Origin of the sequence: Aeromicrobium panaciterrae, from assembly GCF_039537165.1 — a bacterium.
GTDB classification, from domain to species: domain Bacteria; phylum Actinomycetota; class Actinomycetes; order Propionibacteriales; family Nocardioidaceae; genus Aeromicrobium; species Aeromicrobium panaciterrae.
Genome location: NZ_BAAAZZ010000002.1, coordinates 794169 through 850535 on the forward strand (window position 1 = coordinate 794169; position 56367 = coordinate 850535).

Sequence of the window (56367 nt, forward strand, 5' to 3'; positions counted from 1 at the left end):
ACGTGCCGTCCTTGCGCTCACGCTGCAGGATGTCGATCTCCGGGACGAACTTGCGGGTGAACGACGCGTCGGCGGGTACCTCCGAAGCCTTCAGGGGTGCATCCTCCGGGAGGAAGATCGGCAGCGCCGTCAGCATGCGGCCGTCCTGGACCCGCAGGGTCGTCTTCCAGTTGCCGCCGACGGGAACCGGCTTGGTCGACTCCCAGGTGTTGTCGCCGGTACGGCGCAGCTGATCCGTGACGATGCCACCGCCCTGCCAGGCCGTGATCTGGACCCAGGTCGGGTCGTCGTCGATCAGGTCGGCGGGGTTGATCGTGATCTCGGCCGTGACCTCGCGGTCCTCCGGCGTACCCACCTCGGTCAGCGCGACGTCGGCGGAGGCGTTCTTGGGCACTGTCGCATGCAGTCCGTTGGCGACGGCGAGGGCTGTCACGATGACCGAGCCGACGATGATCGACCGGGCGACCTTCTTGGCCGGGAGCCTGCCTTGCAGTCCGAGGGCGAACAGCGCTCCGCAGAGGCCGGACGCGATCGCGACGGGGATCGCCATGGCGAGCCCCTCGGCCCACATGTCCTGGGTCCACGGGAACGCGAAGACGCGGTCGTTCCAGAGCTTCTCGATGACGAGTCCGACGGTGCCGATCAGAAGTCCGCCGACGGCGCCGAACCACAGCGGCTTGTCCTTGAGCCTGGTGAGCGCGAGGAGCTCGATCAGGACGGCGCTGCCGAGGTAGAGCGGGAACACGTGGTGCGCCTCGCCCATCACGTCGGTGACGACGAACGAGACGATGCCGCGCATCAGCAGGAAGAACACGGCGGCCGCGATGGCAGCGCCGGGTCCGACGTACAGGCGGGCGGCGACGAGCGGGATGCCCGCGGCGGCGACGATCATCAGCGGCGCGAACACCATGCGGAACTGCGCGATGCCAAAGTCGAACTCACCCTGGAACACCGACAGCCCGATCAGCAGTGCGCCGAAGGCGATCGAGACGAGGATCGTGCTGAGCCAGGTCGGCAGCGCCTTGCCCTTCTGGGCCATGGCGACCTCGGCCTCACGGTGCAGCAGGATGATGCCGGCCGTCGACAGTCCCGCGCCACCGATCAGCATCAGGTGGGTCGGACCCCAGAGCGTCACGTCCTGGCCGAAGAGGCGGTGCCACACGTCGTCGAGCGGGAAGCCGATCAGCGCATACAGTCCGCACGCCGCGATGAAGATGCCGCTGACCGGGGCGTACCAGGAGCGGGTGATCCTGACGGCGGCGACGCCGGGCTTCTCCCCGTCACGCGGGAAGACGACGGCGGACATGCCGGCGATGAAAAGGGCGAAGAGCCCGTAGAGGATCAGGTAGTGCGCCGGGTTGGCGAGCGGGCCGGCGTCGCGGCCTCGGCCGGCGTGAAGGCTGACGTCCCACATGAAGCCGAGCAGTGCGACGATCAGCGAGCTGCCGACGAACAGCGTCGGGATCGTGGACCAGCCCGGCTCTCCGTGGCGGGTGCCGAGGCGGTCACCGAGCTTCTGGAACCAGTCGATGCGATGGGTCCGGTGGGCCCACGCGATGACCAGCAGGACCGCGGTGACGAGGCCGGCAGCGATGCTCAGGCCGATGACCTGGCCGAGCTCGGCGCCGCCCGCGGGCGCGGTGATGGGCTCTGAAGCGTGAGGAAACATACCGAGAGTATGCGCACAGTTCATGTGACATTGCAAGTGTCACATACATCACCCACGGCGTGCCCGAGCGTGGAAAAACCCGGTCATTCGACCGGGCTCTTTCGAAGAACTACTGTCCGAGGACCTCGTGGGCCTCGCGCCCCTTGGGACCGTCGACGATCTCGAACTCGACCTTCTGGCCGTCCTCGAGTGTCTTGTAGCCGTCGGATGCGATCTTGGACCAGTGGACGAACACGTCGTCCTGGCCCTCGACCTCGATGAAGCCATAACCCTTGTCAGCGTTGAACCACTTGACGGTGCCCTGCACCATGCCGCCACTCCCACCTGATGCTTCGGAGACCCATCTGCCGAGGTCTCGTCATGACAGAGCCTACTTGGTCTCAGGCACTATCGGCCACGGCGGGGCTTCGCCCGACCCGTGCCTTCCGCGAGCTCAAGACCCCCCGGCCACGGCCGGGATGATGGAGACTTGTGCGCCGTCAGGCGTCTTGGTGTCGAGACCGTCCGCGAACCGCACGTCTTCCTCGGCGACGTAGATGTTGACGAAGCGCCGCAGCTTGCCCTCCTCGTCGACCACACGCGCCTTGATGCCGGGGAAGCTTGACTCCAGCGAGTCGATGACCTCGGTCAGCGTGGCTCCCTCAGCAGTGACCTGTGACTGGTCGTCGGTGTAGGTGCGCAGGATCGTCGGGATTCGTACGTTGATGCTCACAGTTCTCCTTGGTTCTTCAGACTCAGGCGATGCCCGCGGCGACGAAGGCGTCGTACGTGGGCGCGATGGTGGCGGCGGGGCGGACCAGCTCTGACACCGCGTCGAGCGTCTTGAGCCCGTGGCCGGTGTTGATCACGACGGTCTCGAGATCGGTGTCGAGCAGGCCGGTCTCGACGAGCTTCTTGAGCACGCCGACTGTGGTGCCGCCGGCGGTCTCGGTGAAGATGCCCTCGGTACGCGCCAGCAGCACGATCGCCTCACGGACCTCGTCGTCGGAGATGTCGGCGACAGCTCCGCCGGTGTCGCGGCAGATGTCGAGCACGTAGATGCCGTCGGCCGGGTTGCCGATCGCCAGCGACTTGGCGATCGTGTCGGGCTTCTGGGGGCGGCAGGCGTCCCAGCCTTCGCGGAAGGCCTCCGACACCGGCGAGCAACCGGTGGCCTGGGCACCGAACACCTTGTAGGGCTTGTCGTCGACCAGCCCGAGCTTGATGAGCTCCTGGAACGCCTTGTGCACCTTGGTCAGCTGCGAGCCGGAGGCGACGGGGATCACGATCTGGTCGGGCAGGCGCCAGCCGAGCTGCTCGGCGATCTCATAACCCAGCGTCTTGGAACCCTCGGCGTAGAACGGGCGCACGTTGACGTTGACGAACGCCCAGCCGTCCTCCTCGCCGGCGATCTCGCTGGCGAGCTTGTTGACGTCGTCGTAGTTGCCCTCGACCGCGACGAGGTTCTCGGTGTAGACAGCCGAGTTGATGACCTTGGGCGTCTCGAGGTTGCTCGGGATGAACACGACCGTCTTGATGCCGGCGCGTGCACCGGCTGCGGCGACCGCGTTGGCGAGGTTGCCGGTCGACGGGCACGCGAAGACCTTGCTGTGGAACTCGCGGGCGGCACTCAGGGCGCAGGCCACGACGCGGTCCTTGAAGGAGTTGGTGGGGTTGGTGCTGTCGTCCTTGACCCAGAGGTTCTTGATGCCGAGCTCGGCGCCGAGGTTGTTGGCCTTCAGCAGTCGGGTGAATCCAGGCTCGAGGTTGGGGCTGAGCTCGATGTCGTCAGGGACGGGGAGCAGCGCCTTGTAGCGCCAGATGTTGGCGGGCCCGGCCTCGATCTGCTCGCGGGTGATGTCGGGAAAGTCGTACGTGATCTCGAGCGGACCAAAACACTCGTGACATGCATAGTGCGGTCCGAGCTCCCGCGTGGTGCCGCACTCGCGACAGATCAGCTCAACGGCATTGCCGAAGGCTCCGGCGCGAATGGTGCTCGCTTCTGCGGTGATGCTCACTTGCCCCTCCAGTCATCTTTCCCGGTCTGATCGCCGGGACGGATTGAGCACCTGGTCCTCGTGGACTGGTTGCTGGGGTGTCGTCGGGCCGTGTCCCTGTACCCCTCTTGATGAGTGGTTAGAGCCTACGGTGGCGTCTCACGATGTGTCCACTCGGTCCGAATACCGAGATGCCCCGTCTCAGGGAACGGCTAGTCAGCCCGTTTCTGGAGCCGCTTCATGCGTCGCGTCATGGGTGGCGGGTAGTTGCCGTCGGCGAGGTTGGCGAGGCGCTCGAACGGGTTGTAGGACGAGTGGTCGCCGGCGATCGCGTACGAGAGGGCGACGAAGAAGAAGTAGAAGGGAAGCATCACGACACCGAACACCCAGGCGTACTGCGTGCAGTGCCGGTCCTCGTGCTTGAGCAGCACCGGGCGCTCGACGAAGTAGTCGAGGTCATGCTTGCTGGCGATGACACTGCCGATCGTGAACGCACTGGCGACGGGAAAGTTGAAGCGATAGCCGGTCGCAAGGTACGTGCCCCGGCCGCGGCGGGTGATCGTCGCGCCGCCGAGCCTGGCGACGAGGAAGCCGAGCAGCGTGCTGAGGTTGATCCAGTTGAGCACGGTGCGCACGCGGGTCCACGTCGTGTGGGGCAACACCTCAAAACTCATCTGCCAGCTCCTCCAGCCAGGTGGCCACCGCATCAGGTCCGTCCAGGACGATGTCGGCGCGTGCCACCAGAGCATCCTGCTCCGCGGACGCCGAGCAGATCAACAGCCCATCCAGCCCCTCACCTCGCAGCGCCTCCACGGCCTCGAACGCCGGGAGGTCACCGAGGTCGTCGCCGGCGAAGATGACATGCCGCGCACCCGTCTCCTCGACGAGGCCCCTGAGCGCGTACCCCTTGTCGGCGCCGGGGGTCCGCAGCTCCATGACCTGGCGACCGGGTTCGACGACCAGCCCGAGCTCGTCGGCGAGCTCCGAGAGGGGCGCGGCCAGCGATGTCAGTGACTGCGGGTCGATGCCGCGGGTGTGGATCGCGACGGCGAGGCCCTTGTCCTCGAGCCGTACGTGGCCGGCGCCGTGCCCGGCCAGCCAACCGGGCAGGACCTCGACGAGCCGGACGATCGCGTCCGGCCGTTCGATCGGCGCAGGCTCACCGTCCGTGGCGCGCCACCGCTCGGCGCCGTACTGGCCCAGGATGATCAGCCGGTCGAGTCCGTCGAGACCGACGAACCCGCCGAGCTCGAGTGCCTGGGCGACGGGACGACCCGTGATGATCGCGACCTGGCCGAGGACGCCTCCGAGCCTGCTGAGCGCCGCGACCGCATGCTCCTGCGCGTAGGCCTGCGTCGGGTCGTCGACGATGTGCGCCAACGTGCCATCGAAGTCGAGGGCGAGCAGCGTCCCTGCCGGGTCCGCCACCACGGCATCGCGGACTGGGCTCATGCCTCCATCATTGCGGGCCGGACAGGATGATCGTCAGCCGGTCCGTACGCATGGGGGCGACGCGCGGCCGCACCCGGTCGATGCCGACATCCTTGGCCAGCAGCGAAGCCTCGTCCTGCAGGCCCGTCGGGTAGTAGACGGTGTTCTGGCCGACCGAGCCGCGCCAGTTGCCCACGCCCCCGACCGTCCAGCCGGCATTCCTGACCTTGGTCGCGAACGCGTTGGCTGCGCCGACCACGGTCGTGTTGTTGAGGACCGACACGGGGGTGTCGCGACTGACCGGAGGCTCGGTCGGCGTCGGGGTGGGCGTAGGGGTCGGCGTCGGCGTCGCCTCCGTCGCCTCGGTCGGAGTCGGCGTCGTGGCGGTCACCGTCGGTCCGGCGCTGTCGCCGTCGGACGAGTCGGTGTCGATCAGCAGCCAGCCGATGCCGGCGGCGGCAACCACGCACACGGCGATCGTGAACACGATGAACCAGCTGGACGGTACGAACTGGTTGCGGCTCGGAGTCCTGCGGTGCTCCACGGGAGGCACTGTCAGAGGTCGATGCCCAGGCGCCGGGCAGAACGACTGCGTTGCCTGCCGGCCCGGAGCCGACGCAGGCGCTTGACGAGGAGCGGGTCGAACGCGAGGGCGTCCTCGCGGTCGATCAGCGCGTTGAGCACCTGGTAGTAGCGCGTGGCCGACATGTCGAACTTCTCGCGGATGGCCTGCTCCTTGGCGCCGGCGTACTGCCACCAGAGCCGTTCGAGGGCCAGGATCTCGCGATCGCGCTCGGACAACGACTCGGCAGCGGCCGTGCTCGCCGGGCTGGCCTTTTCCACTGCGCTCATGCCCAGCATCTTAGTCCACAAATCACACCGATGTCATTTGACATAGTGAAGTCATGTCGACCAAACACGATCCGATCCGCTGGGGAATCCTTGCGACCGGACGCATCGCGGAGCACTTCGCCAAGGACCTCTCCCTCGTCGAGGGAAGCGAGCTGGCCGCCGTCGGCTCCCGGCGCCTCGAAGCCGCCACCGAGTTCGCCGAGCGGTTCGGCGGGCGCGCCCACGGCTCGTACGAGGAGCTCGCCGCAGACCCCGACGTCGATGTCATCTATGTCGCGACGCCGCACAGCCGTCACCTCGAGGACGTGATGACGTGCCTGGAGGCCGGCAAGCACGTCCTGTGCGAGAAGTCCCTGGCGATGAACGCCCACGACGCAGAGACGATGATCACCGAGGCCCGTGAGCGTGGGCTGTTCTTTGCTGAGGCGATGTGGACGCGTACCAATCCCAACACCCGCAGGATGCTGGCGATGATCAAGGACGGGGCCATCGGCACGCCGCTGCAGGTGCGGGCCGAGCTCGGCTTCGCTGCCGAGGCCGAGAAGATCCGCATGTGGGACCCGACCCTCGGAGCCAGCGCCCTGCTCGACGTCGGCATCTACCCCGTCACGTTCGCGTACCTGGTCCTCGGCGAGCCAACCAGCATCGTGGCCAACGGAGTCCTGTCCGACGAGGGCTTCGACATCAACGGCGGGGCGACGCTGACGTACGCGAGCGGCGCGGTCGCCAGCCTCGCGTGGAACCAGGTCTCGCACTCCGACAACCGCTCATCGGTCGCCGGCGACCTGGGCCTCATCGAGGTGCGGCCGGCATTCCACGAGACGTCCGGCTTCACGTACAAGAAGGGTGAGGTGATCGAGGCGTACGAGGAGCCCGTCACCGGACGCGGCTACGCGCACGAGATCCTCGAGGTCGCCGAGTGCCTGCGAGCCGGCAAGACCGAGTCCGCACTCCTCCCCCAGGACGAGTCGCTCGCGATCATGAAGCAGCTCGACGAGATCCTTCGCCAGCTCGGCGTCGCGCCCAGGTAGGCGCGCACCGATAGGGTTGACGCATGGCGTCTGGCCTTGCGGAGTTCGTGGTCATCGCCAATCGCCTGCCCGTCGACCGGGTGACCGGCCCCGACGGCGAGGCCGTGTGGCGCAAGTCTCCCGGCGGACTGGTCACCGCGCTCGAGCCCGTGATCCGCCGCAACGGTGGCGCGTGGATCGGCTGGCACGGCGCCCCCAACGAGAAGCTCAAGCCTTTCGACCACGACGGCATGCACCTCGTACCCGTCCCGTTGTCCGACGACGAGGTCGAGGAATACTACGAGGGCTTCTCCAACGCGACGCTGTGGCCGCTCTATCACGACGTCGTCGCGCCTCCGGAGTTCCACCGCGAGTGGTGGGACTCCTACGTACGGGTCAACCATCGCTTCGCCCAGAAGGCCGCCAAGATCGCCAAGAAGAACGCGACCGTCTGGGTGCAGGACTACCAGCTGCAGCTGGTGCCGACGATGCTGCGCGAGCTGCGACCCGACCTGCGAATCGGCTTCTTCCTGCACATCCCGTTCCCTCCGACCGAGCTGTTCCAGCAGCTCCCCTGGCGTCGGCAGATCCTCGAAGGACTGCTGGGCGCCGACCTCGTCGGCTTCCAGATGCCGGGTGCGGCGCAGAACTTCGTCCGCCTGGTGCGCCAGCGCGTCGGCCACAAGACGCATCGCGACACCGTCTACCTGCCCGACGGTCGCACCGTCCTGGCGCAGGCCTATCCGATCTCGATCGATGCTGCCGGGTTCGAGGAGCTCGCCCGTACGCCTGAGGTCATCGCGCGTGCCGCCGAGATCCGCGAGAGCCTCGGCAACCCCAAGACCGTGCTGCTCGGCATCGACCGGCTCGACTACACCAAGGGCCTGCGCCAACGGCTCCGCGCGTTCGGCGAGCTCATCACCGAAGGCGCGCTGCACGTCGACGACGCGGTGTTCGTCCAGGTCGCCACGCCATCACGTGAGCGGGTGGGGCAATACATCCTGCTGCGCGACGACATCAACCGGCTCGTGGGTCGCATCAACGGCGACGTCGGCCGCATCGGCCAGCAACCCGTCACCTACCTCCATGCGTCCTACCCCCGCGAGGAGATGGCGGCGCTCTACCGCGCGGCCGACGTCATGGTGGTGACGCCGCTGCGTGACGGCATGAACCTCGTCGCCAAGGAGTACGTCGCCTGTCGCTACGACGAGAAGGGCGCGCTGGTGCTGAGCGAGTTCGCCGGCGCCGCGTCGGAGCTCAAGTCGGCCTACCAGGTCAACCCGCACGACATCAACGGCATGAAGCAGATGCTGCTGGCGGCGATCAACGCCGACCCGCGCGAGAACGCCCGGCGAATGAAGGCGATGCGCCGTCAGGTGATGGAGAACGACATCGACCTGTGGGCGGCCAACTTCCTGCGCGAGCTCCTCGCCGTACGCGATCCGCACGCCAAGAACCCCCGCCCGGTCTGACCCAGGCCTGACCTTCGCTCCGTGTAGACATGTCGGCATGACTTCGCTCGACCCGTCGAACCCCGCGCTCGACCCGTCGGTCCGACGCGGGTATGCCCTCGGCAGCGTCGCGACCGGCACGTTCGGCACCGTCCCGGGCCTGCTGCTCCTCCCCTACCTGACCGACTCGCTCGGCATCGGCGCCGTCGTCGCGGGGTTCATCGTGTTCGTCCCCAAGGCATGGGACGTCATCCTCAACCCGATCGCGGGACGCATCAGCGACCGTTCGTCATCGCCGTCGGGTCGGCGCCGCCCGTTCCTGCTCAAGGGTGGGCTGCTGCTCGCGGTCTGCTTCGCGCTGCTGTTCGCCGGGCCGACCGGACCTCCGGCGCTCGCGGGCGCGTACGTCGTGCTCCTGTTCCTGGCCTGCGCCACGGCGTACGCGTTCTTCCAGGTCCCGTACGTCGCGATGCCCGCCGAGATCACGCTCGACTACGCCGAGCGCACCAAGCTCATGACGTGGCGCGTCATCGTGCTGGCGCTGGCGATCCTGCTGTCCGGGGCGACGGCGCCGCTCATCGTCAATGCATTCGGCGGCGACCCCACGACCAAGGGCTATCGGCTCATGGGCGTCTACATCGCGGTGATCCTGGTGATCGGTGTGCTCGGTGCCTGGCGCGGGACCCGCAACGCACCGGAGCACGACGTCGAGCCGGCCATCGGCACGCTGCGCGAGCAGCTCAGGCTGGTCGCGTCGACGCCTGACTTCCGGATGCTGCTCACGGCATTCGTGCTGCAGGCCGCCGGCATCGGCGCGATGCTCGCCGGTGTCGCGTACGTCGCCGACGACCTGCTCGACAGCTCCGCCGCCTCGACGATCCTGTTCGCCGCGTTCGTCGGACCCGCCCTGCTGGTGACGCCGCTGTGGGAGCGGTACGCCGGCCGGCGCGGCAAGAAGTCGGGCTACCTGATCGCGACGGCATTCCTGATCGTCGGAGCTGTCGCCCTCGTACGGGCTGAGGCCAACCAGACCGCAATCGTCTACGCCGCCGCTGCACTCGTCGGCATCGGCTACGCCGGCGCCCAGGTGTTCCCGATGGCGATGCTGCCCGACGTCGCGGCGCACGACGCCATGACCTCCGGCGAAAACCGGATTGGTGTCTTCACCGGTGTCTGGACCGCCGGCGAGACCCTTGGCCTCGCACTCGGACCCGGCATCTTCGCGCTGGTCCTCGCGATCGGCGGCTACGTCTCCTCGACCGATCACACCGCACTACAGCCCGACAGCGCCCGTACCGCGATCGCGATCGGCTTCTCGTTCGTCCCCGCCGCGCTGATCGCCCTGAGCCTGGTCTTCCTGCGTCGCTACTCGCTCGACGCCACCTTGAACGGAGCACCCGATGTCCGCAGCTGAGATCGTCCGCCAACTCGAAGAGCTCCGCGCCAACGACCTGCCGACGCACGGCGGTCGCACGCTGGCGTACGTCTACGACTCCGGGCTCGCCGACGCCGACGCGCTCGGCAAGCAGGCGCTGGCGATGTACGCATCGACGAACGGCCTCGACCCGACGGCGTTCCCGAGCCTGCTGGCCATGGAGAAGGATCTCGTGGCGTTCGCGCGTCCGCTGTTCCATGCCGGCGACGAGGTCGTGGGCAGCGTGACCTCCGGCGGCACCGAGTCGATCCTGCTCGCGGTGCAGGGCGCCCGTGATGCCAGGGCCGACGTCACCGATCCGGTGATGATCGTGCCGACCACGATCCACGCCGCGTTCAACAAGGCGGCCCACTACTTCCGCGTCGAGCGCATCAGCATCGACGTGGACCCCGTCACGAAGCGTGCCGATCCCGTGGCGATGGCGCAGGCGATGGACACGTACGGCGACCGCGTCGTGCTGGTCGCGGCATCGGCGCCGTCGTACGCGCACGGGGTCATCGACCCGATCGAGGCCATCGCCGCCGAGACGTTGCAGCGCGGGCTCCGCTTCCACGTCGATGCCTGCATCGGCGGCTGGGTCCTGCCGTGGGCTGAGCGTCTCGGCCGGACGATCGCGCCATGGGACTTCCGGGTGCCCGGCGTCACCAGCATCTCGGCCGACCTGCACAAGTACGCCTACACGCCCAAGGGAGTCTCGCTCCTGCTGCACGCGACTCCGGAGCTGCGCAAGCCGCAGTTCTTCGCCAGTGCTGACTGGCCCGGCTACACGATGCTCAACGCGACGACGCAGTCGACCAAGTCCGGTGGTCCGTTGGCTGCGGCGTGGGCCGTCGTCACCATGATCGGTGACGACGGATATCTCGACCTCGTCCGTACGACCCTTGACGGCACCGCCGAGCTCGTCGCCGGGATCGACGCCCAGGACCACGTCGAGCTGGTCACCCGTCCCGACTCGTCGTTGGTGACGCTCACGACCGACGAGACGTGCGACGTCTTCACGATCAGCGACGAGATGCTGACCCGTGGCTGGTTCGTGCAGCCCCAGATGTCGTTCCGCACCAGCCCCGATTTCGAAGACATGCCGGCCTCGCTCCACCTGACGGTATGCGCGGCCACCGCTCCGGCCGTTCCCGAGTTCCTCACGGCGCTCTCGGAGTCCATCGACGCCGCTGTGACGAACGGGCCGATCGTGATCGACGAAGAGCTCCGGGCCGCAGCGATCGCGATCGATCCAGAAGCTCTCGACGACGAGGCGTTCGACGGGCTGCTGGCGCTGGCGGGACTCGGCTCAGGAGGAGGCGAGGTGACGGTGCCCGACCGCATGGCGCCGGTCAACGCCCTGCTCGACGTCGCACCGCCCCGCCTTCGAGAGGCGCTGCTCATCGCGTTCCTCGACAGGCTCTCCCGATAGATTGCGGGCATGAGCGAGTGGTTCGAGACTCCTGGGCTGGCCGGTGACCTCGTACGGCTCGAGCCACTGGAGCCGCGCCACGCCCCAGGTCTGCTCGCCGCGTCGGATGACGACGAGGTCTTCACCTGGCAGCTGTTCCACCGTCCGACGACCCTCCCCGAGGCCGAGGCGCTGGTAGAGCTCTATCTGGGCCGCCCTCACACCTGTGCGTGGGTGCAGGTCGACCAGCGCAGCAACCAGGTCGCCGGGCTGACGACGTACTACGACATCGATGCCTCACGGCGTACCGTCGCGATCGGTGCCACCTGGCTGGGCCGGCGCTTCTGGCGTACGGGAGTCAACACCGAGGCCAAGCTGTTGCTGCTGCGCCGGGCGTTCGACCAGCTCGGCTGCGCCCGCGTCGTGTGGCACGTCGACATCAAGAACGAGCGTTCGCAGGCGGCCGTGACCCGGATCGGCGGCGTACGCGAGGGCGTGCTCCGCAAGCACATCATCCGACGCGACGGCTCCTGGCGCGACACCGTCCTGTTCTCGATGATCGATGACGAGTGGCCCGCCGCCCGTGACCAGCTCGAGCAACGCCTGCGCCGCGAGGGCGCTAGCTGACGGAGACCGGGAAGCCCGAGCGCACCGCGGCCAGCACCGTCGAGATCTCGACAGCACGAGCCACCACCGCGTCGACGTCCACGTCGGCGGCTGCCGTCAGGCGGATCGCGACGTCAGCCGAGGTCACCCGGCCGTCCTCGACCACGAGGTCGACGTCGACGGCCACGTCGTCGAGCTCGACGCCCTGGTCGGCAGCGACGTACCGGACGTCGTTGCTCAGACACCCGCCGATCGACAGCGCGAGCAGCTGGCCCCCGTTGAGCCCCGTGCCCCGGCCGCCCGCCACCCCGGCGGGTCGGTCAGCGATGACCACGCTGTCACCCGAACGTCCTTCGGCTGCCTGGGTTCCGGGGATCGTCCTGAACTCCGCTCGAATTCCCATGTGCTCCCTCGCTCTCGGGCCCGATCGCGGGATCGCGATCACCTGACACTAGTCGGCGAGCTGACCGCGTTTGTGCTGGAAGATCAGGTTGGTCTCAGTCAGTGCGACCTCGGGTGCGGCACTGAGCTGGTCGACGACGAAGGCGCGCAGGTCCTCGGAGTCACGCGCCGCGACGTGGACGTGGAAGTCGTCGGCGCCGGCGAGGAAGTAGACGTTGAGCACCTCCGGCATCGCCGCGAGCCGGTCGGAGAACTCGTTGATCGTGCCGCGCGCCTCGGCCCGCAGGCGTACGGCGATCATTGCCTGGATGGGTCGGCCGAACCATGCCGGGTCGACCTCGGCGTGGAAGCCGGCGATGACACCTCGGTCGATCAGGCTGCGGAGCCGGACGAGGCAGGTTGACGCTGCCACGCCGACCTTTTCGGCCAGGGCGTTGTTGGCCAGCCGGCCGTCGGCCCGGAGCACCTCGACGATGCGCTGATCGAGGTCGTCGAGCTCGCGAACATCCTTCGGCATGGTGAACCTTTCAGGGTGTCGATACGTACGAACAACGCGTTATCACCCAGCATACCGAATGTTCTTCGGTCAGTTGCGTCTGATTCCGTACTTCCTTCACCATGGAGTCACTGAATCGTCCCTAAGGAGCACTCATGCTGGTCGGCGTCCCCCGCGAGGTCAAGAACAACGAGTTCCGCGTCGCCATCACGCCTGCCGGAGTGCATGAGCTGACCCGTCGCGGCCACGAGGTCGTCATCGAGAAGGACGCCGGCGCCGGCTCCTCGATCACCGACGACGAGTACGTCGCCGCCGGCGCCAAGATCCTCGGCACCGCCGACGAGGTCTGGGGCTCCGCCGAGCTGGTGCTCAAGGTCAAGGAGCCCATCGAGGAGGAGTACCGCCGCATGCGCCGGGGCCAGACCCTCTTCACCTATCTCCACCTCGCCGCCGGCCGCGAGTGCACCGACGCCCTGCTGTCATCCGGCACCACCTCGATCGCGTACGAGACGGTGCAGCTCGCCGATCGTTCGCTGCCGCTGCTCGCCCCGATGTCGGAGGTTGCCGGCCGGCTCGCGCCGCAGGTCGGCTTCCAGCACCTGATGGCCAGCAACGGTGGACGCGGGGTGCTGCCGGGTGGCGTGCCGGGCGTCTATCCGGCCGACGTCGTCGTGATCGGTGCCGGGGTCTCCGGTGTCAATGCCGCCGAGGTGGCCCGCGGCATGGGCGCCCGCGTCGAGATCCTCGACCTCGACGTGGCCAAGCTGCGCCAGGTCGATGCACGGTTCGCCGGGATGATCACGACGGTGGCGTCCAACTCGTACGCCATCGAGAAGGCCGTGCGTGAGGCCGACCTCGTGATCGGTGCGGTGCTGGTGCCCGGCGCCAAGGCTCCGACCCTGATCAGCGACGACCTCGTCGCCACGATGCGTCCGGGCTCGGTGCTGGTCGACATCGCGATCGACCAGGGCGGCTGCTTCGAGAGCTCACGCGCGACGACGCACGACCAGCCGACGTTCAAGGTCCACGACTCGATCTTCTACTGCGTCGCCAACATGCCCGGTGCGGTGCCGCGCACCTCGACGTATGCCCTGACCAACGTGACGCTCCCGTACGCCGTCGCCCTCGCCGACAAGGGCTGGAGGCAGGCTGTCACCGACGATGCCGCCCTGGCCGGTGGCCTCAGCACGCACGAGGGCAAGCTCGTCAACCGCGCGGTCGGCGAGGCGCTCGACCTCGAGGTCACCCCCCTCGACCAGCTCTGATCGTAGAGCGGTGGATATTCAACCGATACCGCCAATTCAGGCGGGATCGGTGGCGAATCAACCGTATGGACCGTCACACGGTTGAACATCCACCGCCGACCTAGGCGTCGTACGGGATCGCGTCGCGGAGGGCGCGGTTGGCCGTCACGGCCAGCAGCACCGCGAGCCCGGCGGCGCTGATCGTCACCGCGAACGCCGCCGTGTGACCGTGGTCGTCGGCCAGCCTTCCTGCGAGCGAGGCGCCGGCGGCGTACCCGACACCCGTCGCACCCGCGAGCAGCGTCATCGCCGTGCCCACCCGGTGCAGCGGCACGAGGATGCCGGCGAGCGCGAAGTTGCTGATCATGTAAGGCGCGACCGCGAAACCCAGCAACCCGATCACGACGACCAGCGACGGGATCGAGTCGACCAGCAGCAGCGGCAGGGACAGGACGAGCAGGCCGATGGCAGCGGCGAGCATCCGCGTCGCATACAGGATGCGCTCGGGCAGACCCGTGATCGCGAGTCCGGCGATGACGCTGCCCACACCGAGCGTGGCGTGGATCAGCCCGACGAGACCCGCCTTGCCGTCGGCCTCCGCCAGGACCGTGCTGCCGGTCTGCAGGCTGCCGAAGATCATGCCGATGCTGAACTGCGCGACGACCAGCACGAAGAACGCGACGGTCCACATCGTCCCGGTTCCACCGCCCCCGTGTGTCGTCCGCCTCGCGACCAGGTCGGAGGTCGGATGCACCGCGAACCACGTACCGAAGACACCGAGCATGACCGCAGCTGCGACCATCGCGCCCTCGGGCTCGGCGATGATCGCCAGCACGCCGATCAACGCAGGGCCGAGGACGAACGACGCCTCGTCGGCCGAGCCCTCGTACGAGAACGCCGCGTCGACGAGTCGGCGCTGATCGTCCTCCTCGGAGGTGATGGGCCGCCACCGTACGCGGGCCAGCGGGCCGACCTGCGGGATGGCGAAGCCCGTGGCGCCGGCGACCACGAGGATCACCGGCATCGATCTGTCGGCGGCCAGCACCGTCCCGGCGAGGCCCACGGCACCCGCGATCGACTGCACCAGCACGACGGGCCGCTGCCCGATCCGGTCGGCGAGCGCTCCCGCCAGCGGTGACCCGATGGCGTTGGCGACGGCCAGGACACCCGCAGCAGCTCCACCCTTGCCGTAGCTGCCGGTCGCCGTGCTCACCAGCACGAGGGTGCCGATCTGGCTCATGGCGAGCGGGATCCGCCCGAGGAAGGCTACGACGATGTAGGCGGGCCCAACGATGCGCAGGAGTGCGCGGTAGGAAGCAATGGCTGACACAGCCCGCGCAGTCTATCCACGCGGATAGGGTCGAACCATGGCATTGACGCGGGCACGCACCTCGACCTTCGCGTTCTTCGCCCTCAACGGATTCGTGCTCGGCATGTGGGTCGTGCACATCCCGGAGATCCTCGACCGTACGGGCGCCGACAAGGCCCAGCTCGGCTACCTCCTGCTGCTCATGGGCGGTACGGCGCTGGTCGGCATGCAGGTCGGCGGGCGGTGGATCGACAAGCTCGGCAGCCGTCCCGTCACGGTCACGGCGGGACTGATCCTCAGCGCCGCACTGATCGGCCCGGCGCTGGCGACCAGTGTCACCGCCCTGGCCGCCGCGCTGGCGGTGCTCGGCGCGGCCAACGGCATCGTCGACGTCGCCCAGAACGCGCAGGCGGTCGAGGTCGAGCGGGCCTATCGACGTCCCATCATCAGCGCGTTCCACGCGTTCTTCTCCCTCGGCGGACTCGCCGCCTCATTGGTCGGCGGGTTGCTGATCGCCGCCGACACCGACATCCGGCTCACCCTGGGCGGCGCAGCGGTCCTCGGCGTCGCCGTCACGCTGGTCGCGCGTCCGGGCCTGATGCGGTCGCAACCGGTTGCGCCGACCAGGGCCGACATCAAGCGCGCACCGTGGACTGCCCGGGTCATCCTGCTGTCGCTGCTGGCCTTCGTGCTGCTGCTGTCCGAAGGTGTCGCGTACGACTGGAGCACGGTGCACCTGCACGACTCGCTGGGTGCCAGCAAGACCGTCGCGGCGTGGGCGTTCGGCGCGTTCTCGGTGACCATGACCGTCGTACGCCTGCTCGCCGATCGCATCGTCGGTCGCATCGGCGCCGCGGCGTACGTCCAGCGGGCCGCCCTCGTCGGAGGCGCCGGCCTGCTCGGTGCCGCGCTGGCCCCCAACCCCACCACCGCGATCGTTGCGTGGGCGGTGTTCGGCATCGGCCTCGCCGGCTGCGTACCGCAGTTCTTCAGCGCCGCCGGCAACATCGACCCGGCGGCGTCCGGCACCTACCTCGCACGCGTCACCGGCACCGGTTACCTCGGGCTGCTGGCGGGCCCAGCCGTGATCGGCATACTCACCAACTGGGTGTCACTGACGACGGCGTTCACGGTGCCGATCATCGGCTGCGTACTGGCCGGACTGCTGGCACCCCGGGCACTGAGGAGGCCTGCATGAAACCGCTCGCCGAGCTGATGGCGCCCGACTGGGCGGAGGCGCTCGAGCCTGTTGCCGACCAGATCGCAGCGATGGGTCAGTTCCTGCGAGCCGAGATCGCGGCCGGTCGCGGCTACCTTCCGGCCGGCGAGCACGTGCTCCGGGCCTTCGCCCAGCCGATGGCAGAGGTCAAGGTGCTGATCACGGGGCAAGACCCCTACCCGACTCCGGGTCACCCGGTCGGGCTGTCGTTCTCGGTGGCGCCCGACGTACGACCGCTCCCGCGCAGCCTGGTCAACATCTTCACCGAGCTGCACGCCGACCTCGGCATCCCGCCGTCACCGTCCGGCGACCTCAGCCCCTGGGCCGAGCAGGGCGTGCTGCTCCTCAACAGGGTGCTGACCGTACGACCGGGCGCTGCCGCGAGCCACCGCGGCAAGGGCTGGGAAGCGGTCACCGAGCAGGCCATCCGCGCGTTGGTCGCGCGCAACTCGCCTCTGGTCGCCATCCTGTGGGGTCGCGATGCACAAAGCCTTGCGCCGATGCTCGGCGACACCCCACGCATCGAGACGGCCCACCCCAGCCCGCTGTCGGCGTCGCGCGGGTTCTTCGGCTCGAAGCCCTTCAGCCGCGCCAACCGGTTGCTCGCCGAGCAAGGTGCCGAGCCCATCGACTGGAATTGCGGCAGCAGTCGCCGATGAGCTCCGGCAGGCGTACGTTGTTCGAAAACATGGGCCACCCGGCCCCGACATCGTGGGGAGAAGACATGCTCAAGCTGTCAATGACTCGTTGGATTCCAGTCGCGGCGCTGGCGGCCGGCCTGCTGACGACGGGCGGCGTCGCGCAGAGCGTCTCGGCAGCGCCGTCGCCCGGCGCGGCGGAGTGCCTCGACAGCAGCGGAGCCCGGGTCGCCGACGGCAGCACGGCCAAGGAACCCGAGCTCTATCCCAAGAACGAGGCCAACGCGTACGGCGTCATCAAGGACGTCCCGCGCCTGCCCAACGGCAGCGTCAGTGTTCCGACGGTGTTCCACGTCGTGTCCGACCACACGCTCACGACCGCCGAGAAGACCCGTTGGACCACGATGATCACCAACCAGATGAAGGTCCTCAACGACTCCTACTCCGGCAAGACCGGGACGGGCGCAGCCAACACGCCGTTCCGGTTCGGGCTCACCAAGATCACCTGGACCACCAACCCCGCCTGGTACACCGTCGTCCCCGGCAAGAACGAGCGAGACATGAAGAAGTCGCTGTACGAGGGCGACTCCACGACGCTCAACGTCTACTCCGCAAACATCGGCGGAGGTCTGCTCGGATGGGCCTACTTCCCCAAGGGCTACAACAACGGTCGTGATTTCATCGACGGCGTCGTGATCCTCGACGAGTCCATGCCGGGAGGAACCGCCGGCAAGTACGCGTTCGGCGACACCCTGACCCACGAGGTCGGTCACTGGCTGATGCTCGAGCACACGTTCAAGAGCGGATGCTCGGCCTCGGGCGACTACGTCGAGGACACGCCTCGCGAGGCGACGGCGCAGTTCGACTGCCCGACCGGCGCGGACACCTGCACCGCTCCGGGCGTCGACCCGATTCACAACTTCATGGACTACACCAAGGACCTGTGCATGTACATGTTCACGGCCGGCCAAGCCGATCGTATGAGCGACGCCTGGGTCAACTTCCGCGCCGGAGGCGCCGGCTAGGACGCGGAGGCCATTAGACGATTGATTCCGAGGGACGTTGCCTGACTCGCGACGCTCGCTTAACCGGCACCCCTCGGAATCAGTCGTCTAGGCTGGGCGGGTGAGCGAGCCAATCGAGAAGCGCATACGCGACCGCGGTGTCGTCATCGACGAGGGCCTTGGTGTCATGCAGAAGTGGGGCCTGCGCATCATCGTCATCGCCGCAGCGGGGTTGGTCATCGGCTGGATCATCGGACACATCTGGGTCGTGATCTTCCCGGTCGCCATGGCGCTGATCGTCACGACGATCCTCGGCCCGCCGGCCGCGTGGCTCCGATCCAAGGGCTGGCCGTCCCCGCTGGCCGCGGCCGCCGTGATGCTGTCGTTCATCGGCGCGATCGTCGGGATCATCGCGATCCTCACCCCACAGGTCGCCGGCCAGGCCAGTGAGGTCGCCGCGAGTGCGTCCGACGGACTGCAGAAGGTCCGCGACTGGTTGACGGGCGAACCCCTCAACCTGTCCGACGGGCAGATCACCCGGGCCATCGAGGCGCTGCAGGACAAGGTCCAGTCCAGCGCGACGACGATCGGCTCCGGCATCTTCTCGACGATCGGCGCAGCGACCTCCGCTTTGGTCAACCTGATCCTCGTCCTGATGCTCACGTTCTTCTTCGTCAAGGACGGTCACAAGTTCCTCCCGTGGGTCAAGGTCGTCACCGGCCAGCGTGCCGGCGGTCACCTCGTCGAGGTCGCCGATCGAGCCTGGGCCACCCTCGGCGGGTTCATCCGCGTCCAGTCGCTGGTCGCCCTGATCGACGCCGTCATCATCGGCGCCGGCCTCGCAATCCTCGGGTCGCCGCTGGCGATCCCGCTCGCCGTCGTCACCTTCTTTGCCGCGTTCATCCCGATCGTCGGTGCGTTCGTCAGCGGAGCGCTCGCCGTCCTCGTCACCCTCGTCACCAACGACCCCAAGGACGCGCTGATCGCCCTGGTCATCGTGGTGCTGGTGCAGCAGCTGGAGGGCAACGTCCTCTCGCCGATGCTGCAGGGCAAGACCATGAACCTCCACCCCGCGGTCGTGCTTCTCGGCGTCGCCGCCGGTGGCACGCTGTTCGGCATCACCGGAGCATTCCTCGCCGTACCCGTCGTCGCGACGACAGCCGAGATCCTGCGCTACATCAACGAGCGCATCGACGACTCGGTCGCGTGGAACGCGCCGGACCGCGACGACGACGCCGCGGAGATCCTCGACGAGGATTAGCGCTGTCTCCTCGGGGTAGTCCCGGGCATGACAACAATCGACCTGGGCCGACCCGAATCCGGTGATGTCGTCGAGCTGATCCTCGACGACCACCGCCGCTTCGAGGACCTCCTCCGCACGCTCCGCGACGACAGCTCGGACCGGGATGCCGTACGTGCCGCGTTCTCCGCGCTGCACGTCGCACACGCCGAGGCGGAGGAGACGTACGTCTACCCCGTGCTGCGCAAGAAGACCAGCGTCACCGAGCACGACGAGGAGCACGGCGAGAAGGAGCACGCAGAGGGCAACGAGGCGCTGCTCGCCCTGCTGGAATGTGCGAGCACCGACACACAGAAGTTCGACGATGCCCTCGAAGCGCTCGCCGAGAAGGTCAACCACCACCTCACCGAGGAGGAGCTGACGATCCTCAACCCGGCCCGCGAGGAGGTCTCCGACCAGGTCAAGGCCGATCTTGGCGAGAAGTTCGCCACCGCGCGCAACAGCCAGATCGACAACGACTGCGGCTCGATCGAGAACGTCCGCCGGATCGTCGAGGACGCCCACGCCGAGGGGCTGCTGCCGGCAGAGGAATAGTCTCGATGTATGAGGCTGCCCCGTTCGGCGCACGACGAGCAGGGATGGCGCATTGCCGAGATCGCGCCGGACTTCGAGGTCGAGGACGTCTGGGCCCTGCCGGTGCACGGTGGTCCGGACGACTTCCCGCAGCTCCTCGAGGTGATGGCGCACCTCAGCTCCAACAAGAGCCCGTCGCGGGTGAGCCGCGCGCTGTTCGCCATCCGCTGGAAGCTCGGCGCGTGGCTCGGCTGGGACGACGAGAAGCTGCCCATCCCGGGTGACAGCTCGAGCTCGCTGATCGGCCGGTTGCCGCAGGACCTGCGCGACTCGACCGACGGCTTCGACTTCGACTCCCTGCCGTTCGACCCGCTCTACCGAACCGAGCGCGAGGCTGCCGCCGAGATCTCCAACAAGACCGTGCACGCCATGATGCATCTGGGCTGGGTCGACAAGGGCCACGGCGACAACCAGGGGCAGATGGCCGTGCTGGTGAAGCCTCGGGGCAGGTTCGGCACCGTCTACATGGACCTGATCAAGCCATTCCGACATGCGATCGTCTATCCGGCTCTCATGCGCCAGATCGAGCAAGCCTGGAACTCACGCGATCGTTAGCGGCGAGCTCGCCGTCAGCCTGAGCGACGTGCGCGGGCCGCAAGGCCTTCGAGCTGGATCGCGAGCAGGTCGCGTACGGCACCGGCCTGACTCGAGGCAAAGACGCCCTGTCGACTCCATGCGGCAGCGCCGGCCACCGAGGCATGCAGTCCGGCGACGAGAAGGGCACGATCCCCGGGCCTGAGCTCGACGCCGAGAGCGCGCTCCACGATGGATGCCAGCCTCTGCTGGTGGCGATGGCCCTGCTCGAGCACCCGCGCGCCCGGCGCGACGTGACGCAGGAGCTCGGGCGACTCCTCGATCAGGGTCAGCAGCACCGGATGTCCGGCCAGTGACTCGGCCATCGTGGATGCCGCCTTCTCCGTGGTCGCGTCACGCCCGAGAGACCTCTCCAGCTCATCCAGCCAGCCGGCATACTGCTCGTCCATCACGTCCAGCAGGATCTCCTCGCGGGAGCCTCCGTGGCGCAGGACGTTGCTCGGCGCCAGACCGGCTCGCCCGGCGATGGCGCGCAGGGTGACCTGGGAGGCGATCGTCGAGGTCAGCAGCTCGCGGGCCGCGGCCCGGATCGCGTCGCTGCGCACGGCCCGCTGCTCGGGTGTGCGGGCGCGGCTGAACGAGTCGGCCATCTCGTCTCCTTACAGAACGGTGTTCCGTTATATTAGTCGAGCCCACCGCCGACCAGGAGCACACATGCCCAGGACCTACACTTTCAGCATCCAGCGTCACGGCATCGCCGATGCCACGACGGCGTTCAACCTCATTCGCGACGCCGAGTCGTGGGCTCGATGGGCAGGTCGGCCGATCACGTTCTCCGCCTGGCAGGGCGACGAATCGCGCTCAGCCGAGGCGACCGTGGTTGGTCGTACACGGCTCGTGGGGACGCCGCGGTTCAAGACAGCCGAGGTGGTCACCGTCGACGACCGGCCCACGACGCACGGCTACCGCATACCGGCGCGCTGGCCCGTACGCGACTACTCGGCGACCGTTCATTTCCTTCGCACTGAGCACGGCGGGCTGACCGTCACTTGGTCAGGGACGTTCATCGAGCGAGTTCCCGGAACCGGAGTGATCTGGCGGGCCTATCTGAGGCGCTTCCTCGGCAACCTCGCCGAGCGGCTGATCGCGCACGCGGCCGAAGCGCCCGCGACACGCTCCGCGTAGAGGAGCCTCACGCTGACGAGTCGGCAGTCTCGGCCGCAGCTCGTACGGCGGCCGCGACGCGCTTGTGCACCTCGGGGTGGAACACGCTGGGCACGATGTAGTTGGCGTTGAGCTCGTCCGGGGTGACGGTGGCAGCAATGGCGTCAGACGCGGCCAGCAGCACCTCGGTGCCGATGCCGTGCGACTGGGCGTCGAGCAGTCCCCGGAAGATGCCGGGGAACGCCAGCACGTTGTTGATCTGGTTGGGGTAGTCCGAGCGCCCCGTCGCCACCACCGCGGCGTGCCGGCGGGCGATCGCCGGCTCGATCTCGGGGTCGGGATTGGCAAGAGCGAACACGATCGAGTCATCCGCCATGGCCTCGACGTCCTCGGCGGCGATCAGGTTGGGCGCGCTGACGCCGATGAACACGTCTGCACCGGCGAGCACGCCGCGGAGATCGCCCGTACGACCGGTGGCGTTGGTGTGCTCGGCGATCCAGCGCAGCGACTCGTCGAGGCCTTCGCGCTCACGGTGGACGACGCCCTGGACGTCGCACACCGTCACGTCAGTGGCGCCGGCATGCAGCATCAGCTTGAGCACCGCCGTACCCGCAGCGCCCGCGCCGACCAGCACGATACGAGCCGACCCGATGTCCTTGCCGACGACCGACAACGCGTTGCGCAGCGCGGCGAGCACGACGACGGCCGTGCCGTGCTGATCGTCGTGGAAGACGGGGATGTCGAGCCGCTCGCGCAGCCGTGCCTCGATCTCGAAGCACCGGGGCGCCGAGATGTCCTCGAGGTTGATCCCGGCGAAGCCCGGAGACAGCGCGGCGACGGTCTCGACGATCTGGTCGACGTCCTGGGTGTCGAGCACGATAGGCCACGCGTCGATGTCGGCGAAGCCCTTGAACAGCGCCGCCTTGCCCTCCATCACCGGCAGTGCGGCGTGCGGGCCGATGTTGCCGAGACCGAGCACCGCCGAACCGTCGGAGACGACCGCGACGCTGTTGCGCTTGATCGTCAGTCGGCGCGCGTCCTCCTTGTTGGCAGCGATGGCCATGCAGATGCGGGCGACGCCGGGCGTGTAGATCATCGACAGGTCGTCGCGGTTGCGGAGCGGATGCTTCGTCGCTGTCTCGATGACGCCGCCGAGGTGCATGAGGAACGTACGGTCCGACACCTTGATGACGTCGACATCGGGTACGCCCTTGAGCGCCGTGACGATCCGTCCGCGTGATCGGTGTCGGACGCGGCGCAGGTGAGGTCGATGCGCAGGGCGTCACCGCCGGAGCCCGTGACGTCGAGCGCGGTCACGAGTCCGCCGGCCTGCTCGACCGTCGTCGTCAGCTCGCTGACGCCGGACCCGCCCGACGGGACTTCGAGGCGAATCGTGATGGAGTAGGAAATGCTCGGAGGAGCTGAGGTCACCCGTCCAGCATGCCGGTGGCTGACAACTCTCGGCTACCCGGTGCCGGGTGGCGACATCAAGCGATATCCACGGAATGGAGCCCCCGACAGGAGTCGAACCCGCGACATTCTCATTACAAGTGAGACGCTCTACCAACTGAGCTACAGGGGCATGGACCGCAGTACTTGACCGTGGGCCAGAGACCATCGTAGTGGAGGCCTCGAGGCGTCTGCACGGCGTGGCGCTCGTACGCCTGCGAGTGCCGCGCGATGTGCCACAACCCCTCCGTCCACAGTCACTTGCCCTTCTTCACGGGCCGGTATTCAGGAGCCTCGAACGTGCCAAACACTTCTGGCGAGTCGCGCGAGACCTTGTCGATGAATGCCGCGGGACGCTTCTCCAAGAAGGCGGCAATACCTTCCTCCGCATCCCTGCTCGAAAGACGGGCGTTGAGAGCAAGAGTCTCGACCTCGTGGGCGACAACAGGGTGCGGTGCCGCAGACAACCTCCAAAGCATCTGACGGCTGAGGGCAAGCGACACCGGTGCCGAGCTCTCTGTCAACGACACCGCCAGGCCATGCGCGTCATCGAGCAGCTCGGCTGGATCGTGAAGGCTGCGGACCAGACCAGCGGTGAGCGCGTCCTCCGACGAGAACAGCCGCCCGCTGTAGACCCACTCGAGAGCCGTCTGCATTCCAACCAGCCGCGGCAGAAACCAGCTCGAGCACGACTCGGGCACGAGTCCCCGACGGGCGAAGACCAGACCGAGCTTTGCGGCCGGAACCGCGAGGCGAAAGTCCGCGGCGAGGGTCATGGTCAGCCCGACGCCGACCGCCGGCCCGTTTATCGCGGCAATCACCGGCTTGCGCATCTCGAACATCCGCAGGACGACCCGTCCGCCACCATCGCGACGCAGCTCGTCGCTCGGCCTGCTGCCCCCCTCGCTATCGCTGGGATCCCCCGAACCCCAGTCAATGGCGCTCGCATCGTTGCCACCCAGGTCCATACCGGCGCAAAACGCGTGACCGCTGCCGGTCAGCACGAGCGCTCGTACTTCGTCGTCATCGTCAACACGTCCGAGGGCTCGCATCAGCTCGCCCTCCATGATGTCTGAGAAGGCATTGAGCTTCTCGGGACGGTCGAGTGTGATCGTCGCGATGCCATCCACGACGTCGAGACGAATCTGCTCGAACGTCACGACCGACCCAGAATCCGTGAGAGGCGCCCGGTGACGATCTCTTCGGCCTCCGCAACAATGCGTCCGACCAGGTCCGTCGCCGAGGGGATGTCACGGATGAGGCCCTGCGCCATGCCCACGCTCCAGATGCCAGCCTCAGGATCCCCGCTTTCGTATACGGTCCGACCGCGTTGACCGTTGACGAGGTGTTGGACATCTCCGAACTCGCCGCCACCGTCCAATATCGCCACGGTCTCCCGGCTAGCTGCATTGCTCGCAACGCGAGCGGTGTTGCGCAACGTGCGAAATATCAGCTCGGTATCGAGCTCGGACGCGGCAACGATGGCTTCCTTGATGCTGTGGTGAATCGGCGACTCCTGGGTGCAGAGAAACCGCGTCCCCATGTTGATGCCGTCTGCCCCGAGCGCGAGGGCCGCGGCGAGGCCGCGACCATCGGCCAGTCCGCCGGAGGCAAGCATCGGAATGGTGATCTTCTCTGCCGCCGCAGGGATGAGGACCAGGCCGGGAATGTCGTCCTCGCCCGGATGTCCAGCGCACTCGAAGCCGTCGATGCTAATCGCGTCGACACCGGCGTCCTGAGCCTTGACGGCATGGCGCACGCTCGTGCACTTGTGTATGACCTTGACGCCGTGCTCGGTGAAATACGGCATGTGCGGCGCAGGATTGGAGCCGGCTGTCTCCACGATGCGCACACCCGACTCGACGATCGCCTCGCGGTACTCGTCGTACGGTACCGGCTTGATCGTCGGCAGGATCGTGAGGTTCACTCCGAAGGGCCCGTCAGTGAGTTCCCCACAGCGCTTGATCTCTGCGACCAGCCCTTCGGGCGATGACTGTGTCAACGCAGTGATGAGCCCCAGTCCACCACCCTTGGAGACGGCAGCCGCGAGCTCGGCCGTCCCTACCCACTGCATGCCCCCTTGGACCACTGGGTGCTTGACGTTGAATGTCTCGGTGAATCGAGTCGTCAGCACTGTCGTATCTCTCCTGCGTGTCGGTTTGTTGGGCAGAGCTCAGAGGCGTTCGATGATCGTGGCGTTCGCCAGACCGCCGGCTTCGCACATCGTCTGAAGGCCGTAGCGTCCCCCGGTCACCTCGAGGTGGTTGAGGAGCGTGCCCAGCAGGCGGGTACCCGACGAACCGAGCGCGTGCCCCAATGAGATGGCACCTCCACGCGGATTGAGTCGTTCCGGGTCCGCGCCCAGTTCGTGTGCCCAGGCAAGCGGTACTGGTGCGAATGCCTCATTGACCTCGTACGCATCGATGTCGTCGATCGCGAGACCACTACGCTCCAGCACCTTGCGCGACGCCGGGATCGGGGCCGTCAGCATCATCAACGGATCGTCGCCGGCAACCGCGAAGGCGTGGAATCGCGCTCGAGGCGTGAGTCCCAGCTCGGCCGCCTTCGCCTCGCTCATGATCAACGCTGCGGAGGCGCCGTCAGTCAAAGGCGAAGAGTTGCCGGGCGTGATCAACCAGTCTGCCTCGGGAAAGCGTCTGGCCATCTCGTCGGAGCGAAACGACGGACGAAGCGCCGAGAGGCCCTCGAGGCTGGTCGAGCGACGTACTGTCTCATCGACCAGGTGAGGAGCACCGTCAGGACCGGCGATGGCAACGATCTCGCGATCGAAGAATCCCGAATCGATCGCGTCCTCGGCAAGCCGATGGGATCGCAGCGCGTAATCGTCGAGCGTCTCGCGGTCGAGCTTCCACCGGGCAGCGACGAGCTCTGCCGAGACTCCCTGACCGATCAACCCGTCGGGGTAGCGATCGGCAATGCCCGGCCCGTAAGGGTCCTGCCCGATCGGTGACGTCCCGAGTGGCAGTCGACTCATCGACTCGACACCGGCCGCGATGACAATGTCGTACGCGCCGGCCATGACGCCCTGTGCTGCGAAATGTGCGGCCTGCTGGCTCGAACCGCATTGTCGATCGATCGTCGTCGCCGGCACAGACTCGGGGAATCCGGCGGTCAGCAACCCTTGCCGGGCGATGTTCAGGCTCTGCTCCCCCACCTGCTGCACACAACCGGCGATGACGTCGTCGACCGATGCGGGATCGAGGCCGTTGCGCTCGACCAGCGCCGACAACACCTCGGCAAGGAGCGTGACGGGGTGGTGATGCGAGAGCGCACCTCCAGGCTTGCCACGTCCTGACGCGAGCCGAACGACGTCGATGATCACCGCAGATGTCATGTGGATGGGCCTCCGTTTGTGTTGTCGACGACCGGTTCGGTCAGTCCGACGAGACTGGTCACTGCAATGGTCAGGATCTCGACGCCGTTCCCGACCTCCCGCTCGCCCAGCAGCACGAAATGTTCGTAGCTGTAGCGCTCGACCAGAGTCGCCATCAGATCAGCGAGATCTGCCGGGTCGAGATCGTCGCGTACCGTTCCGGCATCGACGCCCAGGCGCACGCACTCCTCGAGGCGCGCGCGGTAGACCCGGTAGTAGTCGACGTAGAGCAGCCGAAGACGTGGAGACACGAGCTTGCCGGTCTCCCAGAGCTCGAGCAGCTCGGCATTGCGGACGTACAGGCCGAGGAAGCGGTCGATGAAGTCGCGCAGGGCCGGCACTCCACCGAGGCTGTCCCAGCGATCGAGCTGGCTGGCCAGCGACGCCTTGATGAAGTCGACGACGATCAACGCCGTCACGTCGTGGATCTCCTTGAAGTACTGGTAGAACGTCGCGAGGCTCACGTTCGCGTTCTGTGCAATTTCGGCAACGGTGGTCCCGGTGTAGCCCTTCTCCTGAAACAGCCGTCTCGCGCTCTCGGCAAGGTTCCTGCGGGTCTGTTCCGCCTGCGGCCCCAGCACCTGCGAGCGCTTCATGCGCCGCTCGCCCGTGCCGATCGACTCCACCGAGCGGCGCAGGCGATCTTCGACATCGGCGACCTCGAAGCCTTCCGAGGGAGGGCGCCCGGTCATGTCGGCACGTCCACGTCGTCGAGCTCGCCGATGCCTGCCGTGTACAGCGCCAGTTCCTTCGCGCGGTCCATGTCGTAGTGCTTGCGAGCCACGATCTGTTGGGCATACAAGCCTCCGCCACCCTGCAACGTCGTGACCAGCTGCCAGCCACCGAACTGGTCCGCGGTGAAGTCTCGGATCGCGTGGAAGAGCCGCATGCGGTATTTCGCGTCCACTCCCGGCATGGTCCGCATGTACTTTTCGAGGTACTTGCCGGTCTCAGGATTCTCAAGATCGGCCAGCGTCGGCGATGTCAGCACTGAGCCACCCGCCACGTCATGCAGATTGCGCACCATCTTCGCGAACTCGCTGGCGGCGTAGTACTTCGCGGAGTTGGTGAAGAGCTCATCGGGTGAGATCCATCCCTCCGGCGTCCGCCCAGCCGACGACAGCGCCGCCTCGTAGCATCCGCGGATCAGCGACGCATAGATGATCATCTCGCCGATCTTGTCCCGGATGTGGGGTATGCGTTCAGTTCCATTGGCCTCACTGATGAGCTGGGCGAGCCCCACGAGAGTGTCACCGAGCTCGACGTAATGACGGACACTGCCAAGCCGCTCCCACAGGCCGAGAGCGTGGGCGAACGTCGCCGAGTGTTCGACCTCGCCAGCGAGGAACACCCTTTCGTTGGGGACGAAGACTTCATCGAAGACGACGAAGCCTTCGGTCATCACGTTGTGGCGACTGTAGGGGTAGTAGCGCTCGTCCTGATCGGGACGCGGCGCGAAGCTGGTGTTGATTACGGTGACTCCCGGCGCGTTGACCGGTACGGCGCACGCCACCGCCCAGTCCTCCTCGCCGGCCTTCATCCGTTTGGTGGGCATCACGATCAGGTCGTGGGCCATCGCCGCGGACGAGATGTGCAACTTGGCACCCGTGATCACGATTCCGTCGTCCCTGCGATCGACGATCCGCAGGTAGAGGTCGGGGTCGTCCTGCTTCCCCGGCGGTAGCGCCCGATTGCCTTTCGCGTCGGTGATGGTTTGCACGCACCGAATGTCGCGTCGCTTGGCGCCCTTGTAGTACGCGAGGATGCGGTCGGCGTACACAGGAAGGTCAGCTCGCATCCGACTTCCAGCCGTCATCAACATCAGCAGCGAGTGCACCGTCGAACCTGTGGCGAAGCTCCACGTGTTCTGGACCTCCTCTTGAGCGCGCAGCTCGTCAGGCGTCTCGGGGATCTCGTAGTACGGACCGTGCGCCCCCGGCGCCGGGTCGAAGTATCGGTCGTAGTCTCCCGCCGCACTATCGACGGCCGCCCTGAAGAGGGGATGCGTCGTCGCGTCCTCGACCCGCTCGCCGTTGACGAAGAGGCGACGTCCGTCGCGCAATGACTCGCGGTACTGGTCGGCGTTCATCATGAGCGGTCCTCCTGGAGTGGTCGGACCTCACGCGGGAGGCCCAGTGCTCGCTCGGCGAGGATGTTGCGTTGGATCTCGTCGCTGCCGCCGGCGATGCGCGTGGCGGGCATTCCGAGCAGTACGCGAGACCAGGCGAACGTGCCCCACGCACCCGTGTCTGCGACGATCGAGGGGCCGAGGATGTCGACCGCGGTCTGGACGAGTCGGCGATCTGCATCCGTTGCGAAGAGCTTGATCAGACTCGCACCAGCCGCAGCAACGGGCGCGGACGCCGTGGCGAGCGATTCTGGAAGATTCTCCGTCACGACCTCTCGGATGTAGGCATCAGCAATACGGTCGCGCGCTCCGGGGTTGGACCACGCCCCGACCTCGCGGACGACCAGAACGAGCCTGTCGAGCAGCCGCAGGAAGAGATCCGATCCTGAGTCGCCGAAATTGTCGCGTTCGCTGCTGAGACTCACGTTTGCTACAGCCCAGCCTTCACCCACCGCGCCCAGGACGTCGCCGTCCGGGATGAAGACGTCGTCCAGGAACACCTCGTTGAAGTGAGCCGTACCGGTCATCTGGCGGAGAGGTCGTACCGTGACGCCCGGCGACGCCATGTCGAGCACGAACATCGTGAGCCCGCGGCTTCGCGTGCCGGGATCCTCTGACGTCCTGGCGAGCAGCTCCCCGACATGCGCCAGATGTGCCCCAGATGACCAGACCTTCTGTCCAGTGACCCGCCACCCCCCGTCGACCCGCCGGGCTCGGGTCGTCAGCGCGGCCAGGTCGCTGCCGGCGCCAGGCTCGGAAAAGAGCTGGCAGCCGACGAGGTCGCCGTTCCACAGCGCGGGAAGCACGCGCTCGCGCTGCTCCGTGGAGCCGTACACCAGCACTGCCGGGGCGAGGATCTGCTGACCGACCAGCAAGCTGTTGAGATCTGGTGCGTCGTAGCGTCGGGCGATCTCGGCGAACACTCGTCGCTCGGCCACGCCGAGTCCGGCGCCGCCGAGCTCGACCGGCCCATCCAGCCAGGCCAGGCCCGCGTCGGCGAGCTCGTGCTGGTAATGGCGAGCCCGCTCGAGATCTGCATGCTCGTCGGCGGCGACGCGAAAGGCTGCACCGACCATGGAGTCGTCGCCCCAACCGTGCTCCAGCGTCTGTGGGCGCGGCGGGAAACGATCCTTGAAGAATGCTTCGACCCTCGCTGCAAAAGCCTCGATCTCGTTCATCGCGCACCGTCCCCCGTCACGCCAGACTGGTACATGTCTGCGACCAGCTCAACCACGGCGAACTTCTGCAGCTTGCCGTTGACGTTGCGTGGCAGGTCGTTCATCGCGAAGAACCGGATCGGAACCTTGTAGGACGCCAACCTGTCACGGCAATGCCTGGTCAGGTCTTGTTCGTCAAGCTCCTGCCCGGGCGCCAGCTCAATGGCTGCGATCACCACCTCGCCCCAGTATTCGTCAGGCTGCCCCACCACGGCCACAGATCCCACGGCCGGATGTTCGAGAAGGACTGTCTCGATCTCGATGGGGTAGACGTTCTCGCCACCACGGATGATCATGTCGGTCTTGCGTCCGGCCAGGAACAGATAGCCGTCATCGTCCATCCAGGCCAGGTCTCCGGCCCTGAACCACCCATCGACCACAGCTTGCGCTGTTCGCTCCGGATCGTCGAGGTATCCGCTCATGACGGTCTCCGAGCGCGTACAGATTTCGCCCACCTGTCCTCGTGGCACGTCACGCAGCGCGTCGTCACAGAGCCGCAGGTCAACGCCGTACATGGGCCGGCCGATCGATCCGAGCAGGTGCTCTTCGCCGGCCAGGGCTCGCAAGTGGTCCTCGGGATAGAACATCGTCTGCCCTGCTCCTTCGGTTCCGGCGCCGAAGCTGTTGAAGAAGTCGCAGTCGAACGTCGCCAATGCGTCGCGGAGCAGGTCGATGCCGATCGGTGAACCGCCGTAGACCATCGAGCGCAGGTTCGGGTAGGACTGGTCGCGCACGCCCGGCTCGTTGAGTAGCGCCTTGAGCATCGTCGGCATCAGGAGGCCACCCGTGAGCTTGCCGCTCTTCATCCATTTGAGCAGCTCAGCGGGATCGAACTGGTCAAGGATCAGGGAGGCGAATCCACGCGCGATGCCGTAGTAGATCGAGCCCATGCCGGCTGCGTGAAACATCGGCGACGCCGTGTAACGGAGCTCGCCACGCTTGAAGCCGAAGTCGAGCAGGGACACATTGGTTGAGACGCCCACCATGCGCATCGACTGCATCACGCCCTTCGGCCGACCCGTCGTGCCGCTCGTGAACATGATCGAGATGATGTCTTCCCATTCGGTCTCGACCTCAATGTCACTGTCGTCCTGCTGCTCCTCGATCAGACCGGCGATGGTCGGCAGTCCATCGAGATCGTCGAATCCTGCCTGGAACTTCAGGTGCGGGCAGGCTGCTCGCACCGCAGCGGTGACCTCGTCGTACCGGGCCATCGTCACGAAGCCATCGAGCTTGGCGGCCTTGGCGATCGTCACGATCTCTGGTGCGGTCAGCCGGTAGTTGAACGGGACGTAGGTCGAACCGACCTTCATCGACGCCATCAGCAGCACCATGTAGTCGATCGAGTCGGTCGCGAGGATCCCGATGCGGTCATGCCGTGTGATGCCTTGACCCTGGAGCGCCCGGGCCAACCGGTTCACGCGACTGTTGATCTGTCCGAACGTGTACGTCGTGCCGTCGCCCATGACAAGGCACGGCTCATCGGGCGAATAGCGCCCATGCAGCGATATCCAGTTGGCGGGTACCAGGGAGGAGAGCTTGGCGGGTCCGGCGGCATTCACGACGACTCCTTTTCGTCGAGGAGGTGGGAGGCGATCTTGGCACGGTGGTGATGCGGTGATCCGAGCAAGACCTCGCTCGACACCGCGCGCCTGTAGTAGAGGTGCGCAGGATGCTCCCAGGTGAAACCGATCCCACCGTGAAGGTGGATCGTGCTGTCGGCGGCGGCGGAGTAGACCTCGGAGCACAAGGACTGCGCGACACTTGCCGCGATGGCCAGATCAGCGGGCGAAGCCGTCGACGACGCGGCCGCATGCGCCAGCGCTGCCCGCGCGGACTCAACCGCGACCAAGAGGTCCGCCAGGTGGTGCTTGACCGCCTGGAAGCTCCCGATCGTCCTGCCGAACTGCTCACGCAGCTTCACGTACTCGACCGTCATGTCCAGGGCACGCTGCGCGCCGCCCACCTGCTCGGCCGCCAGGGCGATCGACGCGAGCTGGCACATGTGCGCGACGGCGTCTGCCGCAGAGTGACCTGGTCGGAGCATGCGCGAGGCAACATCGTCGAAGCTGACCCTTGCCTGGCGTCGAGTCGCGTCGATCGTCTCCATGGCGGTGATCGTCACACCTGGCGCGTCGGCATCGACCACGAGAACGCCGATACCCTCGTCAACCTTCGCAACAACCAGGAGCGTGTCAGCGAGGCAACCGTCAAGGACGAAGAACTTGTGGCCGGTCAGCTTCCGCTCGGCGCCGCTGCCCGTGGCGACAGCTCTGATCAGGTCCGCGTCCCAGCTCATCTCGGACTCGACCAGTGCGACCGTGACGACCCGCTCTCCGGACGCGATGCCCGGCAGCAGCAGCTCCTGCACCTCGCGGTCGTCGAGCGCGAGCAGCAACGGTGCCGCCATCGCCACGGTGGCAAAGAACGGTCCGCTGACAAGAACGCGACCCATCTCCTCGAACACGACGAGCAGGTCAGGGAACGTGAATCCACCGCCGCCGAGCTCCTCGGGGATCGCGAGACCATGCAGGCCGAGGTCCCGCGCCATGGACGTCCAGAGCTCAGATTGAGTACGTTCGTCGGCTTCAGCCGCGCGGCGCATCTCGGCCTCCGGCCACCGCTGCGCGAAGTAGGTCTGCAGCGTCGATCGGAGATCGACCTGCTCCTCAGTCGGTGCGAGGAACGCCATCGCGTGTCCCTTCACGTGGTTGCCGCACAGTCATCGGACCGTCCGGGAGGCCAGCCAGTCGGCAAGGGTGTCGGCCACGATGTCGCGCGCGTCCACGGGCTCGACGAAGTAGTGGTCACCCTTCAACGTCACGAGGTCCTTGTCGGTCGACACTGCTCCGTCGAACAGGCCCTGCGCGTCGGCGGGGAAGACACCCATGTCGCCGTCAGGCTGCACGACCAGCATGGGGAGGTCCATCCGCTTCAGATGCTTGGCCGCCACACAGTCGGACTCCTCCAGGCTGAACATGTTGAGCCACGTTCGCAGCGTCGACATCACGCCGACGCCGAACACGCCGTAGTTGGCATGCTTGGGCTCACCGAAATAGCACAACGGCGTTGGTCGGTTCGATGGATCGATCGTGGGATCGACGTAGCGCAGATCGGCCCACGTCCGCGGCATCGAGAAGATCCGGTCGCGCGCGGGGCCACCGGACATGGCGTCGATCTGCTCCTTGCACCAGGCGGTCAGGCGATGGTTGCGCTCGATCTGTGCCGCGCGGTAGCGCTCGACGAACTCGGGGGTGAACGACGGCCCGTTGTCGGGATGGAACATGTCGAGCTCTGGATCGACCGAGTTGGGATCGGTCTCATCCGTCACCGACGGGTCCATGGTCTTGGTGATCCACTCGGGGCGGCCCGGGTGGGCGGCCAGGTAGATCATGAGATCTGCCGTCGGCAGATTCAGGGCCTCCTCGAATACCTGGGCGCGACCGTACGCGGGACGGATGTTCGGCTCGCGTGACTGCGAGTGATACGCCGACATCAGCGAACCGCCGCCGGAGTTGCCCACCAGCACGACCTGCTCGACACCCTGCTCACGCAGCCAAGAGATGCCCACACCGACCTCGACCAGGGCGTGATCGAGCGTGAAGAAGTGCTCCGCACCACGGAAACGGGTGTTCCAGCCGAGGAACCCGTAGCCACGCTCGGCCATCCGGGTCGCCATGTAGTGCTCGGAGAAGTCGACGTTGTAGTGGCTCGCGATGATCGCCGTCTTGGGCTTCTTGCCCGACGGTGTGTAGTAGATGCCCTGGCACGGATGCCCTCCGGCGCCTGCGCGGCCGAGAGCCGGTGACGGCAGTCCTACGAATTCCCGATCGATTCCTGTCATTGAGGATCGTTCCCTTCTCGTGCTTCGCCTGGGTCGACGCTCTCGCGCCAGCGGTCGTGGTGAATGACGGCGTCGATTGGCAGACGCCGAGCTGGGCCGAACGGCCGGTCTGGCCAGCCGATCGGGATCATGGTGCCGATGTGCACGTCGTCAGGCAGGCCGAGGATCTCGCGTATCGCGTCCTCGTTGCCGACCTGCATCATCGTGAGCGTCGCGCCCAGGCCCATCGAGCGAGCAGCAACGAGGATGTTCTGGCTGGCTGTGTTTGCGACGGACCAGAGATAGCGGACGTCGGGCCCCCGAGTCGGGTACGAGTGCTCGGCACAGACAAAGATCAGCACCGGGGCCTGGGCGACGTTCACGACCAGGTGCCGAGACTCCTTGCGGATGTGCGCGTCGCTGTCATCAGCGGGTGCGCCCAACGAGTCGATCCATTTCACGAACCTCCCGAGCGCCTCCCCGATGGCGGCCTTCTGCACTGGGTCGCTCACGACGACGAAGCGCCACAGCTGGGTGTTGTTGGGGCTCGCCGCGCGCGTGCCCGCCCATATGAGCGCGCGGATGAGCTCCTCCCGAATCGGCTCCGGCTTGAGCCGGCGCATGGCCCGGGCGGTCCCGATCATTCGCAGCGTCTCGTTGAGTGGCGCTCCATCAGGGAAGTCGTCGACCTCGATGACATCGGCCTGCTCGACAGCGCTCACTGCAGCACCGTGCGCTCGGTGACGTCGTAGCGGTTGATCGACATGCTGATGACCTCGAAGTCGCGGAGTGCGCGCGACCAGGATCGGTAGTGATCGGCCCGGACGTGATGGTCCATGGCCTCCTGGTCCGCAAACTCCTCGAAGATCTCGAAGACGGCTGAGTTGTCGATGCTGCGCGCAAACCGGTAGTCAGCACATCCCGGCTCGCGTCGCGTCTCCTCGACGAGCGGGCGACACAGATCCGCGAAGGCGTCGGCGGAGTGACCAGCGACTTCCAAGATTCCACTGATGACGATCATGAATTCCTCCTCGTGGGAACGGCCGACGTCTGACAGGTCATCAGACACCGAAGACGCGTTGACGCGCGGCAGAGTTGTCGGTTCATGTCAGGCGTCCCCGAACGGCGAGGCGAGCGCGCCAACCCTGACCGAGGCCAGCAGTCCTTGGTCGGTCGGCAGGATCACACCGGACACGGCGCCGGCGTCGGGCCCACCGAGGTAGACGAGAACTGACGCCTGCTCGTCAGCCGTCGTCATCCGTCCGAACGGCAGCGGGAAGGCCGACACGTAGCCCCGACCCGCCGGGGCACTCCCCAACATGGGTGTGTCGACCAGACCGGGACAGATCGCATTGACGCGGATCTCCCTCGGCGCCAGCTCGGCACAGCGCAGCAGTGTCTCGACGACCACGCACTGCTTCGAGAATGGATAGGCACTCGGTGCCAGGAGCTCCGCATGATCGGTGCACCAGTCGCCGAGGTCGTCGATTCCGACTGTCGCAAGGAAGCCTTGCACCAGCTCGAAGTTCTTGTCCCATTTCCACCCGCCGACCGAAGCGATGTTGGTGATCGACCCACCGTCTGGCATCAGCGGCAAGACCATGTCGATCACGTCTCGCAGACCGAAGACATTCACGCGGAGGGTCGTCTCTGGACCGGCTGCACCCGTGACACCAGCACAGTTGAAGAGCCGGTCAATGGATGTGAGATCAGCAAGTGCGGCCAGGACCGACGCGCGATCCGTCACATCGGTGACTCGAAGATCGACTCCTTGCGGTGCACCCACGTCACGATCGAGACCGATGACTCGGGCTCCCAGCTCGATGAGGCGACTCGCGGTTGCGTGGCCGATCCCGGAGGCGGCACCCGTCACGACAGCGACTGAACCCGCGTACGGGGAACTCATGCGACGTCCTCCGTCGGCGGGTAGAGGTCTTGGCCACGGAGAGTCTCGATCAGCGGACGATGAGCGATGCGACGAGTGACGCCGAGGGGCCCCGAAGGGAGCTTGGAAAGTTCACGGGCAAAGCTCACAGCTGCCGACACGGGGTCGTCAGCCAGGTCGTCGAGGTAGCCGTGTCTCACGGCTCGGTGCGGGTCGCCTGCGTCGGCGAAGATCGTCGCGGCGATGAGGTGGTGTCGGTCGAGACGCGCGGCAGCCAGTGTCAGCGCGAACGCCGGCAGCGCCATGCCGAGTCGTACTTCCTTCAGGCCGATCGTGTAAGCGCCCGGTGCGCCGATGCGGTGGTCGGCGCAGAGCAGGAGCAGTGCACCAGCCGCGATCGAGTGACCCGTGCAGGCGACCACGACAGGCACCGGGGCCTCGAGCAGCTCGAGATAGAGCTCCTTGGCATCGTCGAGCAGCCGTACGAGCCCTGCGCCACCTTCGGCCACCACTGCGAGGTCGAAACCAGCACTCAACACATCGTCACGGCCGGCGATGACCAACGGCACCCGGTGATCCACTGCGATGACGAGGGCTTCTCGGAGCTGCGCGATCATGTCAAAGCCGAGGACGTTGACCTTGCCGTCGTCGAGCGCCGCAATGACGATGTCGTCGCGTGTGTCGACTGACACGACGCACGCCCGCCGGGTGTTGGTCGTCATGCCGGCCGCCGCTGCAGGAATGTGCTCAGGGCGACCGTCACGATCAGCACGACGCCGTTGATGACCTGGGTCCAGGTGTATGGCACGCCGCCTATCACGAGACCGTCGGTGACGTAGACCAGCGCGATGCTGCCGGCGACCGTGCCCCAGATGTGGAATCGGCCACGCGACAGGATCACGGTCGAAAGGAATGCACCTGCGTACGCCGGCAGCAGAAGTGGATCCGCGACGCCAGGTGACGCCGAGCCCTGCTGGGAGGCGATCAACAGGCCTGCGATCGAGGCGATGACACCCGAGAAGACGAAGAGGGAGAGCGAGATCCGCCTGGTCTTGATACCGGCGAACGCCGCCGCGGTCTCATTGCCACCGACCGCATAGATCGCGTGCCCCACCGCGGTGTACTTCATGCCGGTCCACACCAGAAGCCCCAGCGCAAAGACGATGATGATCATCCAGTCGAACTCGTCAGGAATGCCCAGCGCCCACGCACCTCCAACGATGCCAGCGGCCGCGACGGCAAGGACGGCGATCTGGGGCTTGCGACGCGAATCCGGCCCGGGAAACCGCTGGTCGAGCGAGATCAGCATGGCCGCGACCACTGCGGCAATCATCAGAAGGCCGATGGCGATGGGCACCTTGTTCTGGAAATCACCGATCGAACCCGCGCCCGAGAACCAGGACGCCAGGGGACCACTGTCCGGGGTCGGGCCCACGACCTGGCCTGAGGAGTAGACGACCGTGAACCCCGCGAACAGACCGCCCGTGCCCAATGTCGCGATGAACGCGTTGACCTTGAACCGGGTCACCAGGATCCCGTTCAGCAAACCGGCCACGGCACCAGTCAGCACCGTCAGCAGGACGGCGATCTCCATGGACAGGCCTGCGTCCAGGAAAAGGCCCAGTGCGATGAAACACCCACCTGTGGCCATCGCCGCAACACTCAGGTCAAACTGACCTCCGCACAGGCACACCGCCACCGCGACCGCGAGCACCAGCTGCGGGGTGCTGCGGCTGACATCGAATGTCAGCCGAGTGACGTCGTAGAAGTCGCCCTGCAGCCAAAACGCGTAGACGAGGAACACCAGCCCGAATGCGGCCACCGTGGCGACACTCGACATGCCTTCCCGCGTCGGCCCACGACGGCCACCAGCAGCCGTCTTCTGGGGTGATGCAGCCGACGGCTCCAGCTCTTTGATTGACATCGTGGGCCTTTCCTTCATGCCAGTTCGGTGATCAGGGGAGACAGCTCTTGCGGGGCGATCCAGTCGGTCAGCGTGCCATCGGCATTCAGCACGCCGACCCGGTCCGCCAAGGCAACGATGTCCTCGTGATCCGACGACGCGATCAACACAGCGGTACCGCTGTCTGCGATACGGCGAATCTGTGCATAAATCTCTCGGCGCGTGGCGACATCGACCCCCCGTGTCGGCTCGCACAGCACGAGCAGCTGCGGACGACGCATCAGCGCACGCGCCAAAAGTGTCTTCTGTTGATTGCCACCGGAAAGGTCCGAGACAGTCGCATCAAGGCGATGCGGCACCACCGACAACGTCTCGACCGCCTCGTCGACATCGCGACGCATCTGGCGCACGTTCAGCAGACCCGAACGCATACGCCAACGGGACCAACCGCCCGCGGCAACGTTGAACTCCACAGAGCTGTCGCTGAACACGCCTTCGCTCTCGCGATGCGCAGGCACGCATGCACGCCGCAGATTGGCATCAACTGTCATGGTGCCCCGCTCGGGTGAATGCAACCCGGCCACCACGTACGCGATCTCGTGCAAGCCGGAACCCAGGGGCCCGGTCAGCGCCGTGATCCCTCCGGCCGAGACAGTGAGGTTGATCGGCCCCGCATCGCCGACGTGCACACCCTCAAGCGTGCACACCGCGGCGCCCCCGACAACGACGGGTGGGGAATCAGCCGAGTGCGCACTCTTGGTCCGCCCACGCGACATCGTCTCGATCAGGTCAGCCTTCGACACGCGGCTCGCCAGGTCGTCGAGTGCCACCTCGCCATCGGACAGCACGACATATCTGGAGGCCACGCCGACCAGCTCGTCGAGCTTGTGGGTCACCATCAGCACCGTCGCACCCAGCTCCGCGGCCACCCGCAGTCTCTCCACCACCCAACGGGACTCCCGGGGGTGAAGACCTGCAGTCACTTCATCGATCACGACAGTCTCGGCACCGCGATCAAGCGTTCGAGCCACCGCAACCATCGCCCGCTCCCCCAGGCTCAGGTGTGAGATCAGCGCGTACGGGTCGATCGACGACAGGCCCACCGCCTCCAACGCCTGGGTTGTCAGGCGGGCCTCGTTCCGCGGATTGACGACCCGACGCGGGGCACCCAGGAACATGTTGTCCGCAACCGTCATGTCTTCCACCAGACCCAGATCCTGATGCACCACGCCCAGGCCTCGGCGGCCCCCACGTACAGCGATCGAGCCCGCGTCTGCGGTGTAGACACCGTCGAGGATCTTCACGAGGGTGGACTTGCCAGCGCCATTCGACCCGAGCAACGCCACGAACTCCCCGCGCGCGAACGAGCAGGTCACCCCGTTGAGCGCCTGCGTCGCACCGAAGCGCTTGCGTACGTCCGTGACCTCGATCATGACGTCATCGGGTGCGTCCGTCCTGAGTACGCCGATCACCATGGGGCCATCTCCTGGTCGGTCGAGGGGCGCTTCATCGCGTGCTCACAGGACGAGGTGTCCGGCGTCGACCGGCAAGATGACACCGGTGATGTTTGCCGCTGCGTGCGAGGCAAGGAAGCATGCTGCGCGGGCGACGTCGTCCGGGAGGCTCGGCCGCTTGATCGGCATGTCCTGGGCCCGCGTCGAGAAGTAGTCGGTACCGCCCTCGAGGTCCATCTCGCCGAACCTCTCGATCAGGCCCTCGGTCAGAACCGCTCCTGGCGCGAGGCACACCACGCGGACGCCGTCCACGCCGAGCTCGGCAGCGAGGGCCTTCGTGAGGCCCTGGACGCCGTGCTTGGCGGAGGCATAGTGCGCGATGCCCGGCGGACGGCCCGTCCGAAAGCCGGCGATCGAGCTGATGTTGATGACGACACCTTCGAGGCCGGCCTCGCGCAGGGCAAGGGCCGCAGCGCGGGAGCCGTAGAACGTACCCGTGAGATCCAGTCCGATGACGAGCTCCCAGTCCTCGTCCCGCAAGTCAGCAAGCATGTGGGACGGGTAGATTCCTGCGGCATTCACCCAGATCAGTCTTTGGGCGCCATCGGTCAGCGCACTGCGCGCCACGGCGTTGAGCTCGACACTGTCGCGTACGTCGACCAGGTGGCTGGTGACCGTGGCGCCGTGGCGGTGCGCCAACATCGCGGCGGACTCCTCCACCTTGGGATCCACGTCCAGCAGGATGACAGCGGCACCCAGCTCGGCGAGGCGATTCGCGATCGCCAGACCGATTCCCTGGGCACCGCCGGTGACAACTGCAGCGGCGTCGTCGAACCGGACCAGGGAGGCGAAAGCTGCACCCGCGTACTCATACGAGTCACGCATCAGATCTGGTGTGCTCTTCACGATTCTCCCTTGTCCGGTTCGACTGTGCCGTGCTTGCAGGTTTGCGAACCTACTTGCCCCACAGCTCCTTGAACTTCGCTTCGTAGTCGAACTTCGGAAGCACGAAGGGCAGCCCCTTCGGGTAGTTGCCATATGTGCTCTTGTCGACCAGGCCGACGGGCATCTTGTTGGCTTCCCAGTTGTCCACACCAGCGATCGAACGCACGAGCTCATCAACCGACGCCCATCCGTAGTACGGCGTGGAGATCAGCACGTCCGCCTTGGCGACCGCCGGCGTTCCCGAACCAACCATGTCGACGAACGGCGAGAGACCGCCGTGCCCAATCACGTTGAAGTCATTTCGACCAAGCTGAGCTGCTGCGTTGCTGAGCACCGATGCCGGAGTGTCGAACGGCACGATCACCGAGCTGATCTTTCCAGCCGGATTCTTGTTGAGCAGCGAGGTGAAGATCGGCGCATTGGGCTGGACCGATTCCGTCAACAACAGCGACGGGGTCTCGACGTTGCACTTCGGGCACAGCTCCTTGACACGCGCCGCCGCGGACTTCATCTGCTGCTCTGACGCCTTGAACTCGGTGTTCTGGTAGACGACGACAGTGTCACCGGCCTTTGCCTTCGACGCCGCGTAGGCCGCCTGCGCCTTGCCTGCGAGATCACCATCGTTGCCCACACCGACGATGCCGTCGGAGAGGTTCGGGCCGCACAGGGCACACACGATCGGGATGTCAGCTGCCTGGGCCGCCTTGATGGCCGAGTCGACCGCTTCCGGCGTCACCGACACCAAGATGATGCCCTCGACCTTGTCCAGCACAGCCTTCTCGATCAGCTGTGCCTGCGTGGTCGGGGCAAACTTTCCGTCACCCGGAGCGTCGGCCGTCCAGCCGAGCGCCTTGATGGCGTCCATTGCGTTGTTGGCCAGGATCGTCGGTCCAGGTGACGCGAGACCACTGGCGATGACCGCGACATTGTGGGTGCCTGGGTCGACCTTGTCGGTCGGGAACGGGAACTTCACGTCACCAGACAGCAGCGTCTTGACCTCGGCAGCCGCCGAGTCGTTCGTCGTTCCTGAAGATCCCGGCGATCCGTCGCCAGCATCGTCACTGCTTCCTCCGCAGGCGCCGAGCAGAATCGCGGCAGCTGCCACAAGTCCTGCTCCAGCCCTCAGTCGGCCTGTCCTCATGCGTTGTCCTCTCTTGACTTCGGCTCCGCAGGGTCTGCTCGACGCATATCCGAGTAGGTCGGGTCGCCCGTCGGTCGTCTGATGATTCATCAGACGTCCGATATGTAACCCTAGTCACATTCGGGTGTCAACGATTTTAGGGGCTAATCTGATAAATCTTCAGATACCCAACTACCACGGACGGAGCCCCATGGCACCCACGCAGACGACTGCCAGCGCCGACACCGACGCCTTCGTCACGGTCCGGGACGCCGCTCCCGGCGTCCGTGTCGTGACCCTCAACAGACCCGACTCGCTCAACGCCATGACGGTCGAGCTGACGGCTCAGCTGGGCCTCGTCCTGGACCAGATAGAGCAGGATCGCGACTGCCGATGCGTTGTGCTCACCGGTGCGGGTCGCGCCTTCTGCGCGGGCCTCGACCTCAACGGATATGGCGACGAGGCCCTCGACGACGACCTCGGGCGACCGCTCGCCGCGCTCGCTCGACAACGCGACCTCGCGGCCCTCACGAGCAAGCTGCACCGCCTTCCTCAGCCCGTGATTGCGGCGGTCAACGGACCGGCGGCAGGAGGCGGTTTCGCCCTGGTCTGTGCGAGCGACATCCGCATCTGTTCAACGACAGCACGATTTGGGGTCTCGTTCATCCGCGCGGGGTTTTCCGCCTGTGACCTCGGAGTTTCATGGCTCCTGCCCCGACTCGTGGGGGCCTCCCGCGCCCACGAGCTCATGCTGACCGGGCGCATCTTCGATGCTCCCGAGGCCAAGGAGATCGGCTTGATCCTGGAGATTGTCAAGGACGCCGACCTGATCACTGTGGCGCTGGCAAAGGCGGCAGAAATCGCACTCAATCCCCCGGCATCCGTGGCCCTCACGAAGCAGGGGATGTGGCTTGCTCTTGAGATTCCCTCGCTCGAGGCTGCCATCGAGCTGGAGAACCGCCAACAAGTCATCACCGGTCTCACGTCCGACCGCCACGAGGCCACGGCGGCCTTCCTCGAGAAGCGTGCGCCACGTTACGAGCACCGATGAATGACAGCGCGGCGGTCCACCCGCGAGTCGCCGATGGATCGAACGTGTCCGTGGCGCAAGGCCGCGTATCCGTCGACCCTCGCCGACCGCACGGCAAGCACGCATCAACCAATGGGTGCCCGTTTCGTGACAGATAGTCAGAGAACACTCGCCCAGCGACGCCTTCGGGACCCACACCTGAACACCCACACCAACCTGGAGAACAACTGATGAAGCGTCACCTGTACGACGCCGACCACGAGGCATTTCGCACGACTGTCGCTGCCTTCGTAGATCGCGAGGTCAAGCCGCACCTCGAGCGTTGGGAAGATCAGCGACTGATCGATCGATCGTGCTGGGAAGCCGCCGGGCGTCAAGGCATCCTGGGCCTGAGCGTTCCCGAGGAGTACGGCGGAGCCGGACTCACCGACTACCGCTTTCGCAACGTCATCCAGGAGGAGTTCGCCGGCTGCTACGCAGCATCGCTCGCGTCCAGCTTCTCGCTGCAGGACGACATCGCGGTGCCCTATCTGGTCGAGCTCGGCACCGACGCGCAGAAGGAGCGATGGTTGCCCGCAATGGCGGCAGGCACCCGAATCGGTGCGATTGCGATGACCGAGCCGGGCACCGGCAGCGACCTGCAAGGCATTCGCACGGCAGCCCGCAGGGTCGACGGTGGATGGGTCGTCAACGGCTCAAAGACCTTCATCACCAACGGGATCCAGTCCGATCTGATCATCACGGTGGTCCGCACCGACCCGGACGGGGGGCCGCAGGGCTTCTCGCTCATGGCCGTCGAGCGCCAGGACAAGGGTTTCTCGCGAGGGCGAAAGCTGTCAAAGATCGGCCTGCATGCGCAGGACACCGCCGAGCTGGTCTTCGAGGACGTGTTCGTGCCCGACGAGCACGTCCTCGGCAACATCGGAGGCGGATTCGGACAGCTCAAGCGACTGCTCCCACTCGAGCGACTCTCGATCGCCGCGCACGCGGTGGCGTCCGCGGACGTGGTCCTTCGCGACACCGTGACGTACGTGCGCGAGCGCACGGCCTTCGGTCGGCCCATCGCCGACTTCCAGAACACTCGGTTCGAGCTGGCCGAGATGACGACGGAGGTCGCCGTGACCCGGTCGTACGTCGACGACTGCATACGGGCACATGCTGCTGGTGAGCTGACCGAGGTCGACGCAGCACAGGCCAAGTGGTGGTCCACGGACGTGCAGAACCGTGTCATCGATCGTTGCCTGCAGCTGTACGGCGGCTACGGCTACATGCTGGAGTACCCGGTCGCCCGAGCCTTCCAGGATGCTCGCATCCAGAAGATATTCGGCGGCACGAACGAGATCATGAAGCACATCATCGGTCGCAGTGTGGTCAGCAGTCGCTAGAGCCATTCGGGCAGGTCGACGCTGACCCGACCTTGCCAACGAGGCGATCGCTTCGCCAGGAATGCCTCGACACCTTCGCCGGCGTCGGGGTGCTGGAGGACTGACTCAAGCAGGCGACGCTCCGTCGCGCCTGCCTGGGCCTGATCGGTCTGGAGCGCAGTCCACACCAATCGCTTCGACACCGCCACGGACACCGGCGCGGCGTGCTTGACGACATCACCGGCGATCGTGAGGCTCGCATCGAGCACCTCGTCCGCCGGTAGCGTGTAGTTGACCAGTCCCCACTCGGCGGCCTCCTCGCCTGAGAAGCGCCGCCCGGTCAGCAGGAGCTCCGACGCGCGAGCCACTCCCAGGTGACGCACCAAGGTCCAATGACCCATCCATTCAGCGATGACTCCCAGGCGAACGAACGGGAGCGACAGGATCGCGTCCTGGGCCACGAGCCGCATGTCGCACTGCAGCGCAAGCGTCAGGCCGGCGCCCACTGCGTGCCCATTCATGGCGGCGATCACGGGTTTGCGCATCTGGAACGGAGACAACCACTGAAGCTCTTCGGTCTGGGGAGCCGTCTCGCCGCCGAACCCGTCATCGGTCATTTCAGATCCGGCAGAGAACGTCGATCCCGCCCCTGTCAGGACGACGGCACGCACGTCGTCGTTGCGATCGCAGTGGTGGAAGATCCGGGTCAGTTCCGCGAGCATCGGGCCGTCTATGGCGTTGAGGCGCTCCGGACGATCCAGGGTCACCGTGGCGATACCGTTGTCGACGCCGAGCCGAACCCGCGTCAGCTCACCCACGTCCACCGGCGTGTCGTCGAGGGACCACGCGAAGGTGGACTCCTCATACCTCATGGCACACGACCGATCCCGTTCCCGTGGGCGTACAGCTCGGAGACGCTGGCCGCCAGCACCCGCGCTTGCGTCCCACGTTCGTCGAGGAGCACCTCGTTCGTCTTTGCACGCCGGTAATAGAGATGTATGCGGTGCTCCCACGTGAACCCAATCCCACCGTGCAGGTGGATCGCCTCGTTCGCGATGCGGAACCCCGTCGATCCGCAGCGCCGCCGAGCCACGGCGAGGGACGCGGTACGCATGGCAGTCGCCTGGTCGACCGCGTCGACCGCACCGGCCAACGCCGAGCGTGCCGACTCGAGCAGGACGAAGAGTTCGGAGACCTGGTGCTTGATGGACTGGAACGACCCGATCACCTGGCCGAACTGCTCACGGACCTTGACGTAATCGATCGTCATCGCAAGCGCCTCGGCCGCGATGCCGACCGACTCTGCCGACAGTGCCAGGACCGCGCCCGTTTCGAGCGCCTCCATCGCTTCGAGGGCTCGCGCGCCACGCGCCAGCACGGTGGCCGACGCCCCCGAGAACTCGACATCGGCGAAGCGGCGAGTCAGGTCGGCCGACGGCAGCGGTGTCACCATTGAGTGCTGGTCACCGGCGAGCACGAGTGCGATCACCGGTTCATCCCCATCCAGCGCCGGCACCAACCAGGCATCGACGTCGAGACCTTCGAGGACTGTGGGTACCACGCCGGATAGGTTGTCGCCGTCGCGGAGCACCGGCAGCGAGGCGTTGCGGTCGTACCAACGAGCGAATGCAGGAACGACGATCAGCTTTCCCGCACTGATCTGCCTGACCATGGCTCGTACCGGTTCGTCGTCAGCGAGTCCCAGCAGTGCGGGCACGACCTGGCCGACCACAGGGACGAACGGACCGCCATACAGGGCACGGCCCATTTCTTCGTGCACCAGAAGCTGCTCCTCGAGGCCGAGCCCGGTGCCGCCCAGCTCTTCGGGCACCCGAACTGCCTGCAGCCCCAACCGCTCGGCCATCGCAAGCCATGCCGTGCGGTCAAGCGGCGCTGAGGTCTGTTCAACGTGCTCGTCAGCCGTGCGTGGCGTTGTCGCGCGGACCAGACGGCGGGTGGCGTCGCGCAGCGCCCGGGTCTCTTCCGTCGAGGTCACAGAGCCCCGAATTCGGGCGACGATCCCGGACCCTGGCTGGCAAGTGACGACATGACCTTGCCTTCGGGCGTGATGCCGGCGACTTCGAGCGCCAGCGCCTTGGCCTCATCCATGTCGTAGTGGTTGGCCACGACAACCTTCTGTGCGAACAGTCCACCACCGGCCTGGATGACAGTGACGTGCTTCCACCCACCGAACGAATCGGCAGTGAAGTCTCGGATCGTGTGGAAGAGACGCATGCGGTACTCCGCGTCGACACCATCCATCGTGCGCATGTACTTCTCGAGATCGGGCCCGGTTTCGGGATTGCGCAGGTCGGCCATCGACGGAGCCGTCAGGACCGAGCCTCCGGCGATGTCATGAAGGTGACGAACCATCAGGCTGAACTGAGCGGCCGCGTGATACTTCGCAGCATTCGTGAACATCTCGTCGGGAGAGGCCCAGCCCTCAGGCGTGAATGTCGAGTGATGCATGGCTGCCTCGAAAGCCGCACGGATCAGCGTCGCATACGTGATCATCTCGGAAATCTTGTCCTTGATGTGACTCATCTTCTGCAGGCCGTTGGCCTCGGCAACCAGCTGAGCCAAACCGACCAACGTGTCGGCCAGGCGAACGTAGCTGCCCACGCTTCCGAGTCGCTCCCACAGGCCCAGCGAATGCGCGAAGGTTGCGGAGTGCTCGAGCTCTCCGGCGAGGAACACTCGCTCGTTCGGCACAAACACGTCATCGAAGACGACGAAGCCCTCGGTCATGATGTGGCGCGAGCTGTACGGGTAGAAATCAGGGTCGAGGTCGGGACGCGGTGCGAACGACGCGTTGATGATGCGCACGCCAGGCGAGTTCACCGGGACCGCCGCGGCGACGCTGTAGTCCTCTTCACCGGCTTTCATCCGCTTGGTCGGCATGACCAACAGCTCGTGCGAGATCGCGGCCGACGAGATGTGCAGCTTGGCGCCTCTGATCACGATGCCATCCGGCAAGCGATCGACGATGCGTACGTACAGGTCAGGATCGTCCTGCTTGGCAGGCGACATCGCGCGATTGCCCTTGGCGTCCGTGATGGTCTGCACGATGCGGATGTCACGCTTCTTGGCGTCGTCGAAGTACGCGAGCGCGCGCTCGGCATACTGGGGCAGCTCAGCGCGCATCCGACTCGCCGCGGTCAGCACCATCAGCAGCCCGTTGGACGTCGAGATGGTCGGGAAGTCCCAGTGGAGCTGACGCTCCTGAGCCTCCCTGAGCTCATCGGCCGAGGTGGGGATGAAGAAGTACGGGCCGAAGGAGTCGTCTCCCGGCTGGTAGTAGCGGTCGTAGCCCTCGGCGGCTGCGAAGGCGCCGCCGCGCAGCAAAGGTTCTGTCGTCACGTCGGGGACGGAATGTCCGTTGACGAAAAGGCGTCGTCCGTCGCGGAGCGACTCCAGGTACTGGTCACCGGTGAGCATCAGATGTGGTCCTTCGTGTCGTGTTCGGGGCGGATGGTTGGTCAGGAATGGATGGTCGCGGGTCCCTCGGGAGGCCGAGGATCCGTTCGGCGATGATGTTCTTCTGGATCTCGTCGCTGCCGCCTGCGATGCGGTGGGCAGGCGCTCCAAGGACGAGTTGATTCCACGAGTACGTACCCCAGCTGCCGGTGTCGACGACCATCCGGGTGCCGAGCAGCCGGGTCGCTGCGGCGATGTAGAACTCCAGGTCGTCAGTCATCAGGAGCTTGATGACCGATCCGGATGCGTCACCGAGATCGCCCGACATCGCGCGGCGGGCGGTCTGCCGCACGATGTGCTCGCGTTCCCACGCCTCGGCGAGCACCTCCTGCACTGCGGGATCGGCCGCGGCCCCGGTGGCTTCGGCAAGGTCGAACAGACGGCGTACCGGGTCCCTCACAAGTCCGCTGTGTTCATCGCCCATCAAGGACCGCTCGCTGCTGAGTGTCGTGAGTGCGATCTGCCAACCGCCGTTCACCTCGCCGAGGATCCGGTCGTCTGCGATCGCGACATCGTCGAGGAACACCTCGTTGAAGTGCTCGGAGCCGGTGATCTGGCGGAGCGGCCGCACGTCAACTCCCGGAGCGTCCATGTCGACAAGGAATGCCGTGATGCCGCGGTGACGGTCGGCGGGATCACCACTTCGAGCCAGCAGCTCGCCAATCTGCGCGAAGTGGGCGAACGACGACCAGACCTTCTGTCCGTTGAGGACCCACCCCTGATCCGTTGGCTCGGCTCGCGTACGCAGGCTTGCCAGATCTGACCCGGCGTCCGGTTCGGAGAACAACTGACAGCAGATGATGTCGCCACGCCAGATACCCGGCAGGTACGCCGCCTTCTGAGCCGGCGTGCCGTGCTCGAGGATCGTCGGTCCGACGATGTCGTGCCCCACCATGAAGCAGGCGGTGTTGGGGACCTCGTACTCGCTGAGCACTCGTTGCACCACACTGCGGTGCGCGCCGCTGAGGCCGCGACCGCCGTACTCCTTCGGGCCATCGACCCAGGCCAGGCCGGCGTCGAACAGCTGACGCTGCCAGACTCGAGCCGCCTCGACCTCGTCAAGCTCTGACTGGCCCCGCTGCAGACCCGTCCCGACGAGGTCGTCCGGCCCTTCACCAAAGCGCTCGTCGGACGACAGCCTCGCGACCCGCGGCTCAAGGAACGCATGAGCCTCCGCCGCGATCTCGTCGAGGGTCGTGGTCGCCCGGATCGCCATCAGAGCGTCCCGTCGGCGAGCTGGGCTCGGAGCACCGTCTTGTGGATCTTGCCGCTGGCGTTGCGGGGAAACTCATCGACCACGACGACCCGTGTCGGCAGCTTGTAGCTTGCAAGGCGACCGCGGCAGTGCTCGCGCACCTGCTCGACCGTCAGCTCCTGACCGCCACCCTTGAGCACCACGACGGCTGTGACGACCTGCCCGAAGTGGTCATCCGGCTCACCCACGATCGCCAGCTCGCCCACATGCGGGTGGTCGCCGATCACGTCTTCGATCTCGACGGGATAGATGTTCTCGCCACCTCGCACGATCATGTCGTCCGCCCGGCCCGACAGGTGGAGATAGCCCTCCTTGTCCTTCCACGCCAGGTCTCCAGCCACGAACCATCCCTTTCGGACCGAGCGCGCCGTCAGCTCGGGCTGGTTGAGGTAGCCACTCATCACGGTGTCGCCTCGGCTGGCAATCTCCCCGATCTCGCCGTCCGGGACCTCGACACCCTCGGCGTCCACAACCTTGACGTCGCACCCGAATGCAGGCTTGCCGATTGCCCCCAGCAACCACTCCTCGCCGGCGATCGCGCGACGGTGGTCCTCTGGGCGAAGGACCAGCTGGCCACCTGCCTCGGTCCCGGCCCCGAACCCGTTGTGCAGGTCCGCGCCGAACACGTCGATCATCTGGCGGATGACCGAGGTCGGCATCGGCGCACCGCCGTACATGATCGAGCGAAGCTGACCGTAGTCGGAGTCGTGCACTCTCGGATGCGCCAGGAGCTGGATGATCATGCTCGGCACCAGCATGGCCTGGCGCACCTGGCCCGACTGGAGCCAGCGCAGAGCCACGTCGACATCCCACTGCGGCATGACGACTGATCCGCCACCGCGCGAGACGCCGTAGAGCACATGGCCCATTCCGCCTGCGTGAAAGAGAGGTGCACCTGACATCAGCAGGTCACCAGGGCGGATTCCAAGCTCGAGAGCGCCCGATTGCGTGATCGCCTTGATCATGCGCTGCGACTGCATGACGCCCTTGGGCGTGCCGGTCGTACCGCTCGTGAACGAGATGCTCAGGATGTCGTCGTCGTTCGTGACGGACTCGATCTCTCCACCGTCCGGGCCGCTGCCCAGGAAATCCTCGTACGTCGGCAGGTCACCGACAGACGAGGAGTCGAAGGTGACCCTCGTCGTCACGTGGGCGCCCGCCTCGGGGAAGCAGCCCTCGATGATCTCTTCGTAGCGACCGCTCAGGAAGACGACCTTCGCTTCGCTCGCCAGCAGCACGGTGCGAACCTCAGCCGGCGCCAGGCGGAAGTTCAGCGCAACATACGTCGCTCCGAGCTTCATGCACGCGAGCACGACCTCGACGTAGTCGGGCGAGTCGACCGCCATGATCGCAACGCGGTCACCCTTGATGACGCCGACTCCCTGGAGTGCGCGCACAAGACGGGTCACACGCCGGTTGACGTCCTCGAACGTGCGCACCTCCCCGTCTGCCGACGCGAGACACACGTTGGATGGGACGAATCGCGCGTGCAACGTGACCCAGTCACCGGGGGCCAGCCCAGACAGCTGCATCCGTGAGCTCCTCGCTTGAGCGGGGCGCGTTTCGCCCTCGATCCATCGTGTTTTCTGAATTTTTTCAGAAACTATCACGTAACGCAAGCTCCAGGCTCGGGTGGCCCCCCAACGAGTTCAGGATTGGCCCTGACTGACACTCAGGTAATCTACGATCAATCGGTCCCGAGCAGACAAAGGAGGAAGAAATGGCAGTCGACCCGGCACCCGCCGCTGACGCCGTCGAAGATTCGCCACGCCTCAACCGCCTGATCCTCGCTGCCGAGAACATCAAGGCGGCCGTACGTCGCCAGGATGGTCGCGAGACACCCGTCGGTCCGCGCGCACTCCGTACGCGCGACAAGCTGCTCGAAGCCGCCGGCCGACTCTTCAGCGAGCGAAGCTACCTCAGCACCTCCCTCAACGACGTCGCGAAAGAGGCCGGGGTCAGCCTCCCCACGGTCTACCAATACTTCGCAGACCGCGACGACATCGTTGCGACTCTCGCCGCCGATCACGCCCTCAACATGCTGCAGCGAGGAGCCGACGACTGGGACCCCCTGACCGGTCGCCTAGGTCTTCGACGAGCCATCGCCGCGCTGGTCACCCTGTATGCGGAGGACGTCGTCTTCTACTCCCTGTGGGAGGTCGCCAGCCACGTCGACGACCGCCTCGCGACACTTCGCCGCGAGTTCGAGGACCAGTTCCACGAGGGCTTCAGCCGCAAGATGCGCAAGGGCATCGAGCACGGCATGGTCAGGGACGACATCGACCCTCATGCGATGGCGAAGGCGATGAACCTCATGGTGTCGTCCTACTGTCACGACGCGTTCGTCGTGAACGGGCGGCGGCGCGAAGAGCCTCCCGCAACCGACGACGTCATCGACATGCTGACAACCCTGTGGGCCGATGCGATCGGGTTGCGCGAACGGCCGATCAACACGACCTCGGCGACCTGAGCCGTCAGGAGCACAGATCACCCCTTCGGGACCGGGGCTGCCGCCTCGTCATGTGGCTTGGTGCATCGCGAGCACCGACGAGGTCAACAGCCTGGCTTGCCTTCCCGTGGAGTCGAGCAGCGACTGGTTCGACTTTGCGCGTCGATAGTAGAGGTGCGCACGGTGCTCCCATGTGAAGCCGATGCCCCCATGGAGGTGGATCGACTCGTTCGCGATGTCGAATGCGATCCGGCCGCAATACATACGAGCGACCGCCAGTCCTGCCAAAGACTCCGGACGCCGTCCGATCATGTCGTTCGTCTCCACCCCCCTTGTCGCCAGGACCAGAGCCGATCTGGCTGCCTCCAGGCCGACAAACAGGTCGGCGCACGAGTGCTTGACGGCTTGAAACGAGCCGATGAGCTGCCCGAACTGCGATCGCACCTTCACGTACTCCACGGTCAGCTCGAGTGCGCGAGTGGCGAGGCCAACGCATTCGGCTGACAGCGCCAGCGCCGTCCCTTGCCTCACCGCGGCGACTGCGGCGCGCGCACGGTCCTGCTGCGCCACGACTTCGACCGGCACCCGATCGAACGACACCGAGGACATCCGACGGGTCAGATCGACGGTCTCGAGGGGGCTGATCTGCACGCCGGGCGCTGTCGTGTCGACCCAGAAAAAGGCGTGGAAGCCCTCGAAGTCCGCCAGCACCAACAGCGCGTCGGCGATCTGGGCATCGACGATGCACGGCAACGAGCCACTCAGTTCTAGTACGTTGCTGTCGCTCCGGATGACTTCCGGGTACTCAAGGGGGAACGTCTCCTCGATGGGCAGCGCTGGCACGGCGATCAGGTCACCGGCGGCGATCGCGGCGAGCCGCTCATGGTTGGCTGGGTCGTCCGTCATTTCCGACAGCGCCGCCGCCACCTGCGCGACCCCGAAGTATGGCCCGCTGTAGAGGGCACGTCCCATTTCCTCGTGGACGATCAGCTCGGCGGACAAGCCAAGGCCTGCACCGCCCCAGCGCTCATCGATCCGGACGCCCTGGAGCCCCGCCTGCTCAGCCATCAGCTTCCACCGCGAACGATCGAATCCCGTCTTGGTCGATTCGACATGCTGGTCGGCGGTCCACTCGGCGTACTCCTTGAGGCAGCTGCGCGCTGCGTCGCGTAGCGCTCGCCTGTCATCGGCTTCCATGTCGCTCCTCCGTGATCGCACTCGGACGTACGTCCCGCGGCAGGCCGAGCACACGTTCGGCGATGATGTTCTTCTGGATCTCGTCGGTTCCGCCGGCGATGCGGTGCGACGGCGCACTGAGCAGCAGCTGGGACCATGAGAACGTTCCCCACTCGCCTGTGTCGGCGATCATGCGATACCCGAGCAGCCGATTCGCGACCTCGATGTAGAACTGCATGTCGGAGGTCATCATGAGCTTCACGACAGAACCGGGAGGCGATGTCTCATCTGCGCCGAGCCGGGAACCCGTCGTCCGCAGGATCTGCTCACGAGCCCAGCACTCCGCCAGCAGGTCCTGGACGGCCGGATCGTCGATCGCGCCCGACGCTCGCGCCAACGCGAACAACCTCAGGACCGGGTCAATCATGATGCCGTTGTGCTCGTCGGCAAGCACGGAACGCTCGTTGCTCATGGTCGTCAGGGCGATCGTCCAGCCGGAGTCGACCGCACCGATGCGAGCAGAGTCGGGGATCCGCACCTCATCGAGGAACACCTCGTTGAAATGCTCGCTGCCGGTGACCTGGCGGAGCGGTCGAACATCGATGCCGGGCGTCGACATGTCGATCAGAAACGTGCTCAGGCCGCGGTGCCTGCTCCCCGGTGGGCCCGTACGGACCAGCAGCTCGCCGAGCTGCGCGACGTGCGCGTAGGACGACCACACCTTCTGCCCTGACACGATCCAGTCATCTCCATCCCGCCGCGCGGTGGTACGGAGACTGGCCAGGTCAGAGCCCGCCTCGGGCTCGGAAAACAGCTGACAGCAGACGATGTCGCCCCTCCAGATGCCGGACAGGTACGCCTCCTTCTGCTCGAGCGTGCCGTGCACAAGGATCGTCGGCGCCACGATTTCGTGGCTGACCATGAAGCAGGACGGTGTCGGAACGGCGTATCCCGTTGCGATCTCGTCGACGAGACGCGCGTGCTCGGGACTCAGGCCACGACCACCGAACTCGGTCGGGCCGTCAACCCAGGCGAGACCAGCATCGAACAGGGCGCGCTGCCATTCACGCGCCTGTTCGACCTCAACCTCCTCGGAGTCGCCCTTGTCGAGCCCGACGCCGATGATGTCGTCCGACCCGTCGCCATGCGTCATGCCTCCGCGAACACGTACGGGCACGCGGGCGGAGAAGAAGGCGTGAGCCTCGGTGGCGAGGTCCTCGAGAGACGTCGCAGGGATGGGTGTCATGTGATTGCTCCTGGTCACCTGGCTGCTCAGACCTGCGCAGGCGCGACGGCACCGTGCGTGGACGATCCGAGGTAGGCCGTGATGACCCGAGGATCGGTGCCGACCTCCGACGGTATGCCGGTTGTCAGTAGCTGGCCGTTCTCGAGAACCGTCACCTTGTCGCAGGTGCTGAGGACGAGATCGACGTTGTGCTCCACGAGCAGGACACTCATTCCCCAGTCACGGGCAAGGGCACGAATCAGTACCGCCAGCTCACGTGACTCCTCATCGCTCAGTCCGGCGGCGGGCTCATCGAGCAACAGGACTCGCGGATCGGCTGCAACTGCACGGGCGATGGCCACGAGACGTCGTTTGCCGAACGCGAGCTCTCCTGGCTTGCGATCGAGGACCTCTGACAGGCGGAACTCGTGGACTGCCGCAAGAGCCGGTCCGGTCAGCTCTATCCGGCCAGGTCTGATCAGGTCCACCAGGTAGCGACGCATCGAACCGGCATCGCATGCGACGGCGAGGTTCTCCCGAATCGACAGGTCCGCGAAGAGCTCGAGCGACTGGAAGGATCGAGCGATCCCCGCGCGGGCCCTCTTGCGGGCGCTCCACGTGGCGATCGACGTCCCGTCCACCTCGATCACTCCACCGGCTGGTCTGACGAAGCCGGTCAATGCGTCGATCACCGTGGTCTTGCCGGCACCGTTGGGGCCGATCAGACCATGCACTTCGCCGGGCAGTAGCTCGATCGAGACATTGTCGACCGCGACGACTCCGCCAAACGTGACTCGCAGGTCGCGAACCGACAGCGTCGTTCCAGCCCCGTCACGCTGCGGCGCTCTGGACGCCTCATCGGAGCCGGGCACGATCGCGACCTGGTCTGCTGAAGGCTCGACCACCTTCTCGATGAGAACACGCCGCAGCAGCTTGCCGAGCTTGCGAACCGGCTCTGCGTTCATCTCGTACAGACCGTCGTGGCCACTGCGCAGGACGTAGAGAAGGAAGATCCCGCTTGCCAACGGCAGGTAGCGCTCCAGGCTGTCGGTGTCGTGCAGCAACTGCGTGCCGACCCCGCCCGGCAGCAACGTCGCTGCCAACAGTGCGCCGCCGATCGTACCCACGCCCCCGACCACGGCCACGCCGATGGTGGTGATCGAGGTCAGCACGTCGAACTGGGCGGGAATCACGTTGATGCTTTGGAATGACATCATCACGCCGGCCACGGCCGCGAGCGCCGACGCGAAACCGAACGCGTACAGCTTTGCGACGAAGACATTGACGCCCAGTGCTGCAGCGGCGCGCTCGTTCGACCGGACGGCAAGCAGTCGACGACCCGCCTGGCCACGGCGCATGTTCGCGACCGCGATGGCACACACCGTCAACGCCACGAGTATGACAATCCCGTAGCGGTACGGGTAGGCGATTGCGCCGAACTGCCATCCGAAGATCGATGGAGACGGCACCAGAATGCCGGTATCGCCGCCGCCGTACTTGTAGTTGCTGAGAACCAGGCTGAACACCACGATGCCAAGGCCGAGAGTCGCGATCGCAAGGTTGATGCCGCGCGTTCTGAGGGCTGGCAGCGCGACAATCATGCCGAGGCCCGCCGCCACCACCATGGCGCCAGTCAGCGCGACGAAGAAGTTCCATCCCCAGTTCGAGGCGAAGTTGGCAGCCGCAAACGCCCCGGCTCCAGCCAACACGTACTGCGCCAGGGAGAGCTGGCCCGCATAGCCCGTCACGACTGTGACCGAAAGCGTCAGGATCGCGAAGGCCATGGTGACTGTGAGCGCCTGGGCCCACACGGGCGTGACCACGAATGCGAGCAGCACGGCAAAGATTCCTACGACGATCACGACAGGAATGGGGCGGATCTTGCCGTCGCCCACGCTCGGCAGCCGCTCAAGCACATGGCTGCGCAGCGGCAGCGACGTACCCCGAACTGCGAGGAACACCACGATCACGATGAACGGCACGCTGTCCGCCCAGCCGGTGACGGTGACGTACCGGGTCATCAAGGACTGCGCGACCCCAATCGCCAGGGCGCCGCCGAACGCGATCGGGAACGACATGAATCGGCCGAGCAGCGCAGCCGCCAGGGCAGGGACCACCAGCACGGTGAGCTGCGTCGGCTGAAGGAACGTGATGGGGCCGAGCAGCGAGCCGGCGAGTGCCGCGAGGCCCGCGCCGAGCGCCCAGTTGATCGTCGCAATGCGGTCAGGAGAGTGTCCAAGGCTCGCCGCGGCGCGTTGGTTCTCGGCGACAGCGCTGGCCACGCGTCCGAACGAAGTCGTTCGGAACAGCACGTAGAGAGCCACGGTCAACGTCGCGCCGATGCCCAGGATGATGAGTCTGTCGATGCCGATCGACGCACCGTCGAGGACCTCCACCGACTTCGTCGGGAGGGATGACGGAACGCTGATCGTTCCGACGCCGTACCGGAGCACTGCGGCAGCTTGAAGTGCCAGCAGCAGACCGAGGGTCGCGATGACCCGCTCGATGGGTGAAGACGTCCGCATCGGACGAAGGATCAGGAGGTGCACGGCCGCACCGAGCAGCGCGCCGCCGCAGATCGCCAGGAGCACTGAAGGAATCGCGGGCCAGGACTGCTGCACGCGGAACTCGTAGTACGCATATCCGCCGACCATGACGAATGAGCCCTGGGCGAAGTTGACGATGCCCGAGCCCCGGTAGATCAGGACCAGACCCTGCGAGACGAGGCTGTAGATCGCGCCGATCCCGAGGCCGAGCAGTACGAACTGGAGGATTTCCATCAGGCCCTTCCTATGCCCGCAACGTGTGCGCGGGTCGCGGTACCACCGGGGTCGGCGTCGTCGAGCCGACTGTCGCTGAGATATATGGATTCGATGGACTCGATGCCGTCGGACGAGTCGCCCGAGGCGACGATGGCGCCGCGACGCATCAGGTGCCAGCGATCGGCCACGCCGAGAGCTCGGCGTGCCTGCTGCTCCACGAGGACCACAGCCACCCCGTTTTCGTCGGCGGCAGTACGCAGCGCAGCGAACAGTCGGCTGACCACGAGCGGCGCGAGACCGAGCGACAGCTCGTCCAGCAGCAGCGCCACTGGATTCGTCGCCAGAGCGCGAGCGAGGGTGAGCATCTGCTGCTCGCCACCGGACAACAGACCGGCGCGTGTGGGGAGAAGCGGCTCAAGCTCCGGGAAAAGAGCGACCGCGGGGTCGACCTTGCCAATGCCGAGCAGGAGATTGTCGCGCACGGTCATCGACATGAGGACCGAGCGCTCCTCCGGAACGAAGGCGAGGCCACGTCGTGCCCGATGGTGCAGTGGCGACGTGATCGGCTCGCCGAGCCACCTGACCTCGCCAGCGAGCGGTGTGAGCTC

General features: G+C 66.3%; 55 protein-coding genes, 1 tRNA gene and 1 riboswitch (2 of these 57 running past the window's edge). Of the genes, 16 read left to right on the top strand and 40 right to left on the bottom strand.

Annotation, left to right across the window (positions count from 1 at the left end; translation table 11 throughout):
* From ABD683_RS04475 to ABD683_RS04510, 8 genes are all read right to left on the bottom strand, one after another.
* Positions 1–1669, bottom strand: the 5' portion of a protein-coding gene (locus tag ABD683_RS04475) for a hypothetical protein (RefSeq protein WP_344767682.1). The gene continues 149 nt to the left of window position 1, outside the view; only the first 1669 of its 1818 coding nucleotides appear in the window; its start codon is at positions 1667–1669; its stop codon lies off the left edge, out of view.
* Positions 1670–1778: 109 nt separating this feature from the next.
* On the bottom strand, positions 1779–1979 hold the full coding sequence (locus tag ABD683_RS04480; RefSeq protein WP_309967103.1) for a cold-shock protein: 201 nt from the start codon (positions 1977–1979) through the stop codon (positions 1779–1781).
* A gap of 123 nt (positions 1980–2102) precedes the next feature.
* Positions 2103–2381 (bottom strand): ubiquitin-like small modifier protein 1, encoded by a 279-nt coding sequence (locus tag ABD683_RS04485; RefSeq protein WP_344767684.1) that lies wholly within the window; start codon positions 2379–2381, stop codon positions 2103–2105.
* 22 nt (positions 2382–2403) lie between these two features.
* Positions 2404–3666 (bottom strand): threonine synthase, encoded by a 1263-nt coding sequence (gene thrC / locus ABD683_RS04490; protein ID WP_344767686.1) that lies wholly within the window; start codon positions 3664–3666, stop codon positions 2404–2406.
* 9 nt (positions 3667–3675) lie between these two features.
* A riboswitch (SAM riboswitch) is annotated at positions 3676–3783 on the bottom strand.
* A gap of 74 nt (positions 3784–3857) precedes the next feature.
* Positions 3858–4319: a hypothetical protein gene (locus ABD683_RS04495; RefSeq protein WP_344767688.1), complete on the bottom strand. Its 462-nt coding sequence runs from the start codon at positions 4317–4319 to the stop codon at positions 3858–3860.
* Positions 4309–5097, bottom strand: coding sequence for a trehalose-phosphatase (otsB, locus tag ABD683_RS04500; RefSeq protein WP_344767690.1), 789 nt, complete (start codon positions 5095–5097; stop codon positions 4309–4311). Before otsB ends, ABD683_RS04495 begins: the two co-directional genes overlap by 11 nt.
* Positions 5098–5104: 7 nt before the next feature.
* Complete coding sequence (locus tag ABD683_RS04505) at positions 5105–5620, bottom strand: LytR C-terminal domain-containing protein (protein WP_344767692.1); 516 nt, start codon at positions 5618–5620, stop codon at positions 5105–5107.
* A gap of 11 nt (positions 5621–5631) precedes the next feature.
* On the bottom strand, positions 5632–5928 hold the full coding sequence (locus ABD683_RS04510; RefSeq protein ID WP_344767694.1) for a DUF3263 domain-containing protein: 297 nt from the start codon (positions 5926–5928) through the stop codon (positions 5632–5634).
* Positions 5929–5981: 53 nt separating this feature from the next.
* On the opposite strand from ABD683_RS04510, the gene ABD683_RS04515 reads away from it, so the two are divergent.
* From ABD683_RS04515 to ABD683_RS04535, 5 genes are read left to right on the top strand one after another with little or no spacing between them, the layout of a single operon-like run.
* On the top strand, positions 5982–6959 hold the full coding sequence (locus ABD683_RS04515; protein ID WP_344767696.1) for a Gfo/Idh/MocA family protein: 978 nt from the start codon (positions 5982–5984) through the stop codon (positions 6957–6959).
* A 23-nt stretch (positions 6960–6982) separates the two neighbouring features.
* Positions 6983–8410: an alpha,alpha-trehalose-phosphate synthase (UDP-forming) gene (locus ABD683_RS04520; RefSeq protein ID WP_344767698.1), complete on the top strand. Its 1428-nt coding sequence runs from the start codon at positions 6983–6985 to the stop codon at positions 8408–8410.
* A gap of 37 nt (positions 8411–8447) precedes the next feature.
* Entirely contained in the window at positions 8448–9803 is a 1356-nt protein-coding gene (locus ABD683_RS04525; protein ID WP_344767700.1) for an MFS transporter, read from the top strand.
* On the top strand, positions 9790–11235 hold the full coding sequence (locus ABD683_RS04530; RefSeq protein ID WP_344767702.1) for a pyridoxal phosphate-dependent decarboxylase family protein: 1446 nt from the start codon (positions 9790–9792) through the stop codon (positions 11233–11235). The genes ABD683_RS04525 and ABD683_RS04530 overlap by 14 nt, the downstream gene beginning before the upstream one ends.
* A 9-nt stretch (positions 11236–11244) precedes the next feature.
* A complete protein-coding gene (locus ABD683_RS04535) occupies positions 11245–11841 on the top strand; it encodes a GNAT family N-acetyltransferase (protein ID WP_344767704.1) in 597 nt (198 codons plus the stop codon).
* Here ABD683_RS04535 and ABD683_RS04540 read toward each other — a convergent pair.
* Positions 11834–12223, bottom strand: coding sequence for an OsmC family protein (locus ABD683_RS04540; RefSeq protein ID WP_344767706.1), 390 nt, complete (start codon positions 12221–12223; stop codon positions 11834–11836). The two genes, ABD683_RS04535 and ABD683_RS04540, sit on opposite strands and share 8 nt — an antisense overlap.
* 48 nt (positions 12224–12271) lie before the next feature.
* Entirely contained in the window at positions 12272–12739 is a 468-nt protein-coding gene (locus tag ABD683_RS04545; RefSeq protein ID WP_344767708.1) for an Lrp/AsnC family transcriptional regulator, read from the bottom strand.
* A gap of 134 nt (positions 12740–12873) precedes the next feature.
* Here ABD683_RS04545 and ald point away from each other — a divergent pair, with 134 nt between their 5' ends.
* Positions 12874–13983: an alanine dehydrogenase gene (gene ald, locus ABD683_RS04550; protein WP_344767710.1), complete on the top strand. Its 1110-nt coding sequence runs from the start codon at positions 12874–12876 to the stop codon at positions 13981–13983.
* Between the two features lie 100 nt (positions 13984–14083).
* Here the strand turns inward: ald and ABD683_RS04555 are convergent, their stop codons facing one another.
* Entirely contained in the window at positions 14084–15292 is a 1209-nt protein-coding gene (locus tag ABD683_RS04555; protein ID WP_344767712.1) for an MFS transporter, read from the bottom strand.
* Between the two features lie 37 nt (positions 15293–15329).
* Here ABD683_RS04555 and ABD683_RS04560 point away from each other — a divergent pair, with 37 nt between their 5' ends.
* The 6 genes from ABD683_RS04560 (at position 15330) to ABD683_RS04585 (ending at position 20560) form a co-directional block, all read left to right on the top strand.
* Positions 15330–16469, top strand: coding sequence for an MFS transporter (locus tag ABD683_RS04560; RefSeq protein ID WP_344767714.1), 1140 nt, complete (start codon positions 15330–15332; stop codon positions 16467–16469).
* Positions 16466–17149 (top strand): uracil-DNA glycosylase, encoded by a 684-nt coding sequence (locus tag ABD683_RS04565; RefSeq protein ID WP_344767716.1) that lies wholly within the window; start codon positions 16466–16468, stop codon positions 17147–17149. Before ABD683_RS04560 ends, ABD683_RS04565 begins: the two co-directional genes overlap by 4 nt.
* Positions 17146–18153 (top strand): zinc metalloprotease, encoded by a 1008-nt coding sequence (locus ABD683_RS04570; protein ID WP_344767718.1) that lies wholly within the window; start codon positions 17146–17148, stop codon positions 18151–18153. Before ABD683_RS04565 ends, ABD683_RS04570 begins: the two co-directional genes overlap by 4 nt.
* 100 nt (positions 18154–18253) lie before the next feature.
* Positions 18254–19393 (top strand): AI-2E family transporter, encoded by a 1140-nt coding sequence (locus tag ABD683_RS04575; protein ID WP_344767720.1) that lies wholly within the window; start codon positions 18254–18256, stop codon positions 19391–19393.
* Between the two features lie 27 nt (positions 19394–19420).
* Positions 19421–19966: a hemerythrin domain-containing protein gene (locus ABD683_RS04580; protein ID WP_344767722.1), complete on the top strand. Its 546-nt coding sequence runs from the start codon at positions 19421–19423 to the stop codon at positions 19964–19966.
* Positions 19967–19975: 9 nt separating this feature from the next.
* On the top strand, positions 19976–20560 hold the full coding sequence (locus ABD683_RS04585; protein WP_344767724.1) for a DUF2867 domain-containing protein: 585 nt from the start codon (positions 19976–19978) through the stop codon (positions 20558–20560).
* A 14-nt stretch (positions 20561–20574) separates the two neighbouring features.
* On the opposite strand, the gene ABD683_RS04590 is transcribed toward ABD683_RS04585, so the two are convergent.
* A complete protein-coding gene (locus tag ABD683_RS04590; protein WP_344767726.1) occupies positions 20575–21189 on the bottom strand; it encodes a TetR/AcrR family transcriptional regulator in 615 nt (204 codons plus the stop codon).
* 64 nt (positions 21190–21253) lie between these two features.
* Between ABD683_RS04590 and ABD683_RS04595 the strand changes: the two genes are divergently transcribed.
* On the top strand, positions 21254–21724 hold the full coding sequence (locus ABD683_RS04595) for an SRPBCC family protein (RefSeq protein ID WP_344767728.1): 471 nt from the start codon (positions 21254–21256) through the stop codon (positions 21722–21724).
* Positions 21725–21731: 7 nt separating this feature from the next.
* Here the strand turns inward: ABD683_RS04595 and ABD683_RS04600 are convergent, their stop codons facing one another.
* From ABD683_RS04600 to ABD683_RS04690, 19 genes are all read right to left on the bottom strand, one after another.
* The gene (locus ABD683_RS04600) at positions 21732–22886 is read right to left on the bottom strand and encodes an NAD(P)-dependent malic enzyme (RefSeq protein WP_344767730.1); all 1155 of its coding nucleotides are present in this window, start codon (positions 22884–22886) and stop codon (positions 21732–21734) included.
* A 323-nt stretch (positions 22887–23209) separates the two neighbouring features.
* A tRNA-Thr gene (locus ABD683_RS04605) sits at positions 23210–23285 on the bottom strand.
* Between the two features lie 124 nt (positions 23286–23409).
* Entirely contained in the window at positions 23410–24312 is a 903-nt protein-coding gene (locus ABD683_RS04610; protein ID WP_344767732.1) for a crotonase/enoyl-CoA hydratase family protein, read from the bottom strand.
* A complete protein-coding gene (locus ABD683_RS04615; protein WP_344771566.1) occupies positions 24309–25322 on the bottom strand; it encodes an NAD(P)H-dependent flavin oxidoreductase in 1014 nt (337 codons plus the stop codon). Before ABD683_RS04615 ends, ABD683_RS04610 begins: the two co-directional genes overlap by 4 nt.
* A gap of 3 nt (positions 25323–25325) precedes the next feature.
* Entirely contained in the window at positions 25326–26507 is a 1182-nt protein-coding gene (locus ABD683_RS04620) for a thiolase family protein (protein ID WP_344767734.1), read from the bottom strand.
* On the bottom strand, positions 26504–27238 hold the full coding sequence (locus ABD683_RS04625) for a TetR/AcrR family transcriptional regulator (RefSeq protein WP_344767736.1): 735 nt from the start codon (positions 27236–27238) through the stop codon (positions 26504–26506). The genes ABD683_RS04620 and ABD683_RS04625 overlap by 4 nt, the downstream gene beginning before the upstream one ends.
* The gene (locus ABD683_RS04630; RefSeq protein WP_344767738.1) at positions 27235–28638 is read right to left on the bottom strand and encodes a 4-hydroxyphenylacetate 3-hydroxylase N-terminal domain-containing protein; all 1404 of its coding nucleotides are present in this window, start codon (positions 28636–28638) and stop codon (positions 27235–27237) included. Before ABD683_RS04630 ends, ABD683_RS04625 begins: the two co-directional genes overlap by 4 nt.
* Complete coding sequence (locus tag ABD683_RS04635; RefSeq protein WP_344767740.1) at positions 28635–29852, bottom strand: acyl-CoA dehydrogenase family protein; 1218 nt, start codon at positions 29850–29852, stop codon at positions 28635–28637. Before ABD683_RS04635 ends, ABD683_RS04630 begins: the two co-directional genes overlap by 4 nt.
* A complete protein-coding gene (locus tag ABD683_RS04640) occupies positions 29849–31453 on the bottom strand; it encodes a class I adenylate-forming enzyme family protein (protein ID WP_344767742.1) in 1605 nt (534 codons plus the stop codon). The genes ABD683_RS04635 and ABD683_RS04640 overlap by 4 nt, the downstream gene beginning before the upstream one ends.
* Positions 31450–32583: an acyl-CoA dehydrogenase family protein gene (locus ABD683_RS04645; protein WP_344767744.1), complete on the bottom strand. Its 1134-nt coding sequence runs from the start codon at positions 32581–32583 to the stop codon at positions 31450–31452. The genes ABD683_RS04640 and ABD683_RS04645 overlap by 4 nt, the downstream gene beginning before the upstream one ends.
* A 30-nt stretch (positions 32584–32613) precedes the next feature.
* Complete coding sequence (locus tag ABD683_RS04650) at positions 32614–33735, bottom strand: alpha/beta hydrolase (protein WP_344767746.1); 1122 nt, start codon at positions 33733–33735, stop codon at positions 32614–32616.
* Complete coding sequence (locus ABD683_RS04655) at positions 33732–34436, bottom strand: nitroreductase family protein (protein ID WP_344767748.1); 705 nt, start codon at positions 34434–34436, stop codon at positions 33732–33734. Before ABD683_RS04655 ends, ABD683_RS04650 begins: the two co-directional genes overlap by 4 nt.
* Positions 34433–34735, bottom strand: a complete 303-nt coding sequence (locus ABD683_RS04660) for a putative quinol monooxygenase (RefSeq protein ID WP_344767750.1) — start codon at positions 34733–34735, stop codon at positions 34433–34435. Before ABD683_RS04660 ends, ABD683_RS04655 begins: the two co-directional genes overlap by 4 nt.
* An 87-nt stretch (positions 34736–34822) precedes the next feature.
* Complete coding sequence (locus ABD683_RS04665) at positions 34823–35620, bottom strand: SDR family oxidoreductase (RefSeq protein WP_344767752.1); 798 nt, start codon at positions 35618–35620, stop codon at positions 34823–34825.
* A complete protein-coding gene (locus tag ABD683_RS04670) occupies positions 35617–36321 on the bottom strand; it encodes a crotonase/enoyl-CoA hydratase family protein (protein WP_344767754.1) in 705 nt (234 codons plus the stop codon). Before ABD683_RS04670 ends, ABD683_RS04665 begins: the two co-directional genes overlap by 4 nt.
* Positions 36318–37523, bottom strand: a complete 1206-nt coding sequence (locus ABD683_RS04675) for an ABC transporter permease (protein ID WP_344767756.1) — start codon at positions 37521–37523, stop codon at positions 36318–36320. Before ABD683_RS04675 ends, ABD683_RS04670 begins: the two co-directional genes overlap by 4 nt.
* A 14-nt stretch (positions 37524–37537) precedes the next feature.
* Entirely contained in the window at positions 37538–38977 is a 1440-nt protein-coding gene (locus tag ABD683_RS04680) for an ATP-binding cassette domain-containing protein (protein WP_344767758.1), read from the bottom strand.
* Positions 38978–39019: 42 nt separating this feature from the next.
* Positions 39020–39862, bottom strand: a complete 843-nt coding sequence (locus tag ABD683_RS04685) for an SDR family NAD(P)-dependent oxidoreductase (protein WP_344767760.1) — start codon at positions 39860–39862, stop codon at positions 39020–39022.
* Between the two features lie 49 nt (positions 39863–39911).
* Positions 39912–41042, bottom strand: a complete 1131-nt coding sequence (locus ABD683_RS04690; RefSeq protein ID WP_344767762.1) for a sugar ABC transporter substrate-binding protein — start codon at positions 41040–41042, stop codon at positions 39912–39914.
* A 190-nt stretch (positions 41043–41232) separates the two neighbouring features.
* Here ABD683_RS04690 and ABD683_RS04695 point away from each other — a divergent pair, with 190 nt between their 5' ends.
* Together ABD683_RS04695 and ABD683_RS04700 are read left to right on the top strand one after the other, a co-directional pair.
* Positions 41233–42072, top strand: a complete 840-nt coding sequence (locus ABD683_RS04695; protein WP_344767764.1) for an enoyl-CoA hydratase/isomerase family protein — start codon at positions 41233–41235, stop codon at positions 42070–42072.
* 209 nt (positions 42073–42281) lie between these two features.
* A complete protein-coding gene (locus tag ABD683_RS04700; RefSeq protein ID WP_344767766.1) occupies positions 42282–43436 on the top strand; it encodes an acyl-CoA dehydrogenase family protein in 1155 nt (384 codons plus the stop codon).
* On the opposite strand, the gene ABD683_RS04705 is transcribed toward ABD683_RS04700, so the two are convergent.
* From ABD683_RS04705 to ABD683_RS04725, 5 genes are read right to left on the bottom strand one after another with little or no spacing between them, the layout of a single operon-like run.
* Positions 43433–44287, bottom strand: coding sequence for an enoyl-CoA hydratase/isomerase family protein (locus tag ABD683_RS04705; protein ID WP_344767768.1), 855 nt, complete (start codon positions 44285–44287; stop codon positions 43433–43435). The two genes, ABD683_RS04700 and ABD683_RS04705, sit on opposite strands and share 4 nt — an antisense overlap.
* Positions 44284–45411, bottom strand: a complete 1128-nt coding sequence (locus ABD683_RS04710; RefSeq protein ID WP_344767770.1) for an acyl-CoA dehydrogenase family protein — start codon at positions 45409–45411, stop codon at positions 44284–44286. The genes ABD683_RS04705 and ABD683_RS04710 overlap by 4 nt, the downstream gene beginning before the upstream one ends.
* On the bottom strand, positions 45408–46853 hold the full coding sequence (locus ABD683_RS04715) for a 4-hydroxyphenylacetate 3-hydroxylase N-terminal domain-containing protein (RefSeq protein WP_344767772.1): 1446 nt from the start codon (positions 46851–46853) through the stop codon (positions 45408–45410). The genes ABD683_RS04710 and ABD683_RS04715 overlap by 4 nt, the downstream gene beginning before the upstream one ends.
* Positions 46840–48108: an acyl-CoA dehydrogenase family protein gene (locus ABD683_RS04720; protein ID WP_344767774.1), complete on the bottom strand. Its 1269-nt coding sequence runs from the start codon at positions 48106–48108 to the stop codon at positions 46840–46842. Before ABD683_RS04720 ends, ABD683_RS04715 begins: the two co-directional genes overlap by 14 nt.
* Positions 48108–49679 carry a class I adenylate-forming enzyme family protein gene (locus ABD683_RS04725; RefSeq protein WP_344767776.1) on the bottom strand — a complete coding sequence of 524 codons (1572 nt, stop codon included), beginning with the start codon at positions 49677–49679 and terminating at the stop codon, positions 48108–48110. Before ABD683_RS04725 ends, ABD683_RS04720 begins: the two co-directional genes overlap by 1 nt.
* A gap of 188 nt (positions 49680–49867) precedes the next feature.
* Here ABD683_RS04725 and ABD683_RS04730 point away from each other — a divergent pair, with 188 nt between their 5' ends.
* A complete protein-coding gene (locus ABD683_RS04730) occupies positions 49868–50617 on the top strand; it encodes a TetR/AcrR family transcriptional regulator (RefSeq protein WP_344767778.1) in 750 nt (249 codons plus the stop codon).
* 48 nt (positions 50618–50665) lie between these two features.
* On the opposite strand, the gene ABD683_RS04735 is transcribed toward ABD683_RS04730, so the two are convergent.
* The 4 genes in view from ABD683_RS04735 to ABD683_RS04750 are tightly spaced (at most 26 nt apart) and all read right to left on the bottom strand, a layout consistent with a single transcriptional unit that may run on beyond the window.
* Positions 50666–51793 (bottom strand): acyl-CoA dehydrogenase family protein, encoded by a 1128-nt coding sequence (locus tag ABD683_RS04735; RefSeq protein ID WP_344767780.1) that lies wholly within the window; start codon positions 51791–51793, stop codon positions 50666–50668.
* Entirely contained in the window at positions 51780–53018 is a 1239-nt protein-coding gene (locus ABD683_RS04740) for an acyl-CoA dehydrogenase family protein (protein WP_344767782.1), read from the bottom strand. The genes ABD683_RS04735 and ABD683_RS04740 overlap by 14 nt, the downstream gene beginning before the upstream one ends.
* 26 nt (positions 53019–53044) lie before the next feature.
* On the bottom strand, positions 53045–55777 hold the full coding sequence (locus tag ABD683_RS04745; protein ID WP_344767784.1) for an ABC transporter permease subunit: 2733 nt from the start codon (positions 55775–55777) through the stop codon (positions 53045–53047).
* On the bottom strand, positions 55777–56367 hold the 3' portion of the coding sequence (locus tag ABD683_RS04750) for an ABC transporter ATP-binding protein (RefSeq protein WP_344767786.1). Its footprint extends 168 nt past the window's final position; the window shows 591 of its 759 coding nt (coding positions 169–759); the start codon falls outside the window, past its right edge — the gene reads right to left on this strand; it ends in the stop codon at positions 55777–55779. Before ABD683_RS04750 ends, ABD683_RS04745 begins: the two co-directional genes overlap by 1 nt.

Coding starts and splice junctions, on each gene's coding strand:
- ABD683_RS04585 (WP_344767724.1), top strand. CDS start 19,976: ATGAGGCTGCCCCGTTCGGCGCACGACGAGCAGGGATGGCGCATTGCC.
- ABD683_RS04630 (WP_344767738.1), bottom strand. CDS start 28,638: ATGATGAACGCCGACCAGTACCGCGAGTCATTGCGCGACGGACGTCGC.
- ABD683_RS04540 (WP_344767706.1), bottom strand. CDS start 12,223: ATGGGAATTCGAGCGGAGTTCAGGACGATCCCCGGAACCCAGGCAGCC.
- ABD683_RS04535 (WP_344767704.1), top strand. CDS start 11,245: ATGAGCGAGTGGTTCGAGACTCCTGGGCTGGCCGGTGACCTCGTACGG.
- ABD683_RS04590 (WP_344767726.1), bottom strand. CDS start 21,189: ATGGCCGACTCGTTCAGCCGCGCCCGCACACCCGAGCAGCGGGCCGTG.
- ABD683_RS04715 (WP_344767772.1), bottom strand. CDS start 46,853: ATGCTCACCGGTGACCAGTACCTGGAGTCGCTCCGCGACGGACGACGC.
- ABD683_RS04660 (WP_344767750.1), bottom strand. CDS start 34,735: ATGATCGTCATCAGTGGAATCTTGGAAGTCGCTGGTCACTCCGCCGAC.
- ABD683_RS04625 (WP_344767736.1), bottom strand. CDS start 27,238: ATGACCGGGCGCCCTCCCTCGGAAGGCTTCGAGGTCGCCGATGTCGAA.
- ABD683_RS04510 (WP_344767694.1), bottom strand. CDS start 5,928: ATGAGCGCAGTGGAAAAGGCCAGCCCGGCGAGCACGGCCGCTGCCGAG.
- ABD683_RS04645 (WP_344767744.1), bottom strand. CDS start 32,583: ATGGCGTTCCTCGCACCGACTGAGGAGCAGGTCGATCTCCGATCGACG.
- ABD683_RS04745 (WP_344767784.1), bottom strand. CDS start 55,777: ATGGAAATCCTCCAGTTCGTACTGCTCGGCCTCGGGATCGGCGCGATC.
- otsB (WP_344767690.1), bottom strand. CDS start 5,097: ATGAGCCCAGTCCGCGATGCCGTGGTGGCGGACCCGGCAGGGACGCTG.
- ABD683_RS04735 (WP_344767780.1), bottom strand. CDS start 51,793: ATGGAAGCCGATGACAGGCGAGCGCTACGCGACGCAGCGCGCAGCTGC.
- ABD683_RS04700 (WP_344767766.1), top strand. CDS start 42,282: ATGAAGCGTCACCTGTACGACGCCGACCACGAGGCATTTCGCACGACT.
- ABD683_RS04650 (WP_344767746.1), bottom strand. CDS start 33,735: ATGACAGGAATCGATCGGGAATTCGTAGGACTGCCGTCACCGGCTCTC.
- ABD683_RS04635 (WP_344767740.1), bottom strand. CDS start 29,852: ATGAACGAGATCGAGGCTTTTGCAGCGAGGGTCGAAGCATTCTTCAAG.
- ABD683_RS04620 (WP_344767734.1), bottom strand. CDS start 26,507: ATGACATCTGCGGTGATCATCGACGTCGTTCGGCTCGCGTCAGGACGT.
- ABD683_RS04680 (WP_344767758.1), bottom strand. CDS start 38,977: ATGGTGATCGGCGTACTCAGGACGGACGCACCCGATGACGTCATGATC.
- ABD683_RS04730 (WP_344767778.1), top strand. CDS start 49,868: ATGGCAGTCGACCCGGCACCCGCCGCTGACGCCGTCGAAGATTCGCCA.
- ABD683_RS04545 (WP_344767708.1), bottom strand. CDS start 12,739: ATGCCGAAGGATGTTCGCGAGCTCGACGACCTCGATCAGCGCATCGTC.
- ABD683_RS04560 (WP_344767714.1), top strand. CDS start 15,330: ATGGCATTGACGCGGGCACGCACCTCGACCTTCGCGTTCTTCGCCCTC.
- ABD683_RS04695 (WP_344767764.1), top strand. CDS start 41,233: ATGGCACCCACGCAGACGACTGCCAGCGCCGACACCGACGCCTTCGTC.
- ABD683_RS04725 (WP_344767776.1), bottom strand. CDS start 49,679: ATGCAGCTGTCTGGGCTGGCCCCCGGTGACTGGGTCACGTTGCACGCG.
- ABD683_RS04740 (WP_344767782.1), bottom strand. CDS start 53,018: ATGACACCCATCCCTGCGACGTCTCTCGAGGACCTCGCCACCGAGGCT.
- ABD683_RS04520 (WP_344767698.1), top strand. CDS start 6,983: ATGGCGTCTGGCCTTGCGGAGTTCGTGGTCATCGCCAATCGCCTGCCC.
- ABD683_RS04675 (WP_344767756.1), bottom strand. CDS start 37,523: ATGTCAATCAAAGAGCTGGAGCCGTCGGCTGCATCACCCCAGAAGACG.
- ABD683_RS04565 (WP_344767716.1), top strand. CDS start 16,466: ATGAAACCGCTCGCCGAGCTGATGGCGCCCGACTGGGCGGAGGCGCTC.
- ABD683_RS04665 (WP_344767752.1), bottom strand. CDS start 35,620: ATGAGTTCCCCGTACGCGGGTTCAGTCGCTGTCGTGACGGGTGCCGCC.
- ABD683_RS04720 (WP_344767774.1), bottom strand. CDS start 48,108: ATGGCGATCCGGGCGACCACGACCCTCGACGAGATCGCGGCGGAGGCT.
- ABD683_RS04580 (WP_344767722.1), top strand. CDS start 19,421: ATGACAACAATCGACCTGGGCCGACCCGAATCCGGTGATGTCGTCGAG.
- ABD683_RS04705 (WP_344767768.1), bottom strand. CDS start 44,287: ATGAGGTATGAGGAGTCCACCTTCGCGTGGTCCCTCGACGACACGCCG.
- ald (WP_344767710.1), top strand. CDS start 12,874: ATGCTGGTCGGCGTCCCCCGCGAGGTCAAGAACAACGAGTTCCGCGTC.
- ABD683_RS04595 (WP_344767728.1), top strand. CDS start 21,254: ATGCCCAGGACCTACACTTTCAGCATCCAGCGTCACGGCATCGCCGAT.
- ABD683_RS04515 (WP_344767696.1), top strand. CDS start 5,982: ATGTCGACCAAACACGATCCGATCCGCTGGGGAATCCTTGCGACCGGA.
- ABD683_RS04690 (WP_344767762.1), bottom strand. CDS start 41,042: ATGAGGACAGGCCGACTGAGGGCTGGAGCAGGACTTGTGGCAGCTGCC.
- ABD683_RS04495 (WP_344767688.1), bottom strand. CDS start 4,319: ATGAGTTTTGAGGTGTTGCCCCACACGACGTGGACCCGCGTGCGCACC.
- ABD683_RS04670 (WP_344767754.1), bottom strand. CDS start 36,321: ATGACGACCAACACCCGGCGGGCGTGCGTCGTGTCAGTCGACACACGC.
- ABD683_RS04530 (WP_344767702.1), top strand. CDS start 9,790: ATGTCCGCAGCTGAGATCGTCCGCCAACTCGAAGAGCTCCGCGCCAAC.
- ABD683_RS04525 (WP_344767700.1), top strand. CDS start 8,448: ATGACTTCGCTCGACCCGTCGAACCCCGCGCTCGACCCGTCGGTCCGA.
- ABD683_RS04570 (WP_344767718.1), top strand. CDS start 17,146: ATGAGCTCCGGCAGGCGTACGTTGTTCGAAAACATGGGCCACCCGGCC.
- ABD683_RS04480 (WP_309967103.1), bottom strand. CDS start 1,979: ATGGTGCAGGGCACCGTCAAGTGGTTCAACGCTGACAAGGGTTATGGC.